The sequence below is a fragment of the Stenotrophomonas maltophilia genome, assembly GCF_003970865.1.
Lineage (GTDB): Bacteria > Pseudomonadota > Gammaproteobacteria > Xanthomonadales > Xanthomonadaceae > Stenotrophomonas > Stenotrophomonas maltophilia_AR.
Window position 1 is genome coordinate 1 of record NZ_RXLZ01000005.1, and the last position, 56,082, is coordinate 56,082.

General features: G+C 66.3%; 52 protein-coding genes (1 of these 52 only partly in view). 24 read left to right on the forward strand and 28 right to left on the reverse strand.

The features are described 5' to 3' along the window. Nucleotides 1–313 precede the first annotated feature (313 nt). From EKL94_RS02545 to EKL94_RS02560, 4 genes are read left to right on the forward strand one after another with little or no spacing between them, the layout of a single operon-like run. On the forward strand, nt 314–1,219 hold the full coding sequence (locus EKL94_RS02545; protein ID WP_126927853.1) for a hydroxypyruvate isomerase family protein: 906 nt from the start codon (nt 314–316) through the stop codon (nt 1,217–1,219). Nucleotides 1,220–1,246: 27 nt separating this feature from the next. Further along, on the forward strand, nt 1,247–2,932 hold the full coding sequence (locus tag EKL94_RS02550) for a GMC oxidoreductase (RefSeq protein ID WP_126927854.1): 1,686 nt from the start codon (nt 1,247–1,249) through the stop codon (nt 2,930–2,932). Continuing rightward, nucleotides 2,932–3,507 (forward strand): gluconate 2-dehydrogenase subunit 3 family protein, encoded by a 576-nt coding sequence (locus EKL94_RS02555; RefSeq protein ID WP_126927855.1) that lies wholly within the window; start codon nt 2,932–2,934, stop codon nt 3,505–3,507. Before EKL94_RS02550 ends, EKL94_RS02555 begins: the two co-directional genes overlap by 1 nt. Beyond that, a complete protein-coding gene (locus EKL94_RS02560; RefSeq protein WP_126927856.1) occupies nt 3,507–4,265 on the forward strand; it encodes a 3-keto-disaccharide hydrolase in 759 nt (252 codons plus the stop codon). The genes EKL94_RS02555 and EKL94_RS02560 overlap by 1 nt, the downstream gene beginning before the upstream one ends. A gap of 30 nt (nt 4,266–4,295) precedes the next feature. On the opposite strand, the gene EKL94_RS02565 is transcribed toward EKL94_RS02560, so the two are convergent. From EKL94_RS02565 to EKL94_RS02585, 5 genes are read right to left on the reverse strand one after another with little or no spacing between them, the layout of a single operon-like run. Beyond that, nucleotides 4,296–4,574 (reverse strand): c-type cytochrome, encoded by a 279-nt coding sequence (locus EKL94_RS02565; RefSeq protein ID WP_126927932.1) that lies wholly within the window; start codon nt 4,572–4,574, stop codon nt 4,296–4,298. 46 nt (nt 4,575–4,620) lie between these two features. Beyond that, nucleotides 4,621–5,484, reverse strand: a complete 864-nt coding sequence (locus EKL94_RS02570; RefSeq protein WP_126927857.1) for a sugar phosphate isomerase/epimerase family protein — start codon at nt 5,482–5,484, stop codon at nt 4,621–4,623. Between the two features lie 19 nt (nt 5,485–5,503). After that, nucleotides 5,504–6,628: a Gfo/Idh/MocA family protein gene (locus tag EKL94_RS02575; RefSeq protein ID WP_126927858.1), complete on the reverse strand. Its 1,125-nt coding sequence runs from the start codon at nt 6,626–6,628 to the stop codon at nt 5,504–5,506. Between the two features lie 12 nt (nt 6,629–6,640). Further along, a complete protein-coding gene (locus EKL94_RS02580) occupies nt 6,641–7,858 on the reverse strand; it encodes a nucleoside permease (protein ID WP_126927859.1) in 1,218 nt (405 codons plus the stop codon). A gap of 27 nt (nt 7,859–7,885) precedes the next feature. After that, entirely contained in the window at nt 7,886–8,938 is a 1,053-nt protein-coding gene (locus tag EKL94_RS02585; RefSeq protein ID WP_126927860.1) for a sugar phosphate isomerase/epimerase family protein, read from the reverse strand. Between the two features lie 95 nt (nt 8,939–9,033). Here EKL94_RS02585 and EKL94_RS02590 point away from each other — a divergent pair, with 95 nt between their 5' ends. Together EKL94_RS02590 and EKL94_RS02595 are read left to right on the forward strand one after the other, a co-directional pair. Then, a complete protein-coding gene (locus tag EKL94_RS02590) occupies nt 9,034–10,041 on the forward strand; it encodes a LacI family DNA-binding transcriptional regulator (RefSeq protein WP_126927861.1) in 1,008 nt (335 codons plus the stop codon). A gap of 115 nt (nt 10,042–10,156) precedes the next feature. Continuing rightward, nucleotides 10,157–11,209, forward strand: coding sequence for a sensor domain-containing diguanylate cyclase (locus EKL94_RS02595; RefSeq protein WP_126927862.1), 1,053 nt, complete (start codon nt 10,157–10,159; stop codon nt 11,207–11,209). On the opposite strand, the gene EKL94_RS02600 is transcribed toward EKL94_RS02595, so the two are convergent. Further along, nucleotides 11,197–12,093: a LysR family transcriptional regulator gene (locus tag EKL94_RS02600; RefSeq protein WP_126927863.1), complete on the reverse strand. Its 897-nt coding sequence runs from the start codon at nt 12,091–12,093 to the stop codon at nt 11,197–11,199. The genes EKL94_RS02595 and EKL94_RS02600 overlap by 13 nt on opposite strands. Here EKL94_RS02600 and EKL94_RS02605 point away from each other — a divergent pair. After that, nucleotides 12,079–13,053, forward strand: coding sequence for an isocitrate lyase/PEP mutase family protein (locus EKL94_RS02605; RefSeq protein ID WP_260473364.1), 975 nt, complete (start codon nt 12,079–12,081; stop codon nt 13,051–13,053). The two genes, EKL94_RS02600 and EKL94_RS02605, sit on opposite strands and share 15 nt — an antisense overlap. Before the next feature lie 15 nt (nt 13,054–13,068). Here EKL94_RS02605 and EKL94_RS02610 read toward each other — a convergent pair whose 3' ends face one another. From EKL94_RS02610 to nrdA, 4 genes are read right to left on the reverse strand one after another with little or no spacing between them, the layout of a single operon-like run. Continuing rightward, nucleotides 13,069–13,983: a LysR family transcriptional regulator ArgP gene (locus EKL94_RS02610; protein ID WP_126927864.1), complete on the reverse strand. Its 915-nt coding sequence runs from the start codon at nt 13,981–13,983 to the stop codon at nt 13,069–13,071. Between the two features lie 7 nt (nt 13,984–13,990). Next, nucleotides 13,991–14,269, reverse strand: a complete 279-nt coding sequence (gene yfaE / locus EKL94_RS02615; RefSeq protein ID WP_221767974.1) for a class I ribonucleotide reductase maintenance protein YfaE — start codon at nt 14,267–14,269, stop codon at nt 13,991–13,993. A 5-nt stretch (nt 14,270–14,274) separates the two neighbouring features. After that, a complete protein-coding gene (nrdB, locus tag EKL94_RS02620) occupies nt 14,275–15,411 on the reverse strand; it encodes a class Ia ribonucleoside-diphosphate reductase subunit beta (RefSeq protein ID WP_126927866.1) in 1,137 nt (378 codons plus the stop codon). A gap of 7 nt (nt 15,412–15,418) precedes the next feature. Continuing rightward, nucleotides 15,419–17,698, reverse strand: coding sequence for a class 1a ribonucleoside-diphosphate reductase subunit alpha (gene nrdA, locus EKL94_RS02625; protein WP_126927867.1), 2,280 nt, complete (start codon nt 17,696–17,698; stop codon nt 15,419–15,421). A 485-nt stretch (nt 17,699–18,183) separates the two neighbouring features. Between nrdA and EKL94_RS02630 the strand changes: the two genes are divergently transcribed. From EKL94_RS02630 to EKL94_RS02645, 4 genes are all read left to right on the forward strand, one after another. Next, nucleotides 18,184–19,209, forward strand: coding sequence for an AI-2E family transporter (locus tag EKL94_RS02630; RefSeq protein ID WP_019337057.1), 1,026 nt, complete (start codon nt 18,184–18,186; stop codon nt 19,207–19,209). A 162-nt stretch (nt 19,210–19,371) separates the two neighbouring features. After that, a complete protein-coding gene (locus tag EKL94_RS02635; RefSeq protein ID WP_126927868.1) occupies nt 19,372–21,114 on the forward strand; it encodes a GGDEF domain-containing protein in 1,743 nt (580 codons plus the stop codon). A gap of 69 nt (nt 21,115–21,183) precedes the next feature. Continuing rightward, entirely contained in the window at nt 21,184–21,621 is a 438-nt protein-coding gene (locus tag EKL94_RS02640) for a hypothetical protein (protein WP_099553029.1), read from the forward strand. Between the two features lie 14 nt (nt 21,622–21,635). Continuing rightward, nucleotides 21,636–22,139: a GNAT family N-acetyltransferase gene (locus EKL94_RS02645; RefSeq protein WP_126927869.1), complete on the forward strand. Its 504-nt coding sequence runs from the start codon at nt 21,636–21,638 to the stop codon at nt 22,137–22,139. 19 nt (nt 22,140–22,158) lie between these two features. Here EKL94_RS02645 and EKL94_RS02650 read toward each other — a convergent pair whose 3' ends face one another. Together EKL94_RS02650 and EKL94_RS02655 are read right to left on the reverse strand one after the other, a co-directional pair. After that, nucleotides 22,159–23,553: a DUF2867 domain-containing protein gene (locus tag EKL94_RS02650; RefSeq protein WP_126927870.1), complete on the reverse strand. Its 1,395-nt coding sequence runs from the start codon at nt 23,551–23,553 to the stop codon at nt 22,159–22,161. 24 nt (nt 23,554–23,577) lie between these two features. Then, on the reverse strand, nt 23,578–23,889 hold the full coding sequence (locus tag EKL94_RS02655) for a metalloregulator ArsR/SmtB family transcription factor (protein WP_004147836.1): 312 nt from the start codon (nt 23,887–23,889) through the stop codon (nt 23,578–23,580). A 128-nt stretch (nt 23,890–24,017) separates the two neighbouring features. Here EKL94_RS02655 and EKL94_RS02660 point away from each other — a divergent pair, with 128 nt between their 5' ends. From EKL94_RS02660 to EKL94_RS02695, 8 genes are all read left to right on the forward strand, one after another. Next, a complete protein-coding gene (locus tag EKL94_RS02660) occupies nt 24,018–24,599 on the forward strand; it encodes an NMCC_0638 family (lipo)protein (RefSeq protein WP_126927871.1) in 582 nt (193 codons plus the stop codon). A 184-nt stretch (nt 24,600–24,783) separates the two neighbouring features. Continuing rightward, nucleotides 24,784–25,251: a DUF2975 domain-containing protein gene (locus EKL94_RS02665; protein WP_126927934.1), complete on the forward strand. Its 468-nt coding sequence runs from the start codon at nt 24,784–24,786 to the stop codon at nt 25,249–25,251. Then, nucleotides 25,251–25,475 (forward strand): helix-turn-helix domain-containing protein, encoded by a 225-nt coding sequence (locus tag EKL94_RS02670; protein ID WP_010483459.1) that lies wholly within the window; start codon nt 25,251–25,253, stop codon nt 25,473–25,475. The genes EKL94_RS02665 and EKL94_RS02670 overlap by 1 nt, the downstream gene beginning before the upstream one ends. Before the next feature lie 43 nt (nt 25,476–25,518). Next, complete coding sequence (locus EKL94_RS02675; protein ID WP_126927872.1) at nt 25,519–27,057, forward strand: TerC family protein; 1,539 nt, start codon at nt 25,519–25,521, stop codon at nt 27,055–27,057. 134 nt (nt 27,058–27,191) lie between these two features. Continuing rightward, nucleotides 27,192–28,328 (forward strand): metallophosphoesterase, encoded by a 1,137-nt coding sequence (locus tag EKL94_RS02680; protein WP_126927873.1) that lies wholly within the window; start codon nt 27,192–27,194, stop codon nt 28,326–28,328. A gap of 71 nt (nt 28,329–28,399) precedes the next feature. Beyond that, nucleotides 28,400–28,810, forward strand: coding sequence for a hypothetical protein (locus tag EKL94_RS02685; protein WP_126927874.1), 411 nt, complete (start codon nt 28,400–28,402; stop codon nt 28,808–28,810). A gap of 92 nt (nt 28,811–28,902) precedes the next feature. Then, entirely contained in the window at nt 28,903–29,916 is a 1,014-nt protein-coding gene (locus EKL94_RS02690) for a hypothetical protein (RefSeq protein ID WP_126927875.1), read from the forward strand. Nucleotides 29,917–29,994: 78 nt separating this feature from the next. Beyond that, a complete protein-coding gene (locus EKL94_RS02695) occupies nt 29,995–31,254 on the forward strand; it encodes an MFS transporter (RefSeq protein ID WP_126927876.1) in 1,260 nt (419 codons plus the stop codon). A 4-nt stretch (nt 31,255–31,258) separates the two neighbouring features. Here EKL94_RS02695 and EKL94_RS02700 read toward each other — a convergent pair whose 3' ends face one another. Further along, nucleotides 31,259–32,206, reverse strand: coding sequence for a nucleoside hydrolase (locus EKL94_RS02700; RefSeq protein WP_126927877.1), 948 nt, complete (start codon nt 32,204–32,206; stop codon nt 31,259–31,261). A gap of 151 nt (nt 32,207–32,357) precedes the next feature. Here EKL94_RS02700 and EKL94_RS02705 point away from each other — a divergent pair, with 151 nt between their 5' ends. Next, nucleotides 32,358–32,690 carry a hypothetical protein gene (locus tag EKL94_RS02705; protein WP_126927878.1) on the forward strand — a complete coding sequence of 111 codons (333 nt, stop codon included), beginning with the start codon at nt 32,358–32,360 and terminating at the stop codon, nt 32,688–32,690. Between the two features lie 71 nt (nt 32,691–32,761). Here EKL94_RS02705 and EKL94_RS02710 read toward each other — a convergent pair whose 3' ends face one another. From EKL94_RS02710 to EKL94_RS02770, 13 genes are all read right to left on the reverse strand, one after another. Beyond that, nucleotides 32,762–33,481, reverse strand: a complete 720-nt coding sequence (locus EKL94_RS02710) for a GntR family transcriptional regulator (protein ID WP_126927879.1) — start codon at nt 33,479–33,481, stop codon at nt 32,762–32,764. Nucleotides 33,482–33,586: 105 nt separating this feature from the next. Next, complete coding sequence (locus tag EKL94_RS02715) at nt 33,587–34,954, reverse strand: SLC13 family permease (protein ID WP_126927880.1); 1,368 nt, start codon at nt 34,952–34,954, stop codon at nt 33,587–33,589. A gap of 104 nt (nt 34,955–35,058) precedes the next feature. Beyond that, a complete protein-coding gene (mdcH, locus tag EKL94_RS02720) occupies nt 35,059–35,979 on the reverse strand; it encodes a malonate decarboxylase subunit epsilon (protein ID WP_126927881.1) in 921 nt (306 codons plus the stop codon). Further along, nucleotides 35,976–36,833 carry a triphosphoribosyl-dephospho-CoA synthase MdcB gene (gene mdcB / locus EKL94_RS02725; protein ID WP_185829980.1) on the reverse strand — a complete coding sequence of 286 codons (858 nt, stop codon included), beginning with the start codon at nt 36,831–36,833 and terminating at the stop codon, nt 35,976–35,978. Before mdcB ends, mdcH begins: the two co-directional genes overlap by 4 nt. Continuing rightward, complete coding sequence (gene mdcG, locus EKL94_RS02730) at nt 36,830–37,471, reverse strand: malonate decarboxylase holo-[acyl-carrier-protein] synthase (RefSeq protein ID WP_126927882.1); 642 nt, start codon at nt 37,469–37,471, stop codon at nt 36,830–36,832. Before mdcG ends, mdcB begins: the two co-directional genes overlap by 4 nt. Continuing rightward, the gene (mdcE, locus tag EKL94_RS02735; RefSeq protein ID WP_099605575.1) at nt 37,464–38,168 is read right to left on the reverse strand and encodes a biotin-independent malonate decarboxylase subunit gamma; all 705 of its coding nucleotides are present in this window, start codon (nt 38,166–38,168) and stop codon (nt 37,464–37,466) included. The genes mdcG and mdcE overlap by 8 nt, the downstream gene beginning before the upstream one ends. A 2-nt stretch (nt 38,169–38,170) precedes the next feature. Next, on the reverse strand, nt 38,171–39,079 hold the full coding sequence (locus tag EKL94_RS02740) for a biotin-independent malonate decarboxylase subunit beta (RefSeq protein WP_126927883.1): 909 nt from the start codon (nt 39,077–39,079) through the stop codon (nt 38,171–38,173). Beyond that, nucleotides 39,076–39,396 carry a malonate decarboxylase acyl carrier protein gene (gene mdcC, locus EKL94_RS02745; RefSeq protein ID WP_126927884.1) on the reverse strand — a complete coding sequence of 107 codons (321 nt, stop codon included), beginning with the start codon at nt 39,394–39,396 and terminating at the stop codon, nt 39,076–39,078. The genes EKL94_RS02740 and mdcC overlap by 4 nt, the downstream gene beginning before the upstream one ends. 10 nt (nt 39,397–39,406) lie before the next feature. Continuing rightward, nucleotides 39,407–41,050 (reverse strand): malonate decarboxylase subunit alpha, encoded by a 1,644-nt coding sequence (mdcA, locus tag EKL94_RS02750; RefSeq protein ID WP_126927885.1) that lies wholly within the window; start codon nt 41,048–41,050, stop codon nt 39,407–39,409. Nucleotides 41,051–41,269: 219 nt separating this feature from the next. Then, complete coding sequence (locus EKL94_RS02755; RefSeq protein WP_126927886.1) at nt 41,270–43,462, reverse strand: TonB-dependent siderophore receptor; 2,193 nt, start codon at nt 43,460–43,462, stop codon at nt 41,270–41,272. Between the two features lie 295 nt (nt 43,463–43,757). After that, entirely contained in the window at nt 43,758–45,446 is a 1,689-nt protein-coding gene (gene mqo / locus EKL94_RS02760) for a malate dehydrogenase (quinone) (protein ID WP_126927887.1), read from the reverse strand. Between the two features lie 263 nt (nt 45,447–45,709). Beyond that, the gene (locus EKL94_RS02765) at nt 45,710–46,156 is read right to left on the reverse strand and encodes a GNAT family N-acetyltransferase (RefSeq protein WP_126927888.1); all 447 of its coding nucleotides are present in this window, start codon (nt 46,154–46,156) and stop codon (nt 45,710–45,712) included. Nucleotides 46,157–46,325: 169 nt separating this feature from the next. Beyond that, nucleotides 46,326–47,231 carry a LysR family transcriptional regulator ArgP gene (locus tag EKL94_RS02770; protein ID WP_006424060.1) on the reverse strand — a complete coding sequence of 302 codons (906 nt, stop codon included), beginning with the start codon at nt 47,229–47,231 and terminating at the stop codon, nt 46,326–46,328. Nucleotides 47,232–47,369: 138 nt separating this feature from the next. On the opposite strand from EKL94_RS02770, the gene EKL94_RS02775 reads away from it, so the two are divergent. Both EKL94_RS02775 and EKL94_RS02780 read left to right on the forward strand, forming a co-directional pair. After that, nucleotides 47,370–48,005 (forward strand): LysE/ArgO family amino acid transporter, encoded by a 636-nt coding sequence (locus tag EKL94_RS02775; RefSeq protein WP_126927889.1) that lies wholly within the window; start codon nt 47,370–47,372, stop codon nt 48,003–48,005. A 163-nt stretch (nt 48,006–48,168) separates the two neighbouring features. Further along, nucleotides 48,169–50,157 carry an alpha/beta hydrolase family protein gene (locus EKL94_RS02780; RefSeq protein WP_126927890.1) on the forward strand — a complete coding sequence of 663 codons (1,989 nt, stop codon included), beginning with the start codon at nt 48,169–48,171 and terminating at the stop codon, nt 50,155–50,157. Between the two features lie 56 nt (nt 50,158–50,213). On the opposite strand, the gene EKL94_RS02785 is transcribed toward EKL94_RS02780, so the two are convergent. Together EKL94_RS02785 and EKL94_RS02790 are read right to left on the reverse strand one after the other, a co-directional pair. Next, nucleotides 50,214–51,968 (reverse strand): peptide MFS transporter, encoded by a 1,755-nt coding sequence (locus EKL94_RS02785; RefSeq protein ID WP_126927891.1) that lies wholly within the window; start codon nt 51,966–51,968, stop codon nt 50,214–50,216. Between the two features lie 79 nt (nt 51,969–52,047). After that, a complete protein-coding gene (locus EKL94_RS02790; RefSeq protein WP_126927892.1) occupies nt 52,048–53,196 on the reverse strand; it encodes an acetyltransferase domain-containing protein in 1,149 nt (382 codons plus the stop codon). A gap of 200 nt (nt 53,197–53,396) precedes the next feature. Between EKL94_RS02790 and EKL94_RS02795 the strand changes: the two genes are divergently transcribed. Together EKL94_RS02795 and EKL94_RS02800 are read left to right on the forward strand one after the other, a co-directional pair. Continuing rightward, nucleotides 53,397–55,361, forward strand: coding sequence for an OPT family oligopeptide transporter (locus EKL94_RS02795; RefSeq protein WP_126927893.1), 1,965 nt, complete (start codon nt 53,397–53,399; stop codon nt 55,359–55,361). A 236-nt stretch (nt 55,362–55,597) separates the two neighbouring features. Continuing rightward, nucleotides 55,598–56,082: the beginning of an alpha/beta hydrolase family protein gene (locus tag EKL94_RS02800; protein WP_126927894.1), read on the forward strand. The gene runs 1,594 nt beyond the window's last position; only the first 485 of its 2,079 coding nucleotides appear in the window; it begins with the start codon at nt 55,598–55,600; its stop codon lies beyond the right edge, outside the window.

The following is a 56,082-nucleotide window of genomic DNA, read 5'->3' on the forward strand; positions in this document are numbered from 1 at the left end:
TCGACCTGGTCGACCACTGACAACTTGAAGGCCAGCGAGTAATCCCGTTGGCTGCGCCTGATTGTTGATTTCATTGAACATTCCTTTTCCAGAGGGAAAAGGTGTCAACCCAATTCAGGACGGGTCACAGCAGAAAAGAAAGCCCCGCTCATGCGGGGCTTTTCTTTGTCCGCGATTTCTTCGGAGTTGTGCTTCGCAGCATCAGTTTTCGTGCACCGCGACTTGCAAACAGACAATTTCCTCCCCTATGGTGCAATCGATTGCATTGCTGTGAATCGTTGCGTTTGATACCGGTTGGGAGGCCGGAAGGTGGATGTCCATCCATTCGATCAGACCGGCTCCTTCGAGGGGGCTCACGCGGCGCGATGCGCTGCGCATCGCAGTTGCCGGCAGCATTGGCCTGGGGGCTGTGACGGCCGCGGGAGCGCTGCCCGCATTCGCCGCCACGGCGCCGCTCAAGGGCAACCTGAAGCATTCCGTCGCCCGCTGGACCTTCCCGCAGCTGTCCGTCGCCCAGCTTTGCGCGACGGTGAAGGACATCGGCTTCGCCGCAATCGACCTGGTCGGTCCGGAAGACTGGCCCACGCTGAAGGCGAATGGCGTCTACAGCTCGATGTGCAACGGCGCGGAGCTGGGCCTGACCAAGGGCTTTGCCGGCCGTGAGTTCCACGACCAGCTGGTGGAGCGCTACACGCGGCACATCGATCTGGTCGCCGATGCCGGTTACCGCAATCTCATCTGCTTCTCCGGCAACCGCAACGGCATGGATCCGCATGACGGCATGGCCAATGCCGAGGCTGGCCTCAAGCGCATCCTCGGGCATGCCGAGAAGCGCGGCGTGGTGCTGGTGATGGAGCTGCTGAACTCCAGGGTCGACCATCGAGACTACCTGTGCGACCACTCGGCCTGGGGCGTGGAGTTGTGCCAGCGGCTCGGCTCGGACAACTTCGGCCTGCTCTACGACATCTACCACATGCAGATCATGGAAGGCGACATCATCGCCACCATTGGAAAACACCACGCCTGCTTCAAGCATTACCACACCGCAGGCGTGCCTGGCCGGAACGAGATTGGAGACCAGCAGGAGCTCCACTATCCGGCCATCTGTCGCGCAATCCGCGACACCGGTTTCAAGGGGTATCTGGCGCAGGAGTTCACGCCTGCAGCGCCCGATCCCGTTGCCTCATTGCGCGAGGCGATCCGCCTCTGCGACGTCTGAAACGATATCCACCCAGGTGAGAAACCCATGGCAGATAATCACTACGACGCCATTGTTGTTGGCTCGGGAATCAGTGGCGGTTGGGCGGCGAAGGAGCTGACCGAGAAGGGCCTGAAGGTCCTGATGCTGGAACGTGGCCGCAACATCGAGCACGTCAAGGACTACGTCAACGCGATGAAGGAGGCGTGGGACTTCCCGCACCGCAACCGGCCAACGCAGGCGATGAAGGCCGACTTCCCGGTGCTGATGCGCGACTACGGGCTGGCTGAGAACCTGGAAGGGATGTGGGCCAACGAACAGGACTCGCCCTACATCGAGACCAAACGTTTCGACTGGTTCCGTGGCTACCACGTCGGCGGCCGCTCGCTGCTGTGGGGGCGGCAGAGTTATCGTTTCTCCGATCTGGATTTCGAGGCGAACCTCAAGGACGGTATCGCTGCCGACTGGCCGATCCGCTACGCCGACATCGCGCCGTGGTACGACTACGTGGAAAAGTTCGCCGGCATCGCCGGCACGCGCGAAGGACTGGACGTGCTGCCGGACGGCGAGTTCCTGCCGCCGATTCCCTTGAACATCGTCGAGAAGGATGTGGCCGCGCGGATCAAGAAGGCCTTCGGTGGAACGCGCCATATGATCCACTCGCGCACCGCCAACATCACCAAGCCGATGCCCGAGCAGGGGCGCGTCAATTGCCAGTACCGCAACAAGTGCATCCTGGGCTGTCCCTTCGGTGCCTACTTCTCGACCCAGGCGGCGACACTGCCAGCGGCGATGAAGACCGGCAACCTGACCTTGCGGCCGTTCTCGATCGTCAAGGAAGTGCTCTATGACAAGGATCGCAAGCGTGCGCGTGGGGTGGAGGTGATCGACGCTGAGACCGGGCAGACCTACCAGTACACCGCCAAGGTCATCTTCCTCAATGCGTCGTCGTTCAACTCGACGTGGCTGCTGATGAATTCGGCTACCGACGTCTGGGACGGCGGGCTGGGCTCTTCGTCGGGCGAGTTGGGGCACAACGTGATGGACCATCATTTCGGTGCGGGAGCCTCGGGCCGGGTCGAGGGCTACGAAGACAAGTACTACTTCGGCCGCCGTCCCTGCGGCTTCTACATTCCGCGGTTCCGCAACGTCGCGGCCGACAAGCGTGGCTACCTGCGCGGCTTCGGCTACCAGGGCGGTGCCAGCCGCACCGGCTGGTCGCGAGAGATCGCCGAGCTCAACATCGGTGCCGACCTGAAGGAGGCGCTGACCGTGCCGGGCGACTGGCGCATCGGCATGACCGGGTTCGGTGAAATGCTGCCGCACCACGACAATACGATCCGCCTGGACCGAGAGCGCAAGGACAAGTGGGGGCTGCCGGTGCTGGCGATGGACGTTGCCATGCGCGCCAACGAACTGGCGATGCGCAAGGACATGGCCGCCGATGCCGCCGAGATGCTGGAGGCGGCCGGCGTCAAGGACGTGAAGATGCATGACAACGATTACGCCCCGGGCAAGGGCATCCACGAAATGGGGACCGCGCGCATGGGACGTGATCGGAAGAGTTCGGTGCTGAACCAGCACAACCAGGTCTGGGATGCACCCAACGTCTATGTGACCGACGGGGCCTGCATGACCTCCAGCGCCTGCGTGAATCCTTCGTTGACCTACATGGCGCTGACCGCGCGCGCGGCCGACCACGCCGTGCGCGAACTGAAAGCGGGGAACCTCTGATGGATCGCCGCGAACTGTTGAAGATGATCGTCGCCGCCACCGGCGCGGCCATGGTCGGGTTGCCTGCGCTTGTGCAGGGGCAGGCACCGGCGGGCGCCACGAAGATCCATTTCTCCGATGCCGATGTCGGCACGCTGGACGAGATCGCCGAGACCATCCTGCCGCGGACCCGGACACCTGGCGCGAAGGATGCTGGCGCCGGCCTGTTCATGGCGACGTTCGTCAGCGACTGCTACACCGCCCGGCAGCAGGCGACGTTCCACGCCGGCCTGGCCGACATCGACAAACGTGCCGGTGGCCGGTTTGTATCGCTCACACCCGAAGCCCGCACCGGGTTGCTGCGAACGCTGGACGCCGAAGCCAAGGCACGCCATGCCGACGTGACCGAGACCGGCACACCGGAAGAGGGCGAGGCGATGCCGCATTACTTCACGATGATCAAGCAGTTGGCCATCTTCGGCTTCTTCACCTCCAAGGTCGGCGCAACAGGGGTGCTGCAGTACGTTGCGGTGCCGGGGCGCTACGACGGCGACTTGGCCTATGTCCTCGGTACGCCGGCGTGGGGGACCAGCTGATGGACGACACCCTGATGATCCGCTCTCTGTTGATTGCCACCGGCCTGCTGGCCGCAGTACCTGCGCTCGCGCAGAACGGTGCCGACGCCGCGCGCGATCCGAGGAAGACCGAGGTGTGGACGCCGGTGCCTGCGGTCGTGGCAACGCCCGTGGGCAAGGCGCCGTCCGACGCCATCGTGCTGTTCGATGGCAAGGATGTCTCCGCGTGGGAATCGGAGCAGGGCGGGCGCGTGCCCTGGAAGGTGGCCGATGGCGCGATGACCGTCGTTCCTGGCAGCAAGGGCATCCGCACCCGGCAACGCTTCTGCGATGTCCAGCTGCATGTCGAATGGCGTACCCCCACCGAAACGAAGGGCTTCGACGGCCAGAACCGGGGCAACAGCGGCATCTTCCTGCAGGAACTGTACGAGCTGCAGGTGCTCGACAGTTACAACAACCCGACCTATGCCAATGGCCAGGCGGGTTCGATCTACAAGCAGGCCATGCCACGGGTGAACGCCTCGCGCGCACCGGGCCAGTGGCAGGTCTACGACATCATCTGGAAGGCCCCGCGCTTCTCGCAGGGCGGCGGCCTGACGTCGCCCGCGCGCATCACCGTGCTGCATAACGGCGTGCTGGTACAGGACGACACCGTGCTGGCAGGCAGGACCGAGTACATCGGTGCGCCTTCGTACGCGCCGCATGCGTGCGCGCCGCTCTATCTGCAGGAGCATGACTCCAAGGTCAGCTACCGCAACATCTGGGTGCGCGAGCTGTAGCGGCCCACGGCCGGCGTGGTCGCCGGCCGCTTACTTCGCCAGATAGCTGGCGATGTCATCGATTTCCTGTTGCGACAGCTGCGGGAAGGGCGGCATCAAACCGCCGCCCTTCCTGATCTTGTCCTTGATCTGCGCGGGCTGCAGCCGCTTGCTGATGTCGGTGAGCGCAGGAAACGCGCCCGGCATGCCTGCGCGATCCGCGCCGTGGCAGGCCGTGCAGTTCGCGGTGTAGAGCTTCGCGCCGGCCGCAGGGTCGTCCTTGCACCAGGCCGTGTTCGCCAGCGTCGTGCCGCACAGAACCGCGGCCAGGGTGAAGCTCAGTTTCAAGCGAGTGTCCAAGCGAGGCTCCTTCGCATCAGCGCTGTGCGCGAGCAGGCTGGCTGACGGCCAGGTGTTCACGCAGGTAGTCCGCGCCGGTCTGGATGACCCTGGCCGGGTCGCGTGGCTGGTCGTGCTCGACGATGTACCACTGCACCTTGGCCGCCGCAGCGGCGGGCAGGATCGCGTTCCAGTCCAGTACGCCCTGGCCCACGGCGGCGAATCCGTCTTCGTCCTGGGCCTGGCCCTTCGGCGCATTGTCCTTGGCGTGCACCGCAAACACGCGGCCACGGAATTTTCCCAGCATCACCGCCGGGTCCAGGCCCGCGCGTGCAACCCAGGCCAGGTCCAGCTCGGTCTGCAGGTCGGGCCCCGCCGCTGCGAACAGCAGCTCCAGCCCGGTCTGACCGTCGAAGTCGGCCAGCTCGAAATCGTGGTTGTGATAGGCCAGGCGCATGCCCTTGCCGCGCACCTGCTTGGCGATGCGGCCCAGCTCCTTGCCCAATGCGGTCCAACCCGCGGCATCGGTTGGGCGGTCCTTCTGGTCCAGGTAAGGCACCACCAGCGTGCTGTTGTCGATCGACCGGTTGAACGTCACCACACCATCCAGGTTGCCCCGCAGCTCGGCCAGTGGCACGTGCGACGAAACCGCCTTGATCGAATACCGGTCCAGCAGCTGCTTGAGTTCGGTGGCGCTGGTGTTCTGCGTACCGACCGTTTCCACCGCACGGACGCCCGCGTCGTGGACGATCTTCAACTGCTGATCGAGCGAGCCTGCATTGCGCAGGGTGTACATCTGCACCGCGATCGGCTTCTGCGTGGTGGCGGCTTCGCTCGCGAAGGTGGGCAGGGCAGCAAGCAGCAGGATGAGACTTGCACTTCTACGGAAAAGAGCTTTCATCAACAGATCCTCCCGGAATTCAACCGATGGTGGTCCAGGCACGTGACCTGGCCGATGCAATGACACGATCGACGATCTGCGCCGAGCGCAGGCCGTCTTCGAAGGTCGGCAGGCCCTGCGGCCGCTCGCCTTCAATGGCGCGATAGGTGTCGGCGACAAACGCCTCGAAACACTGGGCGTAGCCCTGTGCATGCCCGGCCGGCAGCACGGAAAGGCGGCGTTGTTCGGCGCTGCCGGCACCGGGGCCGCGCACGAAGATCTCCTCGCGCTGGTCGGGCAGGCCGATCCAGAGTCGTTCGGCATCCTCCTGGTTGAAAGCCACGCTGGCGTTGGCGCCATCGATCTCGAACCAGAGGCGGTTGTGGCGTCCGGCCGAGACTTGGCTGACCGTCAATGACGCCAGCGTGCCGGCGCCGGTCCTGAACATCGCCGCGGCGACGTCTTCGCTGGTGACCGCCTGCATCGCGCCGGCGGCCGTTGGCGTGCTGAAGCTCTGCCCGCTGACGGCGCCACGTTCGGCGATTACCGTGGCGAACGCCGCGCTGACCTCGGCGAAGCGTTCGCCGCTGATCCATTCGACCAGGTCGCACCAGTGCGAACCGATGTCGGCGAACACGCGCGACGTGCCTCCCAGCGCGGGGTCCACGCGCCAGTTGTTGCTGGCCGGGTCCAGCAGCCAGTCCTGCAGGTAGCTGCCGTGGATCAGGTGCAACGGCCCCAGATCGCCCTGGGCGATGCGTGCACGCGCCTCGCGGACCACAGGGTGGTAGCGGTAGACGAAGGGCACCGTGGCAACCAATCCGGTCGATGCGGCCAGCGTCGCCAGCGCCTGCGCATCGTCCAGCGTCGTCGCCAGCGGCTTCTCGCAGATCACGTGCTTGCCGGCTTCCAGCGCGGCCTGTGCCATGGCGCGGTGCAGATGGTTGGGCGTGCACACGTGCACAACCTGTACCTGAGGATCGGCGATCACCTCCTCGATATCCCGATAGGCACGCGGGACATTCCAGGACTGCGCGGCCTCATGCGCGCGCTGCGCTGACGAGGCGGCTACGCCGCGTACCTCGGCACCCGCCAGCAGTGCCGCACGACGATGCACTGCACCGATCATGCCGGCGCCGACGATGGCGATTCCAAGCGTGGTCATCGACTGGGATCCTCAGGGTGTGGAGGCCGCGGCCGTGGCCGCCGGCCGGTCGCGGAACAGCAGCAGGAAGGCGATCAGCACCACCAGTGCAACGCCGGCCGGGAACAGCCAGATCTGCTGCCAGTCGGGGCCGGCCTCGGTGGTGAAGTGCTCCACCACCGCACCGGACAGGAAGGTGCCGATCAGCATGCCCACGCCGTAGGTAGCCAGGGTGATGAACCCCTGCGCGCTGCTGCGCGCGGCGGGGCCGGCATGCGCATCGGTGTAGATCTGGCCGGTGACGAAGAAGAAGTCGTAGCAGATGCCATGCAGCACGATGCCGATCACCAGCAGGGAGAAACCGCTGCCCGCATCGCCGAAGGCGAACATGGCGTAGCGCACCACCCAGGCGGCCATGCCGACCGCCAGCATGGTCTTCACTCCCAGCCGCACGAACAGGAACGGCATGGCCAGCATCAGCAGCACTTCGGAGACCTGGCCCAGGGACTGCAGGCCTGCTGCACCGCGCACACCCAGATCGTTGAGATACGGATTGGTGAAGTTGTAGTAGAACGACAGCGGGATGCAGATGGCGATGGAAGCCAGGAAGAACACCAGATAGGCGCGCGACTTCAGCAGCCGCAGTGAATCCAGCCCCAGGATCTGGCCGAGCCCGGCGTCGCGCTGCTGCGCCAGTGGCGGCGTGTGCGGCAGAGTGAACGCGTACAGGCCCAGCACCAGAGACGCCAGCGCCGCCATCCGGAACGTCAGTTCCAGCCGGTGTGCCTGTTCCCAGCCCAGCCAGCCGATCAGCACGCCGGCGATGATCCAGCCGATGCTGCCCGCCACCCTCACCAGCGGGAACTGTTTCTCGGGCGACTGCATGTGGCGCATCGCCACGCTGTTGGCCAGCGCCAGCGTCGGCATGAACAGCAGCATGTAGCCCATGACGCAGGCGGAGAACATGCTGAAGCTGGTGGCCGTGGACGCCAGCCACATCAGCACGGCACCGGCCAGATGCAGTACCGCAAGGATGCGCTGCGCCGCGAAGTAGCGATCGGCGATCAGCCCGACCAGGAACGGCGCCACGATCGCGCCGATCGACTGGCTGAGAAAGGCGGTGGCCACCTGGCTCGCGCTGGCCTGCAGCGGGCCCTGCACCAGATAGGTGCCCAGGGTGACGAACCACGCCCCCCAGATGAAGAACTGCAGAAACATCATCGCGCCCAAGCGCGACATGGCGTACGACATGGCTTGCCCTCCCGGGGCGGTAATGGCTCAGATTCCCAGCATGCGGTGCAGTGATGCGGCGTCGGTGCCACTGTCGGCAAAGTCGTCGAAGGCGCGTTCGGTCACGCGGATGATGTGGTCGCGGATGAAGGCGGCACCCTCGCGTGCGCCGTCTTCCGGGTGCTTCAGGCAGCATTCCCATTCCAGTACCGCCCATCCCGGGAAGTCGTACTGGGCGAACTTCGAGAAGATCGCCTTGAAGTCGATCTGGCCGTCACCGGGTGAACGGAACCGCCCCGGGCGATCGATCCAGTTCTGGTAGCCGCCGTAAACGCCGCTGCTGGCACTGGCGCGGTACTCCGCATCCTTCACATGGAAGGCGCCGATGCGCGCGTGGTAGCGGTCGATGAAACCCAGGTAGTCCATCTGCTGCAGCAGCAGATGGCTGGGGTCGTACAGGATCTTGGCGCGCGGGTGGTGATCGACCACATCGAGGAAGCGCTCGAAGGTCGCGCCATCGTGCAGGTCCTCACCCGGGTGGATCTCGAAGCACAGGTCCACGCCGCAGGCGTCGAACGCATCGAGGATGGGGCGCCAGCGGCGGCCGAGTTCGGCGAAGGCCTCCTCCACCAGTCCCGGTGGGCGTTGCGGCCACGGATAGAAGTAGGGCCAGGCCAATGCGCCGGAGAACGTGGCATGCGCGGTCAGCCCCAGGCGCTGGCTGGCTTTGGCAGCCAACACCAGCTGCTCCACTGCCCAGGCCTGGCGGGCGGCGGGATCGCCGCGCTTGTCCGCGGGTGCGAACCCGTCGAACAGGCTGTCGTAGGCCGGATGGACCGCGACCAGCTGCCCCTGCAGATGGGTGGACAGCTCGGTGATCTGCACGCCGTGCCCGGCCAGCACGCCGGCAATGTCGTCGCAGTACGCCTGGCTGCGCGCGGCCTCGGCCAGATCGAACAGGTGGGGCGCCGTGGTGGGGACTTGTACGCCAGAATAGCCCAGACCCGCGGCCCACCCGGCCAGCGTGTCCAGCCGATCAAAAGGAGCTGCGTCGCCGATGAACTGCGCCAGGAACAGCGCTGGACCCTTGAGCGTCTTCAACGTGATTCGCCCTCGATGCAATCGATTGCATTATCCTAGCAGGGGCTCACGCAGGACCTGTTGTGCAGTGCACAGCGGACAGGAGAACTAACGCCATGGCCACCATCTACGACATCGCAAAGCACGTCGGCGTCTCCGCAGGCACGGTGTCGCGGGCGCTTTCGCGGCCGGACAAAGTCCTGCCAGCCACCCGCGCGCGCATCGAGCAGGCTGCCGCCGCGCTGGGCTATGTACCCAACACGGTGGCCCGCACGCTCAAGACCCAGCGCAGCGGCAAGATCCTGGTCACCGTCCCGGACATCGCCAATCCGTTCTTCGCGCAGATCCTGCAGGGGGCGGAGGACGCCGCGCAGGCCGTTGGCTACGCAGTGCTGCTGGGCGATACCCAGCATCAACCGGATCGCGAGGAGCGTTATGCGCAGATGCTCCGGCGCAACGAGGCCGACGGCATGATCGTGCTGGGGCATCGCCTGCCACCCACGGCGCGCGAGATCGTCCAGCAGCGCGGTGCCGCCGCGCCGGTGGTCAACGGCTGCGAGTTCGATCCCGCACTGGGCATTCCCAGCGTCCATATCGATAACGCCGCGGCCGCGAGGGCGGTCATGGAACATCTGTATGGGCTGGGACACGAGCGGATTGCCGTGGTCGGCGGACCGCCGGACAATCCACTACACCAGCAACGGCTGGAAGGGGTGCGGGCGGCCGGCAAGGTGCGTGGACGCCTGCGCCAGCTGAACATCGTGCCGGGGGATTTTTCGGTGGAATCCGGCCATGCGGCTGCCATGGCGCTGCTGGACGGCACATCCGCACCAACGGCGATCTTCTGCTTCAGCGACCAGATGGCGCTGGGCACCCTGGCGGCCTGCCGGGAGCTGGGCATCCGCGTGCCGGAGGACCTGTCCATTGTCGGCTTTGACGACCTGGCCTCCTCGCGCTACCTCACCCCGCCGCTGACGACGATCAGGCAGCCGATGCGGGAGATTGGTGAGCGCGCGGTCAACCTGCTGCTTGCCATCATCGAACACGTGGACGTGCCGCTGCAGCAGACGCTGGATTTCAGCCTGATGCTGCGGGGTTCAACGGCGCCACCCAGGCGCGCGTGAGGCAGGGGGGCCGCCGTGAGTCCTTGATCCCGAATTGACGCAGAGCTGTCAGACTCACGGCAGGCAGCCCGGCAAGGGCCTTGGTGGCAGCTGCGATCGCTCAAGGGGGTCGGCAATGCCGTTCTTGACGGACTCGACCGAGGTCTCGGTCGAAGGCATCGGCGCGGCACGGCGCATCGGCTGGATGCGTTTCGTGGGCAACGGGTTGGGGGCGATCCCCATTGCTTCGATCATGCTCGAACGCCAGGACGGTGCGCTGGCGTGGGTCCTGCTGCTGCTCAATGCGCTGGCCTGGCCGGCGCTCGCGCTGGTGCTGACCCATCGCTCACGGCAGCCCGCGGTGGTCCAGTTCCGCTGCATGGTGGTTGATTCCTTCTTTGGCGGCGCCTGGATCGCCTTCATGGGGCTCAGCGTGGTGCCCAGTGCGTTGTTCGCTGCGCTGCTGGTCGCCGACAAGATCGCCGCCGGCGGGGTGAAGCTGGCGGTACGGGCCACACTGGCACTGGTGGTGGGGTTCGCGCTCACCTGGTGGGTGCTCGGGTTTCCCTATCAGCCGGTGTCATCGCAGCGCACGATCGTGCTCAGCGTGCCGTTCCTGTTCGTCTACGGCATCGGCCTCAGCATCCTCAGCTGGCAGCTGGCGCGGCGGGTGAAATCGCAGAACCGCCAGTTGAAGCGGCTGAGCCGGATGGACCCGCTGGTGGAGCTGGCCAACCGCGGCTTCCTGATCGTCCGCGCGCAGCAGGCACTGGACAAGGCGCAGAGGCAGGGTGGTTTCGCCTGCCTGCTGATGCTTGATGTGGATGACTTCAAGCGCATCAATGACTCGCATGGTCATCGCGCCGGAGACGAAGTGCTGCGCCATATCGCCTCCACCTTGCGCGCCTTCGCCCGGCCCGGCGATACCCCTGCGCGGCTGGGAGGTGACGAGTTCGTCGTGCTGCTGCACGACTGTGCGCCCATCGATGCGATGCATGTGGCAGAGCGGGTTCGCCTGCACCTTCTGGAAGCAGCACGGCAGGCAACGCCGGGCATCGAGTTCAGCGTCAGCATCGGCATCGCGGCGACGCCGCGCGGTGGCAGTGTCGAGGACTGGCTGGCATTGGCCGACCGCGCGCTCTACCACGCCAAGCGCCAGGGCAAGAACAACGCCAGCTATGGCGAATGAGGTGCTGCCACGTCTCTGGCGCAGGCCAGCAGCTGGGCGGCCGTTGCCGGAGGCTCGCAGCGCACCGCCAACTGCAGCGTGGTGGTCGGCATGCCCAGTTCCAGCGCAACAAAGGCCAGGCCGCTCCGGTGCATGCTCTGCATCGACGCCGGCACGATGGCGATACCCAGGCCGGCGGCGGCAAGGTTGATGGCTGAAGCCACCTGCGGCGCTTCCTGCTGGATGGCCGGAGTGAACCTCTGGCTGCGGCAGGCGGCGACCACGTCTGCACTCAGGCCCTGGCCCGATTTCCGCGAGAACAGGATGAAACGCTCATCGCGCAGCTCGACCAGCGCGATGCTCGCCCGGCATGCCAACGGGTGATCGGCTGGCAGCACTGCCACCAGCGGCTCGGCACTGAGTTGCTGTGTCACCCGTTCACCGGCATCGGAAAACGGCGGGCGCACGATCACTGCATCGAGCTCGCCGTCATCCAGGCGCCGGACCAGGGATTCACTGCCATCTTCGACCAGCTGCACCTGTACTGCCGGATGCGTCCGCTGGAAGCTGCGCATCAGCGCGGTGACCGCTTCGTTGTAGGTCGCTGATTCGGTCAACCCCAACGTCAACGTGCCGACCTCGCCGCGTGCGGCGCGCAATGCCTCTTCCTTGGCCTGGTCAACGCGCGCGAGGATGTCTTCCGCCGCTTTCCAGAACACCCGCCCGGCATCGCTGAGCACGATGCCGCGTCCCTGGCGATGGAACAACGGCGTTCCGATCTCTTCCTCCAGTGCACGGATCTGCTGCCCCAGCGGCGGCTGGGCGATGTGCAGGGCCTCGGCGGCTTTGGTGAAGCTCTGCAGCTGGGCGGTCATGACGAAGTAGCGCAGGTGGCGCAGTTCCATTGGAACCTCGGACGTTCTGATGCTGTACGAACACGGTATTGGACGGTCGCCGGTGGCGACAACATCATCGGTATCCCACGCCAAATGTCCATCTGCAAGGGAGACCACATGAAGAAAACACGCCAGCTGCGTAACCTGCTCGGGCACGGCCGCAGCGTGATCGCACCGGGGGTCTTCGACGGCCTGTCGGCCCGCCTGGTGGAGCTGGCCGGGTTCGAGGCGGTGTATGCCAGTGGCGGCGCTATCGCGCGTTCGGCCGGCGTGCCCGACATCGGGCTGCTCGGATTCACCGAAGTACTGGCGCAGATCGAGAAGATCGTCGATGCCTGCGACCTGCCGGTGATCGCCGACGCCGACACCGGCTTCGGCGGCACCGCCAACGTGGAGCGTACGGTACGTGCATTCGAGCGAGCAGGCGTCGCCGCGCTGCATATCGAGGACCAGACGTTCCCCAAACGCTGCGGGCACCTGGATGACAAGGCGCTGGTCGACGCAGCCGAGATGTGCACGAAGATCCGGGTCGCCTGCCAGGCGCGGCACGATCCGGAGCTGATGATCATTGCGCGCACCGATGCCATCGCCTGCGAGGGCCTGGACGCGGCCATCGGACGGGCGCAGGCCTATGTGGAGGCGGGCGCGGACATGATCTTCGTCGAGGCACCGGAAACCCTGGAACAGATCGAGGCGATCTCGCAACGGGTGCCCGGGCCGAAGCTGATCAACATGTTCCATAGTGGCAAGACGCCGCTGGTGCCAGTGGAACGGCTGGCCGAACTCGATTACCGGTTGGTGATCATCCCTTCGGACCTGCAACGGGCCGCGATCCGGGCCATGCAGCGCACGCTGCAGGAGATCGCCGCGAGCGGGGACAGCGGACGTATTGCCGGCGAGCTGGCCAGCTTCGGCGAACGCGAGACGATCGTGCGCACGACACGGTACCTGGCGCTGGACCGGGTGTGATCGCGCCGGCGCCGCTCATGCAGGCTCGGGACTGCCAGCGCCGTTGGCACGGTGGGCGGCCTCGGCGAAAGTGCGGCTGATGATCTGTAGCGTGGACGAACGGACGGCGGAGTGCTGCCAGTACAGCGGAACGGCCAATGTGCGGACCGGATCGAGCGCCACGAGGGACCGGTCAGCCAGTGCCGCGTCGACCTGTGCGACCGGCGCGATGCTCCAACCCAGGCCCGACCGCACCGCATCGAGGATGTCGGTGCAGGCGGGAAGATGATGGGCTGGTGGGCTGATCCTGGCCCGGGTGATCTGCCTGAGAAACATCCAGGGCAGTTCATCGCGTCGGTTGAAGATCAGCATGGGCGCACGCGCAAGGCCTCGCGCATCGATCCCTTCGGGGAAGTAGCGCTGCGCGAACGTTGGCGAGGCGATGGGGCGATAGCGCAGGGTTCCCAGTGAAAGCACATTGCAGCCTTTCAATGGCCGGGCCTGTGAAGTGACCGCACCCAGGACCGTGCCTTCGCGCAGCATCGCCAGCGTGCCGTCGGCGTCTCCGACGCGGATGTCGAATATATACCCGTGCTGTTGATGGAGTGTCGCCAGTGCATTCATCACCCAGCTCTGCAGTGAGTCCCGGTCCACTGCGACGGTGACCGCCAGTGGCAGGAGGGACGAGGTGCGCTCGGCATTCAGATCAGCCAGAGCTTCCGCCTGCAGTACTTTCATCGGTTGCAGGCGCAACAGTAGCTTTTCACCCGCAGGTGTCGGCAGGCAGGGGGTCTGGCGGACAAGTAACACCTGCCCCAGCCGATCTTCCAGTGCCTTCACCCGCTGCGAAAGCGCGGAGGCGGTGAGCGAAAGCCGGCGGCCGGCGGCCTCGAAGCTGCCTTCTTCGAGGACCGTGGCGAATGCCGCAAGTTGTGGGTGAATGAGATCCATGAACGGCTCAGCGTTGCGGGAACAAGGTGCCACCGCGGTCGGGGCAGCGACTGCAGTCGACAATGATCGATTCTCCAACGCTGCAGCAGCATGGGAGAAGTTCGGAAGGGCCAAGCATCGCCAGCGGTGGCCTGGTGTAGGTGACGACGCCGGCGACCACCTGCAGCCTGCATGCACCGCAGAAACCACTGCGGCATTGGTACTCGACGTGGTGCCCGGTGCGTTCCAGACCTTCGAGCAGGGTTTCGCCTTGTTCAAGGCAGAACACCGTGTCGCGGGTAGCCACGAAGATCACAATTCGATCCCCGCGAAGTCCTCCTTGGCCACTTCCGCATCAATCTGGCCAACCAGATAGGAGCTGAGCTGGACCTCCTGCGGGGCTACCTGCACTGTGTCGGAGGCCAGCCAGGTGTTGATCCACGGCAATGGATTGCTGCGTATCGTGCCGAAGGAAGGCGCCAGCCCGATCGCTTTCATTCGCACATCGGTGATGTATTCCACGTACTGGCCGAGAATCTCCTGATTGAGGCCGATCATCGAACCATCCTTGAACAGATACTCGGCCCAGGCCTTCTCCTGCTGGGCCGCTCGGTGGAACATTGTCCGGCACTCCGGCTCGCATTCGGCGGCGATTGCGGCGAAGTCGGAATCATCTTGCCCGGTCCGCATCAGGTTTAGCATGTGCTGGGTACCGGTCAGGTGCAGGGCCTCGTCACGCGCGATAAGGCGGATGATCTTGGCGTTTCCTTCCATCAGCCGACGTTCGGCGAAGGCGAATGCACAGGCGAAACTGACATAGAACCGGATCGCCTCCAGGATGTTGACGCTCATCAGGCACAGGTAGAGCTTCTTCTTCAGGTCGTGCAGATCGATCTGCACGCTTTCACCATCAATGACGTGCAGGCCGGGGCCCAGCTTTGAGTACAACAGGGAAGACTGGATCAGGTCGTCGTAGTAGCGCGCGATGTCGCTGGCTCTCATGCGGATCTCGACGTTGTCGACGATGTCATCGAAGATCGGCGAAGGATCGGGAACGACATTCCGCAGAATGTGCGTATATGAGCGCGAATGAATGGTCTCCGAGAATGCCCAGGTCTCGATCCACGTCTCCAGCTCGGGCAACGAGACCAGCGGCAGAAGGGCCACATTGGGGCTGCGCCCCTGGATGGAGTCGAGCAGGGTCTGGTACTTCAGGTTGCTGATGAAGATGTGCTGCTCATGTGCCGGCAAGCGCTGGAAGTCGATGCGATCCTGGGACACATCGACTTCTTCGGGACGCCAGAAGAAGGACAGCTGCTTTTCGATAAGGTGCTCGAAGATCGGGTGCTTCTGCTGGTCAAAGCGTGCCACGTTCACCGGCTGACCGAAGAACATCGGCTCATGCAGTGCATCGTTGCGGGTGGTGGGAAAGATGCTGTAGGGGGACATAGGGGCCTCAGATCGCGCAGGCGCCACTGGCGCAAGCGTCCTCGGTGACGGCGGTCGATGCATCGTCGGCGCCATCGCGGGTGTTGTGGTAGTACAGGGTCTTGATGCCGAGACGGTATGCAATCAGGAGATCCTTCAGAAGTTGCTTCATCGGAACCTTGCCACCGGCGAAGCGACCCGGGTCGTAGTTGGTGTTGGAAGAGATCGCCTGGTCGACGAACTTCTGCATGACGCCAACCAGTTGCAGGTAGCCTTCATTGCCCGGCATCTGCCACAACAGCTCGTACTGGCTCCGTAGCGCCTGCAGTTCCGGCACCACCTGCTTGAGCACGCCATCCTTCGATTGCTTGACCGATACGAGGCCGCGGGGCGGTTCGATGCCATTGGTTGCGTTGGCGATCTGGCTGGAAGTCTCAGATGGCATCAAGGCGGTCAACGTCGAGTTGCGCAGGCCATGGCGGGCGATGTCGGTACGCAGCCCTTCCCAGTCCAGATGCAGGGGCTCGGCACAGACTGCGTCGACATCGCGCTTGTAGGTGTCGATCGGCAGCTCGCCTGTTGCATAGCGGGTATCGGCAAAAGCATCGCAGGCGCCCTGTTCGCGCGCCAGTTCCATGGAGGCCTGCAGAAGATGGAACTGAATTGCTTCGAAGGTCTGATGGGTCAGTGCCAGTGCGGAACCATCGGAATAGCGCACACCATTGCGGGCAAGGTAGTACGCATAGTTGATTACGCCTACGCCCAGGGAGCGACGGGCCAGTGTGGCATCGCGCGCCACCTGCACCGGATACTGCTGGTAATCCAGTAGTGCATCGAGTGCGCGCACCACCAGCCGTGACAGCGATGCGAGCTCGGCAAGGTCGTCGATGGCGCCGAGGTTGAAGGCCGACAGCGTGCACAGGGCAATCTCGCCCTCCTTGCCGTTGATGTCGTTCATCGGCGAGGTGGGCAGGGTGATTTCCATGCACAGATTGGACTGCCGGATCGGCGCGCGCGAGGGGTCGAACGCACCGTGCTGGTTGCAGTGGTCTACATTCTGGATGTAGATGCGTCCTGTACTTGCGCGCTCCTGCATCAGCAGTGAGAACAGCTCCACGGCCGGAAGCGCTCGCTTGCGGATTGCCGGATCGGCCTCATGGCGGAGATAGAGCGCCTCGAAGGCCACCTGGTCGGTGAAGAAGGCGTCATACAATTCTGGAACATCGTGCGGCGAGAACAATGTAATGTCGCGGCCTTCGATCAGACGCTGGTACATCAGCCTGTTGATCTGGATGCCGTAGTCGAGATGGCGGATGCGGTTCTCTTCGACGCCACGGTTGTTCTTGAGCACCAGCAACGATTCTGCCTCCAGGTGCCACAGCGGGTAGAACAGGGTGGCGGCGCCACCGCGGACACCTCCCTGCGAGCAGGATTTCACTGCGGCTTGGAACATCTTGAAGAACGGTATGCAGCCCGTGTGCTGGGCAGCACCTCTGCGGATTGCGCTGCCCAGTGCCCGGATGCGGCCTGCGTTGATGCCAATGCCTGCCCGTTGCGAGACATAGCGGACGATCGCACTGGTCGTCGCGTTGATGCTGTCGAGGCTGTCGTCGCACTCGATCAGGACGCAGGAGCTGAACTGGCGCAGCGGTGTACGCACGCCGGACATGATTGGTGTCGGCAGGGAGATCTTGAATAGTGAGGTAGCGTCGTAGAACGCTTTCACATAGTCCAGCCGCTGCGCACGCGGGTAGCGCGAGAACAGGCACATCGAGACCAGCATGTAGAGAAACTGTGGTGTTTCGTAGACACGCCGATCGACGCGGTTCTGGACCAGATACTTGCCTTCCATCTGCTTGACCGCTGCATAGGCCAATTGCAGATCGCGCGAGTGATCGAGTTGCGCATTCAGAACCTCCAGCTCATTTTCATCGTAGTCGGTGAGGACGTGACGGTCATAGAGCCCCATTCCGGTGAGCCGGCGCAGGTGGTCGGCCAGTCGCGGAGGTTCGAAGCGGCCGTAGCAGATCTTGCGCAGGTGGAGGATGGACAGGCGTGCTGCAAGGTACTGGTAGTCCGGAGTGTGCTCGCTGATCAGGTCGGCGGCAGCCTTGATCAGGGTTTCATGGATCGTATCGGTGCGGATGCCGTCGAAGAACTGGAGTCGGGAGGCCAGCTCGACCTGCGAGACCGACACGTTTTCCAGCCCTCGTGCTGCCCACTGGATGACCTTGTGGACCTTGTCCAGATCCAGTACTTCGCTTCGGCCGTCGCGCTTGATGACCTTCATCTCATCCCTGTTCTGCATTGCTTCTCCTGGACGCTGCTGCCTCGCCGCAAGCCCTTCCGGGTGCGCTGCTCTGGCTGGAGTGCTGGACAATATATAGTGGTTTTTCTTTGGTCAAGCACAATATGTTGTGTTTTTCATTGAGGCAAAGAGTGTCGCGCTCTGCGCCTCCTATGCCGCGCAGGGTGTCGCCGAGCAGCAGCCCTTGCTGCTGTTGGGTTTCCGCGGGTGTGCCGGCCTGGCCGAAGCGCGGGCAGGCCTTAAGAAAAAAGACGGGCGCCGCAGAATTCCTTTGGGATGTCTCTGCACGCCGCACGGCATTGCCGCGGAGGCACGGGGAATCCGTCGATGTCCGATGGTCGGAAGCATCCAACCGGTATCGATGAAAGCCGCGAAGGCTGATCGCATCACCCCGTCCCGCACGCAACCTGTACGGGCACGCGGGCAACGCTGGATCGTCGCTGCCAATCCTCTACCATGGGCCACCCCGCCCGGACGTGCCGCCCATGCAAGACGCCCTCGTTGCCCAGCCCAAGCCCCCCGTTCCGAGGATCGCGGCCTGGCTGATGATGCTGCTGGGCATGTGGCTGGCGTTGAAGCTGGGCCTGGTGGTAACCCTGCTGTCGGGGCTGCTGGTGTTCCAGCTGACCCACGTGCTGGCGTCCACCGTGGAAGGCAGGCTGCCACCGGGACGGGCACGGGCAATCGCGGTGATCGTGCTGTCGGCGATCATCATCAGCGGGCTGGTGCTGGCCGGGATCGGCGTGGCGTCGTTCTTCCGCAACGAGACCGGCGGGCCGGACGCGCTGCTGGCGCGGCTGATGGATATCCTCAATTCGTCGCGCCACCAGGTACCGGCGCTGCTGCAGCCGTATATCCCCGAGGACATGCCGGCGCTGCGCGCGGCGCTGAATGACTGGGCCGCCGAGCACCAGCGCCAGCTGGGCGTGGCCGGCACGTCGGTGGTGCAGGTGGGCGTGCGCGTGCTGATCGGCATGGTGCTGGGCGCGATGATCGCGCTGTACGACGAACTTCCGCTGCCGAAGATGGGGCCGCTGGCGCAGGAGCTGATCGGGCGCACCAGCCGCCTGGCCACCGCGTTCCGCCAGGTGGTGTTCGCGCAGGTGAAGATCTCCCTGCTCAACACCGTGTTCACCGCCATCTTCCTGCTGGGCGTGCTGCCGTTGTTCGGCGTGCACCTGCCACTGTCCAAGACGCTGGTACTGATCACCTTCATCGCCGGCCTGCTGCCAGTGGTGGGCAACATCATCTCCAACACGATCATCACCATCGTCGCGCTGTCGGTCTCGTTCTACGTGGCCGTGGCCGCGCTGCTGTACCTGATCGTGATCCACAAACTGGAGTACTTCCTCAATGCGCGCATCGTCGGCGGTGAAATCCAGGCGCGCGCCTGGGAGCTGCTGCTGGCGATGCTGGTGATGGAAGCGGCGTTCGGCCTGCCCGGCCTGGTGGCGGCACCGGTGTTCTACGCCTACGTGAAGCGCGAACTGGTCGACCAGCGCTGGATCTGACCCGGCGTGACCTGTCGCATCTGACCGGCTGGACGGGGGGCGCCGGCGTTGTCGGCGCGTTCGCGCGCGCTGCGCTATATCCATCCCTGCGGATCGTACGGCGCTGGCTTGGCGCCGCCGGAGCCGCTCGCTACAGTGAGCCGCACTTCAGGGGAATTCTGCATGGCCGGCAAGGCATCGCCCATCAGGTTGCGGACCTGGGTCTGGATCCTGGCTGGGCTGTTCGTGGTGTGCACGTTGCCGTTGATGGCCATCGCCCTGGCCCAGGGCACGCTGCGCTACACCGGTGCCGAAGACAACCTGGCCAGCCTGCGCCAGCTGCGGCAGACCTTCGATCTTGCCAACCTGGCTTCGGCCGAACGCGGCCCGGCCAACAGCCTGCTGGGGGCTGACCCGGCCGACGCCGCCGAACAGGCGCGGCTGGCCGCGCAGCTGGGGGCCGCGCGCAGGCGGGTCGACACCGCCATGCTGCAGCTGGACACGGTACTCAAGGACGACCCGGGCGTGCTGGATGAGCATGGCCTGCTGGCCGACGCGCAACGTCGCCTGCAGTCGGCGCGTGCTGCGGTCGACCGGGTCGTGGCGCTGCCCCATGACGCACGCCGGGTGGAGGAGGTGGAGCGTGCGATCAGTGGCATGTTCGCCGTGGTTGATCGCCTGCACCTGCTGACCTCGGCACAGATCAACGTGCTGGTCAGCGCCGACCGTGAAGCGGCGATTCCGGCGATGCAGGGCCAGGTGCTGATCGATCTTCGCGAGCATGGTGGCCGCCTGGCCTCGAACGTGATGGCGCCGGTGGCGGTACCGGGGGCATGGCGCGAGGAACAGGTACGCGCTGCGCTGCAGACCGAGGGCCGCCTGCTGGAGCTGTGGCGGTTGGCGGGCAGCCACGAGTCGGTGTTCCGCAGTGACCCGGAATTGTCATGGCACTGGGACATGGCGCGACGGCAGTTCTTCGGCGAGTCGCTGCCGATGATCGAGCAGTTGATCGAGGATGGCCGCCGTGGCGTACCACCGCCGTGGACCGCTGCCGAATTCACCATGCGCTACGTGCCCACCCTGCAGTCGCTTGAGGCGTTGCGCGATGGCTACCTGAGCGTGTCCATCGCCCGCTTCGAACGCACCCGCAACCGCGAGGCCATGCGCCTGGCGGTGCTGGTGGCGACCGCGCTGGGCACGCTGGTGGTGCTGGGCGTGGCCCTGCGCATTGCCCACCTGCAGATCCTGCAGCCATTGCTGCAGGCGCAGAAGCAGGTGATCCAGCTCGCCACGGATGCACCCGGCCCGGAGCAGCATGTCACCCATCCGCTGGCCGAGATGCAGCGCCTGTTCGATGCCATCGAAGTGCTCCGTGAGAAATCGCGCGAGCGCTCGGCACTGACCAGCGAGCTGCGCCAGCTCGCTGGCACCGACGAGCTGACCGGATTGTTGAACCGGCGCGCGCTGGATGAGGTGGTGCAGCAGAGACACGCCGGGGGCGATGCAAGCGCCGTGGTGATCCTGCTGGACGTGGATCGCTTCAAGGCGATCAACGATGGCCATGGCCATGAAGCCGGCGACGAAGTGCTGGTGCAGGTGGCGCAGTTGCTGCAGCAGCACCTGCGCCGCAGCGACAGCATCGCCCGCTATGGCGGCGAGGAGTTCCTGGTGCTGCTGGACGACGGTGATCTGGCCGGTGGCCGCCAGCTGGCCGAGTCATTGCGATTGGCCCTGCAGCAGATGGACATCGCGCTGGCCGGCGGCACCGTGCTGCGGGTGACCGCCAGTTTCGGCGTGGCCGAGGGCGGCACCGACGCACTGGGCTGGCGCAGCCTGCTGCGTGCCGCCGATGCGGCCATGTACCGGGCCAAGGCGCAGGGGCGTGATCGGGTACGGGTGGCGGGTGGCGGTCGAGGCACCCGCTGATCGTGGCATTCATCGCCGGCGCACGTGGTCCTGCCTAGACTGGGCCTCCGATCGCTGCAGGAGCCCTCCATGATCTTTCGCCCTGTGGTCGCCACGGCACTGCTGGCCGGGTTGTTGGCCGGCTGTGCTTCGACCGCTTCCCAGACCAGCGCCGACGCGCCTCGCCATCCTTCCATCGCTGCCGACCTGAGCCCGGTACCGGCCTTCACCGGCGGTGGCACTGGCTGGAGCATCGAGATCGCCTCCACCGGCAAGGGCAACCACGACGCCAGCCTCAGTGCCGATGGACGCACCCACAAGGGCGTGCTGCGCTACCTCGGCCAGCCGGCCGATGCACCCGGTTCGCTGATCGTTCTCAACGGCGAGCTGGGCAAGCAGCCGGCCATCGTCGAGATCAAGCACGAGTCGTGCCGCAATTCCGAAGGCGTGGACACGCTGGCCAGCGTGCAGGTGACGATGGAAGGGCAGCCCCAGCGCCGTGGCTGCGGCCACCTGGCCGTGTACTGATCCTGTGCGCCGTCGTGCTTGAGATTCCAACCCTGCACACCGTGCGCCTGCGGCTGCGTCCACAGCAGCTGGATGACTTCGGCGTCTATGCCGCGTTCCTGGCCTCGCCGCGTGCGCGGGGCATGGGCGGGCCGTTCGGTGAGGTGGCGGCGTGGGGCCAGTTCTGCCACGACCTGGCCAGCTGGCATCTGTTCGGGCATGGCGCGTTGATGATCGAGCGCAGTGATACCGGTGCCTGCATCGGCCAGGTCGGGATCAATCATGGCCCGTTGTTTCCTGAAAAGGAGCTGGGCTGGTTGCTCTACGACGGCCATGAAGGGCAGGGCTTTGCCACTGAAGCGGCCGGTGGACTACGCAACTGGGCGTTCGAGGTGGCGAAGCTGCCGACGCTGGTCAGTTACATGGCACCGGACAACCTGGCATCGCAGGCCGTCGCGCGGCGCCTGGGCGGCGTTCTCGACACGCGGGCGGTGCGCAGTGATGCCGATGATCTGGTCTACCGCTACAGCACCAGGTAGTGCCGGCCGCTGGCCGGCATCACCGGTGTACCGGGGGCATCATCCACGCGTCAACGGTGGCCAGATCCGGCGCCAATGCATGCTCGACAGCGCGCCGCAGCAGCGCCGGTGCCACGTAGTGCCGGTGTGCGGCATCGATCAGCGCCATGTAGATGCGGCCGAACGCATTGCAGGTCTGCACCCGTGAGCCGAGGCTGATCTCGAACTGGCCATCGGCACAGCGCTGGACCCTCACGCTGCTGCGGAAACGCAGATGGCGATCGTCGGCGCCGAGCAGCACTTCGGCACAGTCATCTTCTGCATCGACGTGCGAATCCAGCACTGGATAGCGGCCGGCGAACAACCGGCTGCGGTCGGTCGACAGCAGTGACGATACCGGGCAGCCGAGCGGTGACGTACGCAGCCGCAACGGCGCCACGAGGCGGTTACGCAGCGCCATCAGGTGGCCTACGCCGGTGGGGGGATTGCGCAGGAAGCCTTCCAGTACATCGGCCAGCAGCGCCGACGCGGAGTGATGCGCGACCTGCGCGCTGTCCAGGCGCAGCGTGGTCTGGTCCTGGTAGTGGCTGTGCGGCAGGGCCGCAGGCAGCAGTCCGTGCGTGGCGACGGCCCCTGAATGGACGGGATAGGCCGGTGTGGCGCGTTCGACGAACCCGCGCAGCGGCCGTAGTGGAATCCGACGCAGCGGACCGAGCAGGGCACGGGTACGCGCGCACAGCCGAGCACTCAGGCTGGGCGGCGCTGCCTGCAGGGACAGTTGCAGCAGCGGCGCTGCCGCGAGTGTGGTGGCCGATGGCCAGTGCGCATCGGGCAGTACCTCGGTCAGGCTGGGGATATCGGCGGCATTGCGCTGCACCTGTGCACGGGCCTGCTCGCTCATTGCGCCGGCCAGTTCATTGCTGTGGCAGGACAGCGCGAACAGCGCTGGATGTGCGCGATGGTTCGATGCGAACTGATGCCAGGTGCCACCGCCGAAGCGCACGGTAAACAGGCAGTCCGGTGGGATGCGGATGCGCCGAAGCGTGCGCGCGAAGGCACCGGGATCTTCTGCCAGCTGCGCGTCGGAGGCGGTGGCGAAGCGCAGCTCGGCCCCCGCACTGCCGGCGATGGCGGTGAACATGCGCGGGCCTGCATGGCGATGAAACGGGTGGCCACTGGCACCGACGGTGAAGCTGTACAACGAGGAGGCATCCCCTTGTTGCAGATGCATGCCGCCCAGTCGCGCCGAAGGCTCGTCCAGCGCATCGATGAAGGCCGGGTGGTGGCGCTGGCGCTGGCTGGCGTCGGTCACCAGCGCATCACCGGCGCCGATGCCGAGCTGCGCGATCAAGGTGACTTCGGTCGGGCTGCTGCCCTCCTGGGCTGGGAGCTGAACCCATGGGAACGAACGGCGGTGGCGGGTCGAACCGGGCATCGTCATGCTCCTTGGCAGGGTGGATCAGCGGGCAGGGGACTTGCGGCGCGCGCGTGCTTCGCGCTTGAGCGGACCGCCGACCGGACAGACTTCGGCCGCCCACGAGAACAACGTGTTGGCCAAACGGTCGGGCACCTGCCGGAAGTACACGAACTGACCGCGCTTCTCGCGTTCGATCAGGCCGGCTTCCTCGAGGATGCGCAGGTGGCTGGACAGCGCCGGCTTGCTGAAGTCGAAGCGTTCGGCCAGTTCGCCCGCACTCAACTCGCCGGCGCTGAGATAGGCCAGGATCTGCCGGCGGGCGGTGGAGGCGAGGGCTTCGAAGATACGGTCCATGGAGAGCTAATTAACTAATTCGTTAATTGATATTCCTCCCGTCGGTGGCGGCTGTCAAGCCCTGACCCATTGCGCGGCGCGCCCGGGCTTTGCCATCCTCCCTGCTGTTTTCGTAGCGTGGAATCCCGATGCGTCCTGCGTTCTGGCTGGCTTTGGTCCTGCTGCCCACCCTGGCGGTGGCGCAACCCGCGCGTACGCCCAAGGCCAAGGCCCCGGCGCAGGATCCCTTCAGCGAGCTGTTCGACACCGCCTGCATGCAGCACATCGGGGCCCCGGCGCGGTTGCAGTCGCTGATGGAATCCAATGGGCTGTCGCCGCTGCAGCCGGCCGAAGCCGCCACGCTGTTGCAGGGGCAATCGGGCGTGGCCTGGATGGTGCCTCTGGCCAGTGGCCGCTATGCGGTGAGCTGGGCTGACGATGGCACGTGCACGGTCTACGCCGAAAAGGCCGACGCGGCGGTCGTGCAGAAGGGATTCGCCCGGTTGGTGCAGGCCGCACCGAAGCCGTTGCAGGTGCGGTCGCTGCCAGGGCGTGGGCCACTGTCGGCCGACCAGGTGGCCATCCAGTACGGCTGGGCCACGCCGGGGCAGGGCAAGCTGCAGGTGCGATTCCGCCTGGTCACCCGGCAGGCGGCCGAAGCCGGGGTACAGGCGATGGCCTCGGCGGCCCCGGGCGAAGCGATGCTGGAGCAGGGCGCGCCTGGACCCTGACAGGGGCCATGCTCGCGATTCAGCCTTTCACGTGGCATGTGGTATATCGTTTATCGATAAATCAACCCCGGGGCGGCGAGGCCACCCCAATGCCGGAGGCCGCTTGACCGCTCGTCCCGCCCGCGCCAGACCCGCGCGAGGCTTGTTCACCCTGGCCCTGGCCGCCGTACAGGCGGTGCGGGCGATGTGCTGGCTGGGCATCCTGGCGGCGCTGCTGGCCGTTCCGCTGGTCGCCCACGACCGCAGCTGGCTGCTCGACAGCGTCCACGACGCTGATGCCGCTGCCGTGCATGGCAGCGACCTGTTCCTGCATTTCTGCCTGGGCCTGGGCGCGATCGTCGCGCTGCTGGTGCTGTGCCTGATGTTCCTGCGCCACCTGCTGCGGCTGTTGACGTCGGCGGCGCGCGAGCGACCGTTCACCCACGCCAATGCACAGCGCCTGCAGCGCATGGCCTGGCTGATGCTGTCGATGGAGGTGCTGTCGATCCTGATCGGCGCCTACGCCGCCTGGATGGGGCCGGACTTCACCTGGATGGAGGTGGGCGGCGGCATGTCGATCACCGGCCTGGTCGCGGTGCTGATGCTGTTCGTGCTGGCACGCGTGTTTGCCGTGGGTGCGGCGATGCGCGATGACCTCGATGGTGTCATCTGATGGCGATTGTCATCACCCTGGACCGCATGCTGCAGGAACGGGGCATGACCCTGTCCGAGCTGGCCGGGCGCATCGACATCACCCTGGCCAACCTGTCGATCCTGAAAACCGGCAAGGCGCGCGCCATCCGCTTTTCCACACTCGATGCGATCTGCCGTGAGCTGCAGTGCACGCCCGGTGATCTGCTCGGGCATGACCCGACGCAGGCGCAGGACGCTGACTGAGTGCTTTCCCTTTTCCCTTACCTACTGACGAAACGGACCTGAAATGGAATGGTTGGCTGACCCCTCGATATGGATGGGCCTTGCAACCCTGGTCGTGCTGGAGATCGTTCTCGGCATCGACAACCTGGTGTTCATCGCGATCCTTGCCGACAAACTGCCGCCGCACCAGCGTGACCGCGCGCGGGTGATCGGCCTGGCGCTGGCCCTGCTGATGCGGCTGGTGCTCCTGGCCGCGCTGGCATGGATCATGAAACTGACCGAGCCGCTGCTGACGCTGTTCGACCACAGCTTCTCCGGGCGTGACCTGATCCTGCTGGGCGGCGGCCTGTTCCTGCTGTTCAAGGGCACCATGGAGCTGCACGAACGGCTGGAAGGCCGCGAGCACCACGAGGATGGCAAGAAGGTCTATGCCAGCTTCGCAATGGTGGTGGCACAGATCGTGGTGCTCGACGCGGTGTTCTCGCTGGACTCGGTGATCACCGCGGTCGGCATGGTCGACAACCTGGGCGTGATGTATGCCGCGGTGACCATCGCGATGGTGCTGATGCTGGTGGCCAGCAAGCCGCTGACCCGCTTCGTCAACAAGCATCCCACGGTGGTGGTGCTGTGCCTGGGCTTCCTGTTGATGATCGGCTTCAGCCTGGTGGCCGAGGGCCTGGGCTACAAGATCCCGAAGGGTTACCTGTACGCGGCGATCGCCTTCTCGATCCTGGTCGAGGCGTTCAACCAGTGGGTGCGCTTCAACCGTGAGCGCAACGAGCGCCGCCAGCCGTTCCGCCAGCGCACCGCCGACGCCGTGCTGCGCATGCTGGGCGCGCGCCCGGCCAATGGTCACGACGACGAAAGCGCTGACGAACACGTCGATGCCGAAGAGCGGTTGCAACCGGCCGAGCACGAGATGATCCGCAGCGTGCTGGGCCTGGCTGATCGGCCGGTGTCGAGCGTGATGACGGTGCGTGCCGACGTGCAGTGGATCGACCTGGCACGTGGGCAGGAGGATGTGGTGGCACGCTTGGTGGCGTCGCCGCATACCCGCCTGCTGGTGGGCGACGGTGATCTGGACAGCCTGCGTGGCGTGGTACAGAGCCGCGACCTGCTGGCCGACCTGCTGCAGGGCAGGCCGCTGCAGCTGGAGGGCAACCTGCGCGAGCCGCAGTACGTGCTGTCCAGCGCCAGCGCGCTGCAGGCGCTGGAACTGATCCGCCAGCACCCGGTGCCGTTGGCGGTGGCGGTGGACGAGTACGGCAGCGTGGAAGGCCTGGTGACCGCCAACGACCTGCTGGCGGCCATTGCCGGTGACCTGGTCGATACCCAGGACGAGCGCTATGGCGTGGTCGCGCAGGGCGAGGACCAGTGGGAGGCCGACGGTGCGCTGACTCTGGACGACCTGCAGCGCCTGGCCGGCGTATCGCTGCCGCGCAGTGCCGACTACATGACCATCTCCGGCCTGGTGCTGGAGCGTCTGGGGCGCCTGCCGGACATCGGTGACGCGGTGGAGATGGCGGACGTACGCATCACCGTACTGGCGATGGAGAAGCGTCGCATCGCCCGCCTGCGGGTGGAGCGCCTGGGGCATCCGTAGCGTTGAGCCATGCGCGATTGGGGTTCTGTAGCGTCGAGCCTTGCTCGACGGCTTCCTGAGCAGCCGAGCATGGGCTCGGCTCTACACAACGCCTCCCACAACCGTCACCATGGCGGGCCCGCTTTCCTTCCCGGATGGTTGCAGTGCTGAGTACGATCGGTTTGTTGATGGGCCTGTATGTGGCCTGGCGCCTGTTCTGGCCACTGCGCATGCCCATCTGGCTGAAGATCGCGCTGTCGCTGCTGCTGGTGGGCGTGGCCGTGCAGCTGCGCATCGTCGCCATGTTCTGGGGCACGATGGCCTCGCCGGAGATCCCGAAGCTGGCCATCGCCACGCTGGCCGCCGGCTCCACGGCGGTGTTGCTGTTGGCGCTGCTGATGCTGGCGCTGGACGTGGGCCTGCTCGCCTCCCGCCCGCTGTGCAGACCCCGTGCTGTTTCGGCGCTGCGTACGCCGCTGCTGCGCCCGGCGGCGGCGCTGCTTGCGTTGTTGGTCAGTGGCTACGGCATCAGCCAGGGCATGGCGGTACCCAAGCCCCGGCAGATCGAGGTGAGCATCGCCGGGCTGCCCGCTGCGTTCGACGGCTATCGCGTGCTGCAGCTGACCGACATCCATGCCAGCCGCCTGCTGACCGGCGATTGGGTGCGCAAGGTCGTGGATGAGAGCAACGCACTGACGCCGGACCTGATCGTGATCACCGGCGACCTGATCGACGGTAGCGTCGAGGCGCGTCGCGAGGACGCACGCCCGTTGGCTGACCTGCATGCACCGGACGGTGTCATCGCCATCACCGGCAACCACGAGTACTACGCGCAGTACCAGGCGTGGATGCAGGCGTTCCGCGCGCTGCACATGCAGGTGCTGGAGAACAGCCATCTGCAGGTGCGGCGCGGCGATGCGGCGCTGACCATCGCTGGTGTCACCGACCCGGTGGCCGCACGCTACGGCCTGCCGCTGCCGGATCTGGACGCCGCGCTGGCCGGGGCCGATCCGTCCGCGCCAGTGATCCTGCTTGACCATCGCCCGCGCAATGCGCGCGAGGCGGCGGCGCGCGGTGTGAAGCTGCAGTTGTCTGGGCATACCCACGGCGGGCAGATCATCGGCATGGACCAGTTGGTGAAGCGGGCCAACGGTGGCTATGTCTCCGGTCGTTACGAAGTGGACGGCATGACCCTGTACGTGAGCAACGGTGCGGGCCTCTGGGCCGGTTTCCCGGCGCGCATCGGCGTGCCGTCGGAGATCACCCTGGTGACCCTGCGCCGCGCGCCGTGACCTTAGGCGGGGTCAGATCCCTTTCCCTGAGGAAAGGGATCTGACCCCTGACAAACCACATGGAAGGAACCATGTCCCATCCCCGCGCCCCGATGGAGCGCCTGATCCGAGCCAATGCGGACGAGATCAACCGGCTGCGCCAGGCCATCCGCGATACCGCCAGTGCGCGCTGGCGTGGCCCGGAGGAAATGCAGCGGCATGCGGCAGCCTGCGCTGAATACAACCAGCGCTATGAACAGCTTGCTTTCCCGGGTGGCTATGCCAACGCGCTGAGGCAACTTGCCGAGCACGATCCAGATACGGTGGATGTCGTGCTGACCTTTCTTGAGGTGCGCCCGTACTTCTTCCGTTCTGGATACATGTGGAAGACGCTGCTGAAGCGTGTGCAACGGGCACCGATGGGTGTGAGGCAGCAGGCCCGGATGCAGAAGATCCTCGATGCCTACGCCGCCTATCGCCAACGAAGATTGCAGTCCCGGTAGCGCCACGCCATGCGTGGAGGCCGTGTCCTTCCCGCCGCGGGCTCCGGATCGGCGATCATCTGCAGGGTCGATGCGGAATCAGGGAGCACACAATGCAGGGGATGCCTCATCCAATCGGAGGCCCACGCCATGTCGCGCTGCTGGTCGGCCTACTCGCGCTGGCGGCATGCCAACGCACAACGGATGTGCCGGCCGACGCGCCCGCTGCGGACACGCCACTTGCGGCCCCGGCGACCGCAACAGACCTCTCTCCGCTGCTCGATGCCTTGCCGACCTGCGCGCTGGACGGCTGGTACATCGATCAGCAGACCGGGCATCCGGCCCACCCCTGGTTGGCCGCGAATGCGCCACAGCCCTGCAAGGAGGATGAGGAGAACGAGATCGCCACGTTCTGCGTGCAGGGGCAGTGGAAGGGACTGCCGGTGGAGGAGGTGATCCTGCCGACGATGACCTTCGTCTCGTTCCGTGGGGCCAGGATCGGCCTGCCGCTGGAGAAGGCACGTCCCATCGTCCGCCAGCGTTTCGGTCAGGAATTCCCGGGTGGTGCGGCGTACGAAGCGGGCCGTGAGCCGAAGCTGATGGCCGATCCCGAGGATGCGCAGCGCGCGTGGCTGCTGTGCAGCACGCCGGAACCGGGAGACGATCTGGGCAGCCAGGCAGGCGTCAGCTACTCGGGCATGAACCTGCCCTACGACCACGACGGTTGCAGCTACCGCTACAGCCCGGTCGACTTCTGCGATGCGCCGCACCGGGCCGCCATCGAAGATGCGCTCCAGCACCAGGAGCCCAACTTCAACCAGCACTACCTGCTGGTACAGGTCGACGATCGTCCGGAGTACTTCCAGCGCACGCTGGTGCTGGTCGATACCCGCACGGGACGCGCCACGCCATTGCCGATCGATGCCTTCACCGGCCCGGCGGGGAAGGGCGGAGAGGCCACCGGCTACGGGACACTGGAAACGGGCGTGGACCAGCCGCAGTTCTGCCTTGATGGTGCGTTGCTGGTCTACCGCGTGTTCGAGGAGGGGCGCTTCTGCTTCGGCTTTGACGGCGAGCGTTTCACCGGCCATGAAACCCAGTACATGCAGGCGACGGATAGCCGATGACCCGTATTTCACCCCGGCCATGACATCCTGCCCCGAACCTGTGCAATCGGGATCGAGGCTGTTGAAGGCGAACACGCAATGACGGTGGCGCGGCAGCGCTCGATGTGGGTGGCGGGCCTGTCCACGGTAGTGGAGTGGTACGACTTCACCCTGTACCTGTACTTCGCCACGGTGTTGTCGCGGGTGTTCTTCGGCGGTGGCGAGCAGGCGCTGCTGGTCACCCTGGCCGGCTTTGCGGTGTCCTACCTGATGCGCCCGCTGGGCGCGCTGTGCTTTGGTCATATGGGCGACCGCCTGGGCCGGCGCTGGATGTTGCTCGCCTCGATGGCGTTGATGGCAGCGGCGATGCTGGCCACTGCGCTGCTGCCGACAGCGGCCACGGCAGGCACCACGGCGGGGGTGCTGCTGCTGGTACTGCGTTGCGTGATGGCGTTTTCGGTGGGCGGCGAATACACCGGCGTGGTGGCGTACCTGCTGGAAAGCGCACCGGCGCGGCGACGTGGCCTGGTGACCTCGCTGGCCTCGGCCGCCAGCGAAGTGGGCGCACTGCTGGCGGTGGCGATCTCCGCGGTTACCGTGGCGCTGCTCGCGCCCGCGCAGCTGGACAGCTGGGGCTGGCGCATCCCGTTCTTCTTCGGTGCCGCGCTGGCACTGGTGATCCTGGTTGCGCGCTCGGGCATGCAAGAGTCGCCGGAGTTCGAGCGTCAGCGCCGTGAGGGCAGCATTCCGGCCACGCCGCTTCGCCATGTCCTGCGCAACCATCCGCTGGCGGTGGCGCGCACGTTCGCGATCTCTGCGCTGGGCTCGATTACTTACTACGTCGGCATCACCTATGTGCCCGCATTCCTGCATGCGCGGGGCCACGATGAGGGCGATGCGCTGTGGCTGTCGACGATTGCGGCAGTGGCGGTCATCGCGATCACGCCACTGTGCGGCGCATTGTCCGACCGCGTCGGACGACGGCCGGTGCTGTTGGGCCTGACCGTGCTGGCAGCGCTGCTGCCGCTGTCCTTGTTTGCGTGGATGGCGCAGGCGACAGCGCTGGGCATCGCGCTGGCTGCGGTGCTGCTGGCCTGCGTGGCCGGTGGCGTGAGCGCGGTGGCAGCGCCGGCCACGGCCGAGCAGTTCCCCGGCGAAGGCCGGGTCAGCGGGCTGGCACTGGGTGTGACCATGGCCACTGCAGTATTCGGCGGTGCAACGCCCTGGCTGGCGCAATGGTGGGTGGAACGCAGCGGCTGGGCGGCAGCGCCAGGTGCGATGATCGCGCTGGTGGCAGTGCTGGTGTTGCCGGTGCTGTGGACCCTGCCCGAGACGGTCCCGGGCAGGGCCAAGCGCTAGCGGGTCAGACCTTCAGGGTCTGCTCGATGTCGGCCAGTACCGCGGCAGCATCCACGCCGATGGCAATCGACTGCACCACGTGGCCGTCCCACACGCTGGGGCCGAACGCCAGGCCTTCCGGCTTGGGAATGGTCATGCCGCGGGCAACGCCGTCGGTGGCCACGCGCACGCTGGCGCGCTCGAACTGGAACAGTTCCGGGCGGGTCAGCGCGATGCAGGCGCAGCAGTCATGCACGACCATGCCCTTGTGGCCGGCCTGCAGGTAGAAGTCCACGTAATCCTGCGACAGCGCACGCACCAGCTCGGCATCGGCACCGCCGATGGCGGCCAGCTTGTCCAGGCCGTCACGGTCCATTTCCACGCGGGTGGTCACGTCCAGGCCGATCGCGGTAACCGGCCAGTTGGCGGTGAACACCACGTCGGCCGCTTCGGCATCGCCCCAGATGTTGGCCTCGGCGGCCGGGGTGATGTTGCCGTTGACGTGGAAGGCGCCGCCCATGATCACCACGCCGCGCACCAGGCCGGCGATGTCCGGGGCCTGTTGCAGGGCCAGGGCCAGGTTGGTCATGCGGCCGACCGCGACCAGAGTCACCTCGCCCGGATGGGCGCGGACCAGGTCGATGATCAGCTGATGGGCCGGGCGGGCATCAGCAGCCACGTCCAGACTGGCCGGCACCGGGTGATTGCCCAGGCCGTTGTGGCCATGGATGTGCACCGGCCAGGCTTCCGGGGTGGCTTCCGGCTGCAGCGGGCCAGCGGCGCCGCGCGCGACCGGGGCGGCAAAGCCCCAGGCCTGCTTCAGGTACAGCGCGTTGTGCGTGGTCGACTCCACCGAGGCATTGCCGAAGGTGGTGGTGACGCCGATCAGGTCGATCTGGGCGTGCTTGTGCAGGTACAGCAGGGCCAGGGCGTCGTCGACGCCCGGGTCGGTATCGAAAATGACTTTCAGCATGTTGTTGTTCTTCTTCTTCCGTGTGGTGCGGGGGGCGCCGGTGGCCCGGAAGCAGGCCGGCGCGCCCTACATTGTCCCATCTTCATGACAGGCAGGGCCATTGCCGGGGTGGCAGGCCATAATGCCCCCAGTCCAGGCACGGAGTCGCCGAATGCTGATCGTTGCCCTTCTGCTGGTCCTGCTGGTGCTGGGCCTGAACGTGGTGGCTACCATGGTGATCGTCAGGCGTGATGGCCTGTCGGCGGGCGGCCGGACGGTGCAGTTGCTGCTGATCTGGCTGCTGCCGCTGGTCGGCGCCATCCTGTGCATGGCGGTGGCCACGGCCGATGGCTCGGGCAGCCGGGGGGACAACGGTCTCGGCGGCGCCTACGATTACTCCGGCGGGTATTCCGGCGACAACTACAGCCAGCACAACCACAGCAGCTCCGACTGCAGCAGTGATGGTGGTGGGGGTGACGGCGGCAGCTGCGGCGGTGGCGATTGACGAGATGTTCCGGGATGCCGGCCAAGGTCACGTCCTGGTAGTGCCGGCCGCTGGCCGGCAACCTCATCCGCTCAACCGCCGCCTTCGGTCGGCAACGGCGCCGGTACGTTCAACAGCCCGCCCGCCGCCACATAGGCGGCCAGGGCCTGGCCCTGGCTCAGCAGATGGCGCTCCATGGTGCGTTCAGCAGCCTGCGCGTCGCGGCGGCGGAAGCACTCCATCAACTCGCGATGTTCAGCCAGTGATTGCGCGGTGCGGCCCGGGGTCAGCAGCTGGCGGCCGCGATGCATCTTCAGGATGCGGTGCAGGTCGTGGGTGATGCGGATCAGCCACGGGTTGCCGGCGTAATGCTGCACGGTTTCGTGGATCAGGTAGTTGTTGCGGTAGTACTCGGCGATGTTGCCGTCGGCGGCCGCCGTTTCCATTGCCGCATGCAGGTCTTCCAGCTGCTGCACGCCGGCATCGTCGATGTGCCTGACCGCCTCGTGCGCGCAGCGGCCTTCCAGCATCGCCATCACCGGGAACAGCTGGTTGAGGTCTTCCAGCGTCAGTCGGGTGACCCTGCTGCCACGGCCGGCATCGATCTGCACCAGGCCTTCGGCGGCCAGCAGCTTCAGCGCCTCGCGCAGCGGCGTACGGCTGATGCCCAGTTCCTCGCACAGCGCGGGCTCGTCGATCCACTCACCTGGCGGCAGGCGGTAGTCGTAGATGCGCTCGCGCACGTGTTCGGCCACCTCTTCGTACAGAGGTGCGCGCTTCTTCGGTGACCGCGGGGCTGGGGCAATGGCCATGGAGGAAGTGTACCGCCAGGTAGTGCCGGCCGCTGGCCGGCAACCCATGATCGCTGGATGGCTTCATGGGATTGCCGAGCAGCGGCCGGCACTACCGTTGGGTGGTTACATCCAGCCTGGCACCACGAATACCAGCCAGGCCAGCAGCGGCCCAAGCGCCACCACCAGGCCGCTGTAGACCAGGAAGCGGCGGAACAGGGTCTCGCGTTCTTCCTTCGCGGCCGAGGCCACCACCAGTGCGCCATTGGTGGAGAACGGGCTGACATCGACGATGGTGGAAGACACCGCCAGCGCGCAGATCACGCCGGCGGCGCTGAGGTGACCCTGCATCAGGAACGGTACCGCCAGCGGAATCGTGGCGCCCAGCACCGCGGCCGACGAGGCGAATGCGGAGACGATGCCGCCGACATAGCAGACCAGCAGCGCACCGAGCAGCGGGATACCGATGCTGGAGACGCCGTGGCCGATGAAGTCCACCGCGCCGGCATGTTCCAGTACGCCGATGTAGGTCACCACGCCGCAGATCAGCAGCACGGTGGACCAGCTGATGCCATCGACCGCGCCCTTCTGGCTTTGTGGCGACAGCAGTGCCAGCGCGACAGCCACGGTGATCGATACCAGGCCGACATTGAGGTTGTAGATCAGCGCGGCCACGCCCAGGCCGAGCAGGCCGATCAGGGTGAACAGGCGCTCGCGGGTCAGGCCCACCGCGTCCAGCGCAACCGGATCGTTGGAGAGCGTGCCACCGCCCGCCGAGACCAGTGCGCCATGGCCTTCGATCGCGAACTGCCGCGACGACGCCTGCGGGCCACCGGCCATTGCCAGCTCCGCATTGCCGATCGTTCCTGCTGCGGTGATTGAGCCGCGACGCAGCAGGGCGATGCCACCGAAGGCGAAGAAGCAGATCGTCGCCATCATGAAGTTGAAGCCCAGGCTGGTCAGGAACACCGCCATCTCGGTCACTTCCAGCCCGGCTTTCTGCACCACGCCATTGGTGATGCTGCCGTACACGCTGATGGGCGAGAAGCCACCGGCCTGCGCGCCATGGATGACCAGCAGGCCCATCATCAGTGGATTGATGTTGTACTGCTTGGCAAAGCGCAGAGCGACCGGACCGATGATCGCGACCGCCGCCGGGCCCAGCGCACCGAACGCGGTGAGGACCGCGGTGATCACGAACATTACCCATGGAATGGCCACGATATGGCCACGCACCGCTTTCACTGCCCAATGCACCAGTAGGTCGATGGTGCCGTTCTTCTGCGCGATGGCGAACAGGTAGGTGATGCCGACCAGGGTCAGGAACAGATCGCCGGGAAAGCCGGCCAGGACCTCCTTGCCACCCATGTCGACCCACAGCCCGCCGATGATGAAGGCCAGCGCGAAGGCGACGGCGCCCATGTTGATCGGCATTGCCGTGGCGACGATGAACATGATCACCAGACCGATGATCGTTGCGATTTGTGGACTCATGCGCCCTCCCAGACACGTGACTCACGTACAGCGCGGATGGAGACCCGCCATCCCGGGGTAAGGCGACGTAATGCGTGTTGCGTGATACGTACTGCTCGAACCCGTTACTGCAGCCGCTCCAGCGCGCTGCGGACCCATGCCGCCGCGCCTTCAAGGCTCTGGAACTCCTCCACCGCGCGCACCTCGCAGCACGGATAGGCCGGCGCCACCATGCGCGCCAGCGCGTTGCCCGGGCCCAGCTGCAGGAACACCCGCGCGCCGCGCTCGAAGGCCTGGCGCATCACCTGCGCCCACTCGATGGTCTGCGCCAGTTGCAACGACAGCGTGTTGACTGCCGTTGCGCGGTCCCGCACCGGTCGCGCATCGATGCCGGCCAGCAGCGGCAAGCGTGGGGCCTGCAGTGGCGAGGCATCGAGTGCGGCAGCGAACGGTGCGACCGCCGCTGCCAGCAACGGTGTGTGTGCAGGCACGTGCACCGGCAGCAGACGGATGTCCGCACCCTGCGCCTGCGCTGCATCGGCCAGCCGCTGCAATGAGGCGTGCGTGCCACCCACGATGAAATGGTCCTGCCCGTTGGCGATGGCCACGTGCGCACCGTGCAGATCACACAGCGGCTGCAGGACATGGCGTTCCAGGCCAAGCACCGCCTGCAGGCCTGCATCGGCGGGGCTGGCGCTGTCCATCAACTGCGCGCGCTGCGCGGCCAGCGCGAGGCAGGTGGTGGCATCGAAGCTGCCGGCGATGGCATGCGCGGCCAACTCGCCGATGCTGTAGCCCGCGATCAGCGTCGGCGTTGGCAGGCTGTCGCGCAGCCCTTGCCACTGCGCCAGGCTGGCCGCGCACAGCAGCGGTTGCGCCAGCGCATTGTCGAAACGGTCGTCGGCCGCAGCGGCGGAAAATACATCGCGGCCGAGCACCGTGCCGGCCACATCAAGGGTGTGGCGTGCGGCCGGAAGATCGCGCACGCGGTCGAACATGGCCGCATGCTGCGCACCTTGGCCGGGGCAGAGTAGAGCAAGACTCATGCGACCTCCTGCTGCAGCAGGAACCAGGCACAGGCCAGCAGGTCGGCACTGCCGCCGGGGCTCAGCCGGCGTGCGACGAATCCATCACCGATGCTGTGCAGGCCTGCCTGCCAGCCGGGCACGAAGGCGCCGCCGGCATCGAGGAAGCCTCGCGCCTGTTGCTGGGCCCAGCGCAGGCCGTCGGCGCCGCCACGGTGCAGCAGGTTGAGGTCATCCACGCACGCGATCAGCTGCATCAGGGTCTGGCACATCGCGGCCTCGTGTGGCAGGTCGCTGGCCAGTGCGTGGCGCAGGGTAGGCAGTGCCACCTCGCGCAGCAGCGGGTAGCCGGCGGCCGCTTGTTCGCGCACACCCTGCACGCCGTACCGTGCGCGCGCGCGCTGGCCAGGGCTGTTCGCATCCAGAGGTGCGCCGGCGAGCTCGGCAGCCCAGCGGCGCACTTCCTGGCAGACCTGCTCGGCTGCGATGGCACCGCCCGCGCGGCCCCGACAGGCAGCGGAAGCCGCCACCAGCAGGCCAAGGCTGAAGATCGCACCGCGATGGGTGTTGATGCCCGCAGTGGCGTGCAGCATCGATATCTCAGCGGCGATGCCATGTCGGCGCAACGTCTGGAACGGCGCCGCGCTGGCACCGGCGTCGGCCACGGCGATGAAGTAGTGGCGCAGCGCGAACAGGCTGCGCAGGAAGGTGCGGGCATCCATGTCGTGGTGGCTGCCGCTGTCGAAGGGGGTGACCAACCCTGGCTTGGGTGCAAGGGCCAGTTCGGCGTGCAGGCTGGCGATGGCGAGGCGCCCCAGATGCGCGCTGTCCACCGCCGATGTGGACCGTGAGACGCGCTGCACGACAGCGTTCACGCGCTCACCCCGGTGGAGGCGAACAACGCATCACGTAGTTCCAGTGCGGCACCATCGAGGCGCTTGACCAGTACCTCGCGGCTGCGTCCGGCGTATTCGCGCCAGTTCACCGCGCCACCATCCACCAGGCACAGTTCGCCATCGACGCGATGCCCGTAGGCGCTTTCCCAGTGCTGCAGGCGCTCGACCAGCAGGTCGGCCTGGCGCGCGTCGCCCACCTGCCACAGCAGGTCGATGTCCGAGCGTGCGTGCACATAGGGCAGGCCGCTGAGGTACTGCCAGGCGAAGGCGCCGAACACGCGGGCCGGTGCAAGCCGCAGCATTGCCTGCAGTGCCGCCTGCCAATCCGCCGGAACGCCGCCGACGAGAATCTCAACCAGGGCAGGAGGAGCCTGCAGGTGCTGGATGTCCTGCAGGGCCACGCGCAGCGCCAGCCGTTGCTTGCCTTCGCCCGGCGGTAGCGGCACCCCCAGGCGCAGCCGCGGGTCGGGGTCGTCCGCCGCACAGCGTGCCACCATGGCCGGCAGGCCCTGCGCGAACCATGCTGCCAGGCGCGGTTCGTGTGCAGTCACGTCAGCCCGCCAGTCGGCATCGGCTGACAGCCAGGCCAGCGTGTGGCGGGCGGGCCGCTCAGGCATCGCCGTGGGCCACCGCAGTCGAAACCCCTGCCGCCAGGGCACGACCGCCGCGCTGTGCGCCGCGTGCGGCACGCAGGTCGCCTTCGGCGGGCGTGCGCAGGGCCTGCAGCAGGTGCTGGGAAAGATCGCCCTCCCACAACGAGTCCACTGCACCCATCGCCACGTAGTTGGCGACGCCCGGTGCGAATACCGGCGAGCTCTGGCTCAGCGCCTGCAGTTTCTCCAGCGGTTGCTTGGTCACCCGTGCCATTGCGCGCAGGTCCATCACCCGCACCTGCGCATCGGGCAGGGCGTGGATGTGGTCGGCCATCAGGCCGAATGAGAGGAAGCCGCCACTGACGGATTCGCCGTAGACCAGGGTGATCAGGCGCGCACCACGGCGGCGTGCCAGATCGAGCGTCTGCGCGAGATGCGCAAAGTAGCCATTGATGCCCAACAGTTCGTCGCGCCGCGCCAGGCGCTGGCCAGCGGTATCCACCAGCATCACGATCGGCCGCTGTGGATGTGCGCCGGTGCTGGCAAGCACGGTTTCGGCCAGTGCCAGTGCGTGGTCCACGCCGACTTCGAGTTTGTCGGCGGTACCGATCACGGTCACCTCGCCATCCTCGGTGGCAGCGCTGCCGGTCAGCACCGAATCGTTCACCGCAATGGCATGCCCATGCGGGAACAGGGCATCGAGCAGGGTCTGCAGCGGCATGCTCATGGCAGGCTCCGGTCGGCGGTGGCGATGAGGAACTCATCGGTGTCGAGCAGCGGTAGTCGCTCGGGGGCTGTGATGCCCTGACGGGCCCAGATCTCCAGGCCATCCCGGCAATCGCCCCAGGCCTGCACGCGCGCCTTCAGCGCCGCATGGCGTTCCTGCAGCGCGGCCAGTGCAGTGTCTGCATCGGTGCTGCTGGTATCGGGCTGCAGCGCGTTGCTGGCCGCTTGCGCGAAGGCCTCGATGGCATCGGGCACCAGCACCTGTGCCTGGTCGATCAGGTAGCGGTGCTTGCCTCCCGTTACGCGCCAGACCAGCGCGCGATCGCGGGAGTCGAACTCTTCCACGCCGCGCACGGTCTCGATCACTTCCGGGCCGGACAGCGACAGGCGCCCCTCTTCGGACATGATGACCGTGCTGCAGCAGCGGGCGACGATGCCCATGCCGCCGAAGGCGCCGTTGCCGCTGCCGATCAGCGCGATCACCGGCACGCCGGCTGCACGCGCGTCCAGGGTGGCGCGCATGATCTCGGAAATGGCGATGAGCCCTGCATTGGCTTCGTGCAGGCGCACGCCGCCGGTATCCAGCAGCAGCAGCACGCCTTGGGGATGTGTTTCGGCTGCGCGGCGCAGCAGCCCGGTCAGTTTGGCGCCGTGCACTTCGCCCACGCCGCCGCCCATGAATTCACCCTGCTGTGCGGCCAGCAGCACGCGCTTGCCCTGCAGCGTGGCTTCGCCGACAACGATGCCGTCGTCGAACGCCGCGGGCTGGTCGAGCTGTGCCAGGTGCGGGCTCATCATCCGCCGCGCCGGGCCGAGGAATTCACGGAACGAACCGGCATCGACCAGGCTGGCGATACGCTCGCGCGCATCGGCTTCGTAGTAACTGTGGCGCTGCGTCCGGTTCATCGTGGATCTCCAGCAAGCAGGGTTTCCACGGCCTGGTCCAGGCGCAGGCTGACTACCGCCGGGGTCGCACCGGCATCGTTGATCGAGATGCGTACATCGCGCAGCGGATGACGCTGTGCGAAGTCGCTGATCACTGCTTGCCACACGCTGCCGAAGCCCTTCGCGGCGGTGATGATGCGCACCGTCATTGCACCGTCCAGTGCGGCCGGCTCCAGCAGGATTTCCAGGTTGCCCGAGGCCAGCACGCCGACCAGCACCGCATCGCGCGGGAACTGCACCGCAGTGTGTCCTTCGAATCGATAGTCGAGGGTTTCCATGCTCAGCCCCTTACCAGTTGCGGAAGCGCTTGGGCGGGTCGTACAGGCCGCCGGACCAGCGCACCAGGTCCTTCACCGAACGCGCCGCCAGCAGGTCACGGCTGGCATCGCGTACGGAGATGCCGAGGTCATCGGGACGGCGGATCACGCCGCGGTCGCGCAGGTTCTCCACCATCGCGCGGTCGCGCCCCATGCCCACGGCGGTATAGCCGGCCACGCCACGGATCGCCTGTTCGCGCTCCTCAGGGGTGCGGCAAAGCAGCAGGTTGGCGATGCCTTCCTCGGTCAGCACATGGCTGACGTCGTCGCCGTAGATCATCACCGGCGGCAGCGGCATGTCCGCGCGCTCGGCCAGGTCCCAGGCATCGAGGCGATCGACGAAGGCCGGCGCCATGTGTTCGCGGAAGGTTTCCACCATCTGCACCACCAGCTTGCGCCCGCGCGGCATTTCGCCGGGGCGTGCGGCCTGCTGCCCGGCCTTGATCCAGGCATCGCTGGCGTGGCGACGACCGCGCGCATCCGAGCCCATGTTGGGTGCACCACCGAAGCCGGCGATGCGGTCACGGGTGGCAGTGGAACTGTTGCCCTGCAGGTCGATCTGCAGGGTGGAGCCGATGAACATGTCACAGGCATACAGGCCGGCGGTCTGCGAGAACGCGCGGTTGGAGCGCATCGAGCCATCGGCGCCGGTGAAGAACACATCGCCTCGGGCGGCGATGTACTTCTCCATGCCCAGTTCCGAACCGAACGAATGCACCGATCTGACGAAGCCCGATTCGATCGCCGGAATCAGTGCCGGGTGTGGGTTCAAGGCCCAGTGCTGGCAGATTTTTCCCTTCAGACCGAGCGATTCGGCATAGGTGGGGAGCAGCAGTTCGATGGCCGCCGTATCGAAGCCGATGCCATGGTTGAGGCGGTTGACGCCGTACTCGGCGTAGATGCCCTTGATGGCCATCATCGCCATCAACACCTGGATCTCGGAGATCTGTGCCGGGTCGCGGGTGAACAGCGGTTCGATATGGTTCGGCTTCGGCGCCTGCACCACGAAGTTGACCCAGTCAGCGGGAATGTCGACGCGGGGGAGGGTGTCGACGATCTCGTTGACCTGGGCGATGACGATGCCGCCACCGAAGGCGGTGGCTTCGACGATCACCGGCGTGTCTTCGGTGTTCGGCCCGGTGTACAGGTTGCCGTGCCGATCTGCGGCCTGCGCGGCGACCAGGGCCACGCGCGGGGTCAGGTCGATGAAGTAGCGGCCGAACAGTTCCAGGTAGGTGTGGATGGCACCGATCTGGATGCGCCCTTCAGCCACCAGGTTGGCCAACCGCACCGACTGCGGGCCGGAGAACGAGAAGTCCAGTTTCGAAGCGATACCACGCTCGAAAACATCCAGGTGCGACGGCAGCGACAGCACCGACTGCACCATATGCAGGTCGTGCACGCGGGCCGGGTCAAGGTCGGCCAGGGCCTGGGCGAGGAAATCGGCCTGCTTCTGGTTGTTGCCCTCCAGGCAGACCTTGTCGCCTGGCTCCAGCAGTGCATGCAGCAGCTCGCCCACGTCGCCGGCGGCGACCTCGCGTCCCCGGGCCCACGGCGCGGCACGTTCCAGGCGGGCCTGGCGGCTGCGTTCCAACGTATCCCAGCTCGGGTTCATCGACCGGCTTCCGATTGGTGTTGATGTAATTACGGCATAATTACAGACGGGCATGCAACCCGCACTGCAGCAAAAAGAAGGGCCCGCGCGGAGGCGGGCCCATTCAGGTTGCAACGCAGAGTGACCCGCATCGATCCGGGTAGTGCCGGCCGCTGGCCGGCTCCACGCGATGCAGGGTGATGGAACCGGCCAGCGGCCGGCTCTACCGTTTCCAGTTGCTCAGAACTTCCAGCGCAGGCTGGCCGACACGAAGCGCGGTTCGCCGTAGTTGTTGTAGTCCAGATTCGCCCAGTAGGTCTTGTCCAGGGCGTTGCGCACGCTCAGCGTTGCGGTCCAGCTTTCGCTGATGCGGTAGTTGGCGTTGAACTGCACCAGCATGTAGGCCGGCTGGTTCACCGTCACCGTGCCGCCCAGCGGGTAGGCGATGTTGTAGCCCTGCACCTTGCTCTGCCACTGCACGCCACCGCCAACGCTCAGGCGTTCCAGCGCACCGCGCAGCTGCAGCTGGGTATTGAGCTGCAACAGGTCCTTCGGCGGGTTGGCGTACAGCAGGTCGGTAGCCGCGCGGGTGACCTTGACGTGGGTGTAGCCGGCATTGACCGTCCAGCCCGGCAGGATCTCGCCGTTGACGTCCATCTCCCAGCCGCGAGCCTTGGTGCCGTTGACGCCGATGTAGGCGGAGGTGCCATCGCTCAGCGAACCTTCCGGCACGCCCATGTCGCGCACGGCGTAGTTGTCCTGCTTGGCCTCGAACACGGCGGCGTTGGCGGTGAGGCGGCCGTCCAGCCACTGGGTCTTGATGCCCGCTTCCAGGTTCGAACCCTGCACCGGTGCCAGCAGGTTCTCGTTGCGGTCCTTGAAGTTCTGCGGGTTGAAGATCTCGGTATAGCTGGCATAGGCCGACACGTTCGGGGTGATGTCGTAGACCAGGCCTACGTAGGGAGTGACTTCATCGCTCACCTTGTACGCACCGCTGGTGCCGGTGTAGGCGCCTGCGGCGTTGTACGAGCGGCTGAGGGTTTCCCAGCGGCTCAGGCGTGCGCCGGCAATCAGCGACAGCGGATCGGCCAGGCGCAGGCGGGTGGCCAGATAGACGCCACTCTGCGTGGTCTTGGCCACGCGGCGCGCGCCGGTACGCCGGTAGGTCACCTCGGAGATGTCGCCGTTCCAGCTGCGGACATTGGGAATGTAGTAGCAGCGCTCGCTGCCGCAGCGCGCCCAGTCGTTCGGGAAGTTCAGCGCCAGGGTGTTGGTGGTGCCTTCCAGGTCCGACCACTGTGCACCGAGGGTCACGTCGTGGTCACGGCCGAACAGATCGAAACTACCGGTCAGGTAGGCATCGACGTTGCGCCGGGTGTCTTTCGAATCACCGGCGGCGGCACGCAGGTAGATGCCCGAGCCGGTCACCGGGTCCGGGTTGCCGGTGCCGTACAGGCGCACGTTCTGCACGTTGCCGCGGGTGTAGGCGGTATTGATCTTCAACAGCCAGTTGTCGCCGAAACGCTGTTCCAGGTTGGCGAAGGCGGTGTTGCTCTCGCGCTTCCAATAGCTCCACTTCGGCGACAGGTTGGTCGAACGCGGCAGGTGCGCGAAATTGCCCTGGTTGTCGAAGAACGGCACGGTGCCCCAGGTCGAGCCGGTGGGGTTGTTGTCCTGGCTCTGGTAACCGAGGGTGATCGTGGTGCTGTCGGTGACGTCGCCTTCCAGCACCGCCATGCCGGCCATCTTGTTCTCGTCGTAGCGGTCGTAATACAGGCCACGATCGGTGTAGGCGGCGACCACGCGGCTGCGGAAGCGGCCGTCGGCGGTCAGCGGCGCGGTCACGTCGGCTTCCATCCGGCGGTAATCCCAGCTGCCGGCGCTGACCGCGAACGACGCATCGAATTCCTTGCCCGGGCGCTTGCGCAGCAGGTTGACCGTGGCCGAGGGCACGCCGGCGCCGCTGAGCAGGCCGTTGGCGCCGCGGATCACTTCGATACGGTCGTAGAAGGCGGTGTCGTATTCCTGGTTGGTGGAGCCGCTGTAGGTGGGAATGCCATCGACCTGGAAGTCGGTGATGGCAAAGCCACGCGCGTAGTACAGCGGGCGCTGGGTGTCATAGAAGGACACGCTGACGCCGGTGACGTTGCGCATCACATCGTTGATGCTGAACAGTGATTCGTCCTGCAGGCGCTTGAGGCTGATCGCGGTGGCCGACTGCGGGGTTTCCTGCAGGGTGATCGGCAGGCGCGTGGTACTGGCCGGTGGCGCCGACTGCTCGGCACGCACGCTCACACGGTCCAGGGTTTTGGCGTCGGCAGCGCCATCGGCGGCGGCGAACGCGCTGGGCGCGGCCAGCAGGGTCAACGACGAAAGCAGGGCAGCCGGCAGCAGCGCACGGCGGGGCAGGCGGTTACGAGGGGGCAGGGACATGGTGGGCTCGAGGCTCGGAAGCGGGGAAGGGCGGCAACAGTCGTCCAGCACCCGGGGCGGCGGCTTCGGGCACAGCAGGTCCATCTGGGAGCGGCGCGGTCACTGCGCAGGACGCAAATGTAAATAATTCTTAACAACATTACAATTCGCGTCATTGTGCATCGACATTCCGGCACCGGGCATCGCCTTCTTCTGTGGCGCCGAGCCCACGCTCGGCGCCACAGCAGGGAGCAGCCCAAACGCGAACGGCCACCCGAAGGTGGCCGTCCGTCTGCATCGCAAGGAACGCGCAGGCTTACAGCGCCTGCAGTTCCTCGTTGGCGTTGCGCTTTTCCTTGGCTGGCGCCGGAACCGCTGCCGGCGCCGGGGCCGTCGCATTGGCGTCCACCGGCACCTCCAGATACGGCAGGCGCAGTGTCTGGCTGGTCAGCGAGCGGATCTCGTTGACCAGCGCTGCACTGTCGTTGAGCTTGCGCCCGTACGACGGGACGATCTCGCGCAGGCGGGTTTCCCAGCCGGCCTTCATCTGGTCCGGGAAGGCCTTGGCCATCAGGTCCAGCATGATCGGCGGCGAGGTCGACGCACCCGGCGAAGCGCCGAGCAGGGCGGCGATGGTGTGGTCCTTGTCGGTCACGATCTCGGTACCGAACTGCAGCACCGGGCCCTTCAGCGGATCACGCTTGATGATCTGCACGCGCTGGCCGGCGGTGACCAGCTTCCAGTCACCCGGCTTGGCATTGGGGAAGTACTTGACCAGCTCGGCCTGGCGGTCGGCATCGTTCAGGCGCGCCTGGCCCATCAGGTACTGCACCAGGTCCAGGTTGTCCTTGCCCACTTCCAGCATCGGGCCGACGTTGTTGTGGTTCACCGACGAGTACAGGTCCCACCACGAGCCGTGCTTGAGGAACTTGGTGCTGTACAGCGCGAACGGCCCGAACAGGACCACCGGCTTGCCGTCCAGCTTGCGCGCATCCAGGTGCGGCACCGACATCGGCGGCGAACCGGTCTCGGCCATGCCGTAGGCCTTCACGCCGTGGCGCGAGGTCACGTCCTGGCCCTGGAAGGCGAGGAACTGGCCACCAACCGGGAAGCCGGCGTAGTCCTTCGATTCCGGAATGCCGGACATCTGCAGCAGCTTCAGCGCGGCGCCACCGGCGCCAATGAACACGAAGCGGGCGTGGGTGGTGGACTCGGTGCCGGCCTTGAGGTCCTTCACCGTCACGTTCCAGCTCTTGTCGGCGTTCTGCCGCAGCGCGCTCACTTCGTGGTTGAGGTGCAGGCTGAAGTTCGGGCTGCGCTGCAGGCCGGTGGTCAGCTGGCGGGTGATCACACCGAAGTTGACGTCGGTGCCCAGCGGCATCCAGGTCGCGGCGACCTTCTGCTTCGGGTCACGGCCTTCCATCAGCAGCGGTGCCCACTGCTTGATCTGTGCCGGATCCTCGGAGTACTGCATGCCGTAGAACAGCGGATTCTTCACCAGGGCCTGCTGGCGCTTATGCAGGTAGGCGATGTTGTCATCGCCCCAGACGAAGCTCATGTGCGGGGTCGGGTTGATGAAGTCGCTGGGCTGGCTCAGCCGGCCTTCCTTCACCTGGTGCGACCAGAACTGGCGCGAGACCTCGAACGATTCGGCGATGCCGACCGCGCGCTTGGTCTCGATGCTGCCATCGGGCAGTTCCGGGGTGTAGTTCAGTTCGGCGAAGGCCGAATGGCCGGTGCCGGCGTTGTTCCAGCCATCGGAGCTTTCACCGGCGACGCCGTCGAGGCGTTCGTAGACCTGGATGTTCCAGTCCGGCTGCAGTTCCTGCAGGTAGGTGGCCAGGGTGATGCTCATGATGCCGGCGCCGACCAGCACCACATCGACGGGCTTGTCGTTGCTGGCGGCGGGCACCGAGCGCTGGGTCAGCGGCCAGTACAGGAACAGCGCGGCGGCCAGCAACAGCAGCACGAGCAGGGCGAGCAGGGCCTTGCCAAATTTCTTCATGGGGGCGGGATCGTTGGCGGAGGGGAAGGGGTCAGGATGCGCGTGGGGCAGGGAAAGGGCGTGAAGAAACAACGCCTTGCGCCATCCAGCCGCGATTCTAACCGGATCCGGTCCGTTTTTGATGCAACGCAGCATCCGACGTTTCGCGGCCCCGTCACCTGGGGGGCGGGTTTCGACCTGGTGACCTCAGCCCCAGTAACGCCGGGCCACGCCTGACGACCGCAGCCCCAGTAGCGCCAGGCCATGCCTGGCGACGTCGTCAATCAGACCAGCTCAAGAATCTCGTCGCCGGCCTCGTCGACCTCCCCGGTCGGGCGCCAGCCCAGGCGGCGGTAGAACCCATGCGAGCGCGAACGGGGGTCGACCGAGCAGGCCAGGAACAGCCGCTGGTGGCCGGCATCGCGGGTCAGGCTCACCACTTCCTGCAGCAGTTGGCGGCCGATGCCGCGGCCCTCGTAGTCCGGCAGCAGGGCCAGCACCAGCACCTCGCCGCTGTCGCGGTCGGCGAAGCAGTAGCCGGCCATGTGCTCGCCCTCCCAGGCGACGCGGCCGATCGAATCGCCCTGGGCGATGCCGGCTGCCCAGCTGTCCTCGGTGATGCCCAGTTCCGCCAACTGCGCGGCGCTGAAGGTGTTCTCGCGGGTGCGCCCGCGCAGGTCGATGCAGGCGGCGGCATCTTCGGGGCGCGCATCGCGCACGGCTATCGGCATACCGGACATCCTTGTAGTGATTGGCCCGCCAGTATCCGCATCACGCATGGAACCGGTGTGGAGGCTTCGTGGAGATTGGGTGGAGCAAAAAGGGGACGGAGGGGATTAAGTCGTTTAAGACCCAAACGACATATCGGGCAAAGACGACTTAATCCCCTCCGTCCCCTTTTCAGCGCTTGCGCCGGATCAGCGCGGAGGAAGCATCCAGCACCGCGCGGGTCAGCAGGGCCATGGTCTGCACGTCGCCTTTCCAGTGCTGCCAGTACAGCGGCACGTCTTCCCACGCGCGCTGCCGTACGTAGACCAGTCGCCCGGCGTCCAGGTGCCGCTTGACCAGCGGCAGCGGGTTCATGGTCCAGCCCATGCCACCGAGGTTGGCCTGCACGAAGGCGCGGGTGGAGGGGATCCACCAGGTCGGCGCGGTGCTGGGCAGGTCGTCGCCGGCCATGCGCCGGGCGAAGCGCGACTGCATTTCGTCCTTGCGGTTGAACACCAGTACCGGTGCCTGCGCCAGTGCCTGCGCGGTTACGCCCTTGGCGAAATGACGCTCGCGGAACTCGGGGGTACAGGTGGCGGCGTAGCGGATGCTGCCCAGCGCATGGATCTGGCAGCCCTGCACCGGCTCGTCCAGTGTGGTCACCGCACCCAGCACCGTGCCCTGGCGCAGCAGTTCGACGGTGTGGTCCTGGTCTTCCACGCGCAGGTCCAGGGTGGTGCCGGTGCTCTGCGCGAACTGCGAGGCGGCTTGCGGGAACCAGGTTTCCAGGCTGTCGTGGTTCACCGCTACCGGAATACTGGCTTGCGGCAAGTCCTCATCGGCCAAGCCCATCCGATGCAGCGCGTCGTGTTCGAGCAGGGCGGTCTGCTCGGCCAGCTGCACCAGTACCTGGCCCTCGGCGGTGGCGGTGGCCGGGGTGCCGCGCTTGACCAGCAGGCGTCCGACCCGGTCCTCCAGCGCCTTGACCCGCTGCGAGATGGCCGAGGGCGTGACATTCAGCGACTGCGCGGCGCGGTCGAAGCTGCCTTCGCGGATCACTGCGGCCAGGGCGCGCAGCTGGGCATGGTCGATACGCATCGAATTAAGTTCCGCTAATGTTGGTTTAGGAAGTTTAGCTCGTCTTTTTCATGTTGCGGCGCGACAATGGCGCCCGTTCCGGTGCTGTCCGCCTTCGCGAGGCACCGTCCCCCCAAGCAAGTAAAGGCAGTGAATCCCATGTTCTCGGTCATCTCCGCCAGCACCGGCCTCGGTGCCTGGTTCTCTGGTGCAGCTACCGGCATCGGCCTGTTCGCCGTGGTCGGGGCCCAGAGCGCCTTCATTCTGCGCCAGGGCATCCTGCGCAAGCACATCGTGCCGGTGGTCGCCACCTGTGCGGCTATCGATGCGATCTTCATCTTCGCCAGCGTGGCTGGTCTGCGCACGCTCACCTCGGCGCTGCCGTGGCTGACCACCGCCGTGCTGTGGACGGGCGTGGCGTTCCTGGCCTGGTACGCGATGAAGTCGGCGCGCCGCGCGATCGCCGGTGGCGGCGGCATGGGCGAGGCTGACAGCGACGACGGCAGCCGCCGCGCGGTGCTGATGGCCGCGGTCGGCTTCTCGCTGATCAACCCGCACTTCTGGCTGGACATGATGGTGATCGGCTCGATCGCCGAGAACTTCGGCAGCGCCCGCATGGCCTTCGCCGCTGGCGTGGTTACCGCCAGCTGCCTGTGGCTGACCGCGCAGGGCCTGGGTGCACGCCTGCTGGCGCCGCTGTTCACCAAGCCCAGTACCTGGCGCGTGCTCGACGGCACCATCGCGGTGATCCTCAGCATCCTGGCCCTCACGTTGGCGGTGCGCGGGGTCCACTGACCCGGCGCACGCCCCCCGAACCCACGTCCTGACTCTCTCTCCAAGGTAGTGGTAACGACGGCACCGGCAACGGTGCCGTCGTTTTTTCCGGCTCTGGCGGGAAACGCAGGGCCCTGCCTAGAATCGGCCACCAGGACAAGGTGTCCACAGGAGCAGGGGAAGGATGCACAAGACGATTCTGGCGGCCGCACTGGCTGTCATCGGGGGCGTTGCCGCAGGCAGCGTAGGGGCGGTGGACCTGACGCAGTACCTGCGTCGCGAGACCTTCACCGACATCAAGATTTCGCCGGGGGGCGAGTACGTGGCGGCGACGGTGCCGATGGAGGACGCCACCGCGATCGCCGTGCTGCGGTTGAAGGACAAGCAGATGGTCGGCAGCTTCCGGCCACCCAGCCGCAACCACGCGCAGGAATTCGACTGGGTCAGCAACGAGCGCCTGCTGATCGGCCTGGCCCAGAAGTGGGGCTCGCTCGACCAGCCCAATCCCACCGGCGAACTCTACGCCATCGATGCCAACGGCAATCGCGGCGAACTGCTGGTGGGCTATCGGGTGGAGAGCAACGGCCCGGGAACCCGCATCCAGCCGAAGAAGGTCGAAGCGGCGGCCGCCTTCCTGGCCGACGACCTGCCGGGCGACGAGCGCAACGTGCTGGTCACCGTGTGGCCGCTCGCAGAGGATCCGTTCACCCGCGTCGATCGCATGGATGTGACCACGGGCCGTCGCTCGCGGGTGGCGTCTTCACCGGTACGGCGTGGTGAGTTCACCACTGACGGCGCAGGCGAGGTCCGCTTCGTGCACGGCTCGGGCAGCGACAACATCAACAAGCTGTATTTCCGCGAGCGCAGCGGCGACAGCTGGAAGCTGATCAACGATGAGGCGGTCAGCAAGCGCATTGAAACCGCCATCGGCTTCTCGGCCGATGACAGCCTGGCCTATCTCAACGTCGAGCAGACCCAGGGCCCGGATGCGATCGTCAGCTGGAACCCGCAGACCGGCGAGCGTGCCACGCTGCTGCGCGACGAGGTGGTCAATCCGTATCGCATCATCCATCGGCCCGGGACCCACGTGCCGGTCGGCGCGCTGTATCTGGGCGATACGCCGCGTACCCGGTTCTTCGACGAGACGTCGCCGGAGGCGCGCCTGTACCGCAGCCTGGAAGCCGCCTTCGGAGGGCCGGTTTACATCACTTCCAGCACCCGCGATGGCCGTGTCGTGCTGGTGGAAACCTGGTCGGGCACCAATCCCGGCGATTTCTACGTGTACGACACCGTGGCGCGCAAGGCCGACCACCTGATCAGTCGCAGTGACTGGATCGACGTGGACCGCAGTGCCAGCGTGAAGCCGATTGCACTGAAGGCGCGCGACGGCCTGCCATTGCACGGCTTCCTGACCCTGCCGGCGGGCAGCAACGGGCGCAACCTGCCGACGGTGGTGATGCCGCATGGCGGCCCGTTCGACATCTTCGATTCCGGCCAGTACGACCGCGAAACGCAGATGCTGGCCGCCGCCGGCTATGCCGTGCTGCAGGTCAACTTCCGCGGGTCGGGCAACTATGGCCGGGCCCACACCCAGGCCGGTGCGCAGCAGTGGGGCGCGGCGATGCAGGACGACGTCACCGATGCCACCCGCTGGGCGATCAGCGAAGGCATCGCCGACGGCCGTCGCATCTGCATCTATGGCGCCAGCTATGGGGCCTACTCGGCGATGATGGGGGCCGCCCGCGAACCCGGGTTGTACCAGTGCGCGGCGGGCTATGTCGGGGTCTACGACCTGCCGATGATGTACACCCGCGGCGACATCCAGGACCGAGGTTCAGGCGTGACCTACCTGCGCGAATGGCTGGGTGATCCGGCCAAGCTGGGTGCGGTGTCGCCGGTGAATCTGGCCGAACGGATCAAGGTGCCGGTGTTCCTCGCGGCCGGCGGCGAAGACAAGCGTGCGCCGATCCAGCACACCGAGCGCATGGAAGCGGCGCTCAAGCGCGCCGGCACGCCGGTGGAGAGCCTGTACTACAAGACCGAAGGCCACGGCTTCTATACCGAGGCCCATCGCAGCGAGTACTACGAGAAGCTGCTGGCGTTCCTGGCGCGCAGCCTCGGCGGCAAGACCGCGACGACCGCACCGGCGGCCGGCAAGGACAAGGCGCCCTGAGCTGGCAGGGCGGCGGATGATCGTTCCGCCGCCCTGGTTTTCCGCACGCGCGGGGTCTACTTCACCCCGTGCATCATCCGCTTCAGCAGCGGCGCGGCGATGAAGGCGGCCAGCGCGCAGCCCAGGCCGATCCACATCAGCAGCCAGAACAGGTGCGCGTAGGCGCCGGCAGCAGCCACCAGGTCCAGCGATTCGCCTTCCGGCACCTCGATCGCGGCCAGCTTGCCGAACAGCGCGGCCAGCGTTTCCGAGAATGCGGTGGCCAGGAACCAGGTGCCCATCATCAGGCTCATCACCCGCGGCACGGCCAGCTGGGTCACCGCCGACAGGCCGACCGGCGACAGGCACATCTCGCCGCTGGCCAGCAGGAAGTAGGCCAGCACCAGCCACCACACGCTGGCCATCTCGCCGGTGGCGCCGACCTGCTGAGCAGCCAGCGCCAGCGGCACGAACGACAGCGCGCCGATCACCAGGCCCCAGGCCGATTTGACCGGTTTGCCCGGCTCCCAGCCGCGGCGGTCCATCCACGTCCACAGTGCGGCGAAGGCCGGTGCCAGCAGTACCAGGAACAGGCCGCCGAGGTAGGTCAGCGAGCCGGCGGTCTGCGGAATCACCAGGCAGTCGCGCACCAGCAGCACCAGCATCAGCACGACGATGGCGGCGAAGAATGTGCGCGGCGCGGCCGAACCCGGGCGCCGTTCGGACAGCCGCGCGCTGACCACGAAGCCCAGCGGTGCCAGCAGCAGCGAGATGATCGACCACGGCAGCGGGGTACCGCCGGTGATCACCAGCGAGGGCACGATGTCCTTGGTCAGCAGGCGGTCGGTGAAGGTCACCCACGAGCCGTAGGACTGCTCGTACATGGTGAAGAACACCAGCGCCATGAAGATCAGCACCATCAGCGCGATCATCTGCTGGCGCTGCACCGGCGTGCACTTGCTGCCGGTGAACCAGGCAAACCAGACCAGCACGCCACCCAGCACCACCAGCATCAGCATCAGCGCCAGGCTGATTTCACCGCCCAGCGCGAACGCGCCGTTGCCGGCCGCCCACATCAGCCACGCCACCGGCAGCACAGCGAGCACCGCGCACAGATAGATGAGCCATTCGCGCGGCAGGCCCAGCACCTTCTGCTTCAACGCCGCCGGTTGCGGCGGTTCGGCGTGGCCCTGCAGGTACTTCTGGCCCCACAGGAACATCGCCAGGCCGGCCAGCATGCCGATGCCGGCTGCACCGAAACCGTACTTCCAGCCGTAGGCCTCGCCGAGGAAGCCGCACACCAGCGAAGAGAACAGGGCACCGAGGTTGATGCCGGCGTAGAACAGCGAGAAGCCAGAATCGCGTCGCGGGTCATCCTTGGCGTACAGCTTGCCGACGATGGTGGAGATGTTCGGCTTGAGGAAGCCGACGCCCATGATGATCAACGCCAGCGACAGGTAGGTCACCGCCAGCGCCGAGGTGTCGCGCACCACTTCGCCGTTCACCCGGTACGCCGCGTGGCCCTCGAAGGCCATGCCGAGGTGGCCGAGCACCAGCAGGATGCCGCCGAACAGCACCGCCCGGCGCATGCCCAGCCAGCGGTCGGCCAGCATGCCGCCGAACACCGGGATGCAGTACACCAGGCCACCGTAGGCACCGAGCAGGTCCAGGCCGGCCTTGTCGCCGAACAGGTGGTACTTGGTCAGGTACAGCAGCAGCAGCGCCTTCATGCCGTAGAAGGAGAAGCGCTCCCACATTTCGGTGAAGAAGCAGACGTAGACGCCCTTGGGGTGGCCCAGGAAGTCATCGGAAGCGATAGCGGTGGAATTCATCGCGGAATTATAGGCCTGTGGCCCGATCCGCTTTCAGTAGATCCACGCCATGCGTGGATTGCCGGACCGGCCTGGGCGATCACAGGTATCGCAACCACGGCAGATCGCGCCTTCGCGCCTTGAACCGCGCGAAGGCCCGCGTCGGCGGGTACAGCACCACCGCCAGCGCACAGGCCACCAGCAGCAGGCCGGCCACCGAATCCAGTGCGTACAGGTCACCGTGCGTCGGCCCCCAGATCGCCAGCGCGGCCAGGTACAGCCCCTTCAGTACAAACAGGTGCAGCAGGTAGAAGAACATCGGCGCGGCGCCGATATCGGCCAGCGGGCGCAGCGCACGCGCCAAGGGCGGCCATTCGTACAGGCGCAGCAGCAACAGTCCCACGCCCAGGGTCAGCAGCAGGAACTGCAATGATGGCGGGTACTTTGTGATGTTGAGGATGCTCAGCCATGTGCGCAGCGCGCTGGTCTGGTACTGCCACGGTGCATCCCCATACTGGTTGGCGAACCGCAGCAGCGCGAACAGGGCCAGCGCACCGACGCCTGCCCACAGCAGCCAGTGCTGGCGCTGCGCCGGGTCGCGCTCGCGGGCGAACCACGGTCCCAACAGATAACCGAGGGCGATCACCCCGATCCATGGCAGCACCGGGTAGGAGGTGCGCAGGCGCAGCGCGCCGGCCTCGATCCAGTCGCGCTGGTGCAGCACTTTCCACAGCACCGCCAGCAGGCCATTGCCTTGCAGCCGTACGCTGTCGAACAGGTTGTGCCCGGCCACCACCGCGACTGCCAGCACCAGCAGGGCCGGGCGCGGCAGCCACAGCAGGCCAGCCAGCGCGATCATGCTCAGCCCGATGGCCCAGATCACCTGCAGGTACAGCGTGTCCGGCGGCAGCTGGAAGGTCCAGGCGAAATTCACCAGGGTCAGTTCCAGCACGACCAGGAACAGGCCTCGCTTGAGCAGAAAGGCGGCTGTGGCCCGGCGCGGATCCGCCTGACGCTGGCCGTACAGCGAGGCCGACAGGCCGGTCAACAGGACGAACACGGGTGCGCACAGGTGAGCCAGCAGACGGCAGGCGAACAGCGCAGGGGAGACCGTCGTCGCGTCCATCGGGTCGCTCACCTGATGCTGCAGGAAAAAGGTCTCGCGCACGTGGTCCAGCAACATCAACAGCATCACGGTGCCGCGCAGCTGGTCGATGGAGGCCAGGCGAGGGGAGGGGGAAGGGGGCATGCGATGCAGTAACAACAAGGTATCATTAAGATATAACATATCATTTACGACATGCCCAGCCGGACTTTGCCGGGTCGGTCGATTGCCGGTCCACGTACTGGCCCATTGCGCTGCAGCACACGCCCCCATCCTTTGGCACGCTGGACTTGATCTGCCCTGAACGCTAGCGTGGCAGGGATTTTTTGCCAGCAGGGGCTTCCATGAACCACGACGCTGCGCCCAAGCAGCTCACCTTCCGCGCAGTGGCCCTGGCCATCGTGCTGGCGGTGGTGCTGTCGGCCGCAAACGCCTACCTCGGTCTGTTCGCAGGCCTGACCATCGCCACCGCCATTCCCGCCGCGGTGATTTCCATGGGCGTGCTGCGCCTGCTGGGCGGTGGCTCCATCCTTGAAAACAACATCGTGCAGACCGGCGCCTCGGCCGGTTCGTCCATCGCCGCCGGTGTGATCTTCACCATCCCTGCGCTGGTGATCATGGGTTACTGGCCGGACTTCAAGTACTGGTGGGTGCTGGGCATCGCCGGCCTCGGTGGGCTGCTGGGCGTGCTGTTCTCGGTGCCGCTGCGCCGTTCGATGATCGTCGAAGACCCGCTTCCGTTCCCGGAAGGCAAGGCTGCGGCCGAAGTGCTCAAGGCCGGTGAGAACCCGGGCCCGGGCTTGAAGATCCTCGGCCTTTCGGCGGTGATCGGTGCCTTCGTCAAGCTGGCCGCGGAAAGCGGCATGCGCCTGATTCCCGATGCCTGGGCCACCTCGGCCTACATCGGCAGCTCCAAGGTCACCGCCTTCATCGGCACCAACCTGTCGCCGGCACTGCTGGGCGTGGGCTACATCGTCGGCCTCAATGTCGGCATCGTGGTGGTGTCCGGCTCGATCCTGACCTGGCACATCGCCATTCCGATCTACCAGGCGTTCTTCATGAACACCGATCCGGCACTGGCCGCGTCGGTTGCTGCAGCTTCTTCCACCGAAGCCGCGTTCGCCATCTGGGGCGCGAAGATGCGTTACCTGGGCGTCGGCGCAATGCTGATCGGCGGCATCTGGACCCTGATCTCGCTGCGCAAGTCGCTGCTCAACGGCGTCAAGAGCGGCTTTGCCGCCGCCCGCAAGAGCGGTGGCCCGGTGCTGGCGCACACCGAGCGCGACCTGCCGATGAAGTGGATGCTGGTGGCCCTGGTGGTCTTCGTGCTGCCGCTGCTGGCCCTGTACCAGGCCATCGTCGGCCAGTGGCACGTGTCGATCCCGATGACCATCATCATGATCGTCGCCGGCTTCCTGTTCGTGTCGGTCTCGGCCTACCTGGCCGGCCTGATCGGTTCGTCCAACAACCCGGTCTCGGGCATCACCATCTCCACCATCCTGTTCGCCTCGGCCGTGCTGGTCGTGCTGCTGGGCGCCGACGGCCTCAAGCCGGTCGGTGCCGGCGGTGCGCCGCTGGGTGCGGTGGCCGCGATCATGATCGGTGCGGTGGTGTGCTGCGCCGCAGCGGTCGGCGGTGACAACCTGCAGGACCTCAAGGCCGGTTACATCGTCGGTGCCACCCCGTGGAAGCAGCAGCTGATGCTGGGCATCGGTGCGTTCTCGTGCGCGCTGATCATGGCCCCGGTGCTGAACCTGCTGGCCACCGCCTACGGTATCGGCGTGAAGTCCGAGCTGCACCCGAACGCACTGGCCGCGCCGCAGGCCAACCTGATGGCCTCGGTGGCCAAGGGCCTGTTCGGCGGTGAACTGCCGTGGACCTTCATCGGCATCGGTGCCGTGGTCGGTGCCGCCATCATCGCGTTCGACAGCTGGCTGAAGTCGCGCAACGCCCGCTTCCGCGTGCCGGTGCTGGCCGCCGCCATCGGTATCTACCTGCCGCTGGAGCTGATGGTGCCGATCTTCCTCGGTGGCCTGATCGCCTACCTGGTCGAGCGCTTCCACAAGGTGCGTGCCGATGACGAAGAAGGCCGCGACCGCGTGCACAAGCCGGGCGTGCTGTTTGCTGCCGGCCTGATCACCGGTGAGGCACTGATGGGCATCGCCATCGCGATTCCGATCGTGGTCAGCAGCCGCGCCGATGTGCTGGCCGTGCCGTTCCACCTGCCGGCCGCGCAGTGGATCGGCCTGGCCGTGCTGTTCCTGGTTGGCTGGCTGATCTACCGCACGGGCAAGTACACCAAGGCGTAAGGGGGGGGCTCTGCCCCTGGGTTCAATGGGTAGTGCCGGCCGCTGGCCGGCAATCCCGGAATCCCGTGATACCCCTGGTTGCCGGCCAGCGGCCGGCAGAACCACAAACCCCGCTTCGGCGGGGTTTGCATTTTCTGGCGGGGCCCCGCGCGCCACCGGCAGCCATGACCGATGGCCTTGGCAGCCCCGGCCGCACGGGCCTACCATCGGTTTTTTGCCGTCCTGCGGAGACCCCGATGAAACTGCGTCATGCCCTGCTGCCACTGAGCCTGCTGGCTGCCCTGCCCAGCGTTGCCGCTGCCCGTGGCCTGGAAGTCCGCGACATGGTGGCCATGGACCGCGTCTCCGCACCGGTACTGACCGCGGACGGCGGCACCGTGGTGTTCGCCAAGCGCAGTGTGGACGCCAACCTCAAGGCCTCCACCGCGCTGTTCGCACGCAACCTGCGCACCCGCGATGCGGCGCCGCCGAAGCAGATCACCCCGGCCGGCTGGAACGTCAATTCCGCTTCGCTGTCGGCCGATGGCCAGACCGTGTACTTCCTCAGTGCCAAGAACGGCAGCCAGCAGCTGTACGCGCAGCCGATCAGCGGCGGTGCTCCGCGCCAGCTGACCGACTTCCCGGTCGACGTGGACAGCTACCACGTGTCGCCGCAGGACGACCGCGTGCTGTTCAGCGCCGGCGTGTTCCAGGCCTGTGCCTCGGACCTGGCCTGCACCGA

Excerpts from the sequence above, each read along its gene's own strand:
- EKL94_RS02770 (WP_006424060.1), bottom strand. The coding sequence starts at position 47,231 with ATGCGTATCGACCATGCCCAGCTGCGCGCCCTGGCCGCAGTGATCCGC.
- EKL94_RS02660 (WP_126927871.1), top strand. The coding sequence starts at position 24,018 with ATGCGTCCTGCGTTCTGGCTGGCTTTGGTCCTGCTGCCCACCCTGGCG.
- EKL94_RS02580 (WP_126927859.1), bottom strand. The coding sequence starts at position 7,858 with ATGTCGTACGCCATGTCGCGCTTGGGCGCGATGATGTTTCTGCAGTTC.
- EKL94_RS02795 (WP_126927893.1), top strand. The coding sequence starts at position 53,397 with ATGAACCACGACGCTGCGCCCAAGCAGCTCACCTTCCGCGCAGTGGCC.
- EKL94_RS02680 (WP_126927873.1), top strand. The coding sequence starts at position 27,192 with ATGGTTGCAGTGCTGAGTACGATCGGTTTGTTGATGGGCCTGTATGTG.
- EKL94_RS02765 (WP_126927888.1), bottom strand. The coding sequence starts at position 46,156 with ATGCCGATAGCCGTGCGCGATGCGCGCCCCGAAGATGCCGCCGCCTGC.
- EKL94_RS02630 (WP_019337057.1), top strand. The coding sequence starts at position 18,184 with ATGCAAGACGCCCTCGTTGCCCAGCCCAAGCCCCCCGTTCCGAGGATC.
- EKL94_RS02655 (WP_004147836.1), bottom strand. The coding sequence starts at position 23,889 with ATGGACCGTATCTTCGAAGCCCTCGCCTCCACCGCCCGCCGGCAGATC.
- EKL94_RS02700 (WP_126927877.1), bottom strand. The coding sequence starts at position 32,206 with ATGCTGAAAGTCATTTTCGATACCGACCCGGGCGTCGACGACGCCCTG.
- nrdB (WP_126927866.1), bottom strand. The coding sequence starts at position 15,411 with ATGTCCCCCTACAGCATCTTTCCCACCACCCGCAACGATGCACTGCAT.
- mdcG (WP_126927882.1), bottom strand. The coding sequence starts at position 37,471 with ATGCCTGAGCGGCCCGCCCGCCACACGCTGGCCTGGCTGTCAGCCGAT.
- mdcA (WP_126927885.1), bottom strand. The coding sequence starts at position 41,050 with ATGAACCCGAGCTGGGATACGTTGGAACGCAGCCGCCAGGCCCGCCTG.
- EKL94_RS02705 (WP_126927878.1), top strand. The coding sequence starts at position 32,358 with ATGCTGATCGTTGCCCTTCTGCTGGTCCTGCTGGTGCTGGGCCTGAAC.
- mdcE (WP_099605575.1), bottom strand. The coding sequence starts at position 38,168 with ATGCCGCTGCAGACCCTGCTCGATGCCCTGTTCCCGCATGGGCATGCC.
- mdcH (WP_126927881.1), bottom strand. The coding sequence starts at position 35,979 with ATGAGTCTTGCTCTACTCTGCCCCGGCCAAGGTGCGCAGCATGCGGCC.
- EKL94_RS02755 (WP_126927886.1), bottom strand. The coding sequence starts at position 43,462 with ATGTCCCTGCCCCCTCGTAACCGCCTGCCCCGCCGTGCGCTGCTGCCG.
- EKL94_RS02575 (WP_126927858.1), bottom strand. The coding sequence starts at position 6,628 with ATGACCACGCTTGGAATCGCCATCGTCGGCGCCGGCATGATCGGTGCA.
- EKL94_RS02785 (WP_126927891.1), bottom strand. The coding sequence starts at position 51,968 with ATGAATTCCACCGCTATCGCTTCCGATGACTTCCTGGGCCACCCCAAG.
- EKL94_RS02675 (WP_126927872.1), top strand. The coding sequence starts at position 25,519 with ATGGAATGGTTGGCTGACCCCTCGATATGGATGGGCCTTGCAACCCTG.
- EKL94_RS02635 (WP_126927868.1), top strand. The coding sequence starts at position 19,372 with ATGGCCGGCAAGGCATCGCCCATCAGGTTGCGGACCTGGGTCTGGATC.
- EKL94_RS02790 (WP_126927892.1), bottom strand. The coding sequence starts at position 53,196 with ATGCCCCCTTCCCCCTCCCCTCGCCTGGCCTCCATCGACCAGCTGCGC.
- EKL94_RS02545 (WP_126927853.1), top strand. The coding sequence starts at position 314 with ATGTCCATCCATTCGATCAGACCGGCTCCTTCGAGGGGGCTCACGCGG.
- EKL94_RS02740 (WP_126927883.1), bottom strand. The coding sequence starts at position 39,079 with ATGAACCGGACGCAGCGCCACAGTTACTACGAAGCCGATGCGCGCGAG.
- EKL94_RS02650 (WP_126927870.1), bottom strand. The coding sequence starts at position 23,553 with ATGCCCGGTTCGACCCGCCACCGCCGTTCGTTCCCATGGGTTCAGCTC.
- EKL94_RS02555 (WP_126927855.1), top strand. The coding sequence starts at position 2,932 with ATGGATCGCCGCGAACTGTTGAAGATGATCGTCGCCGCCACCGGCGCG.
- EKL94_RS02550 (WP_126927854.1), top strand. The coding sequence starts at position 1,247 with ATGGCAGATAATCACTACGACGCCATTGTTGTTGGCTCGGGAATCAGT.
- EKL94_RS02590 (WP_126927861.1), top strand. The coding sequence starts at position 9,034 with ATGGCCACCATCTACGACATCGCAAAGCACGTCGGCGTCTCCGCAGGC.
- mqo (WP_126927887.1), bottom strand. The coding sequence starts at position 45,446 with ATGAAGAAATTTGGCAAGGCCCTGCTCGCCCTGCTCGTGCTGCTGTTG.
- mdcC (WP_126927884.1), bottom strand. The coding sequence starts at position 39,396 with ATGGAAACCCTCGACTATCGATTCGAAGGACACACTGCGGTGCAGTTC.
- EKL94_RS02570 (WP_126927857.1), bottom strand. The coding sequence starts at position 5,484 with ATGAAAGCTCTTTTCCGTAGAAGTGCAAGTCTCATCCTGCTGCTTGCT.
- EKL94_RS02715 (WP_126927880.1), bottom strand. The coding sequence starts at position 34,954 with ATGAGTCCACAAATCGCAACGATCATCGGTCTGGTGATCATGTTCATC.
- EKL94_RS02685 (WP_126927874.1), top strand. The coding sequence starts at position 28,400 with ATGTCCCATCCCCGCGCCCCGATGGAGCGCCTGATCCGAGCCAATGCG.
- EKL94_RS02610 (WP_126927864.1), bottom strand. The coding sequence starts at position 13,983 with ATGGATCTCATTCACCCACAACTTGCGGCATTCGCCACGGTCCTCGAA.
- EKL94_RS02710 (WP_126927879.1), bottom strand. The coding sequence starts at position 33,481 with ATGGCCATTGCCCCAGCCCCGCGGTCACCGAAGAAGCGCGCACCTCTG.
- EKL94_RS02600 (WP_126927863.1), bottom strand. The coding sequence starts at position 12,093 with ATGGAACTGCGCCACCTGCGCTACTTCGTCATGACCGCCCAGCTGCAG.
- EKL94_RS02670 (WP_010483459.1), top strand. The coding sequence starts at position 25,251 with ATGGCGATTGTCATCACCCTGGACCGCATGCTGCAGGAACGGGGCATG.
- EKL94_RS02775 (WP_126927889.1), top strand. The coding sequence starts at position 47,370 with ATGTTCTCGGTCATCTCCGCCAGCACCGGCCTCGGTGCCTGGTTCTCT.
- EKL94_RS02695 (WP_126927876.1), top strand. The coding sequence starts at position 29,995 with ATGACGGTGGCGCGGCAGCGCTCGATGTGGGTGGCGGGCCTGTCCACG.
- EKL94_RS02780 (WP_126927890.1), top strand. The coding sequence starts at position 48,169 with ATGCACAAGACGATTCTGGCGGCCGCACTGGCTGTCATCGGGGGCGTT.
- nrdA (WP_126927867.1), bottom strand. The coding sequence starts at position 17,698 with ATGCAGAACAGGGATGAGATGAAGGTCATCAAGCGCGACGGCCGAAGC.
- EKL94_RS02560 (WP_126927856.1), top strand. The coding sequence starts at position 3,507 with ATGGACGACACCCTGATGATCCGCTCTCTGTTGATTGCCACCGGCCTG.
- EKL94_RS02595 (WP_126927862.1), top strand. The coding sequence starts at position 10,157 with ATGCCGTTCTTGACGGACTCGACCGAGGTCTCGGTCGAAGGCATCGGC.
- EKL94_RS02665 (WP_126927934.1), top strand. The coding sequence starts at position 24,784 with ATGTGCTGGCTGGGCATCCTGGCGGCGCTGCTGGCCGTTCCGCTGGTC.
- EKL94_RS02690 (WP_126927875.1), top strand. The coding sequence starts at position 28,903 with ATGCAGGGGATGCCTCATCCAATCGGAGGCCCACGCCATGTCGCGCTG.
- EKL94_RS02640 (WP_099553029.1), top strand. The coding sequence starts at position 21,184 with ATGATCTTTCGCCCTGTGGTCGCCACGGCACTGCTGGCCGGGTTGTTG.